Raw genomic sequence first — 57,671 nt, forward strand, 5'->3', positions numbered from 1 at the left:
AAACGATTGAGCGTGTATTCGCAGATGCAAAAGAAAAGCATGGTATGCGTTGGACTACTTTAAGGGGACTTAAAAAATTGTCGATGCAGGCGATGCTTACTTTCGCTGCCATTAATTTAAAGAAGATAGCCAATTGGACATGGCGAGGTCCAAAAATGGCCTAACATAGTGGCTCGAAGAGCCCAAATCTCTTAACCTTTGGTCAAAATTTAAAAGGGAATTTCAAAATGGGTTCGGAATTTTGTCTACAAACTGAATTAATATATTATATTAATATTTTATGATTTCGCAATTCCGCTTATTGCTTTTAAAAGCCCAAGACAATTATTCCTCATATTAAACGATTTATTCGTTCGATCAATAAGAAAAAGAGCCGTTATAGCAGCTCCTTGTCCCCCTCCTTCACCCTTTTAAACGATAGCGTAATATTTCTTCTACTTATTTTTTACTCTTTGCATGCGTTTAACCTTATATTGTTCAAAATCCCAATTCGACAAAAATTCTTTTGCAGAAGTATAGCCTGATCTATAGAGAAAGTAGATTTCATCCTCATTCAGTTCAAAATCCGTTGCGTTGATGCCGCCAGTAGGAATTTGAATCGTGCGTTCAATCGTTTCTTCATTCATATGTCGTAAATCATGGGCTTGAAGCATCGTTTTGAATATATTTTTGAAAAGGTGGATTGGCGTTGGTATAACCGCATCTATGTTAACTTCATCTTTCACAAAATGGAATCCGAATGTTGGAAAACGAGGATTTTCTGTATCAAATAGCCATATTGGGAAGTTACTAAGTAAACCACCATCTAAAATGTAGGATTTTTTCCGGTCTTTTGATTTCCAAATAACCGGTCGGAAGAAAAATGGTAAGGAGGCACTCATCATTACTGCAGTTGAAACTTTTAAATCAGCAGGAGACATCCCATAGCGGTCCAAATCATCTGGTAAAATAAGCATCTGGCCATTCGAAACATCAGAAGCAATTATCTTCAACTTACCATCTGGAAGATCCGCGAATGTCTTAATCCCTTTTGCTGAAAGAAGAGAATCCACCCATGTCTCCAAATAATCGTTTTTGTAAATCCCAAGATGAACCATAAGTTCCAAAAAGAAGCCCAAAATGGGAATTCGATTCAGAATTGTCCTGCCTCGAATCTTTGAGTAATTGATTTCAATAAACCGTTCTCTAATTTCATGGCTTTTATAGCCACTAGCCAAAAGAGCAGCTATTACTGCTCCTGCTGATGTCCCAGCAAGTCTTTCCCATTCGACGTTTTCCTCTTCCATTGCTTGAATCGCTCCAATAAACGCAATTCCCCTGACCCCCCCACCTTCAAAAACGGCATCTGCTTTCATTTTTTTCCACCTCTCGATAAGAGTTATTATTATTATTAACAACATTTTAAAATAAAGCGAATTTTCACACTCTTGTATACCAAAAATCACCCCCGTCAGTTGAAGAATAAAACCGCTTGCCATCCATGATTGGAATGAATGACGGTTCTATGTTCCTAACAAATAAATTCGCTAACAGTATCAAGAATCTCATGAGTTTAATAGGTTGTGTTTTTTTAATCTGTAACATAATTTCTGTAATGTCATGTTCTATTAACCGCACTTCTAATCTCTGTATATGCTTTCCATCCCTGATTGACAATTGGTCGCATATCTATCCATTTTTCCTTTTTTATTTTTTATCACCTTTATTATTACTTCATGTCTGTGGATTCCCTACATGAGAAACTCTTAATCATTTACTCTAGCTCTACTGCAATATTATTAAAAGGGGATAGACCCCCTTAACAGTGGTAAACGCATCTTTGATGGGACTCAAACGTAATAACAGTAAGAGGATAGAATCTATTATCATGGTATGTATAAAACGAGGCATTTGCATGGACAAATTATCAGATACTTTCCAAAAAACTTTATCGAATCAAAATAATGTTTATATTGTTGAACTAATGCCTCAAAATGGGTTAAGGCCATTTATGTAAACTAACAGAATTTAATTATTTTATCTTTTTCCGTGTCTACCCCACTTCTTCTTTTATTTAGGCTCTACTAAACTTAATGTTATTGCTTGTCTTAATAAACTAAAGACTGGATTCATTAATGAAGGCAAGCCAGTAAAAAAGAAGTATTAATAACAAAGGTTCTATTCGTTTGTTTCCGTTAATCGCCACGTGTGTAAGTCTTTGTAACAACTCTTATCCAGGACTTATTAGTACTTTTAACAATTGTGTACGTCTTTATAAATCGAAGGTTACTGGATTAGTAACTGAACATAAAATCCTAAACAAAGAAAAGTATTTGGAATAGGAATCAGCTTTGGATAAAGGTATTCTTTAAATGATGTCGAAAAGGATATGTAACAATTGAAGGAGTGAAAAAATGGAAAAGAACCGTGCCAAGAAAATGTATGATTATCACGTTTGGGCTAATCAGCAAGTTTTCCAAAACTTAAAACAATTACCGGACGGAGTCTATGGGGATACGATAAAAAGTGTCTTTCCATCCATCAAGGAAGTCCTTGTTCACCTTTACGCAACAGATATTACCTGGTTGGAGATAATGAAAGGAAGCACCATTCAAGATACCTTTAAGAAAGTTGAACAGCGGCGGAAAGAAGTGGACGGAGTCACAATAGACGAACTTGAATCCTGCTATGAGAAGCTTGCAAATGATTATGAAAATTTTCTTACCTCACAGCCTGATCTTGAACGGACCATTGTAACTGAACATCCCAAAATGGGAGTTTGTGAGTTTGTACTTGCCGACCTAATCCATCATGTAGTAAATCATGGGACCTATCATCGCGGTAATGTGTCAGCGATGCTCCATCAACAAGGCGAACGTGGCGCACCAACAGATTATGTTTTTTACTGCTTAAAATAAGCTCGGCATGGCAAGTTCGAAGAAGCATCAATTAGAGGTCGCTATAACATACTAAAGCACCGCTCATTCCAGTTGAAAGCCGATGATCCTCTTGTCAAGGAATCATCGGCTTTCATTTTTTTGGAGGGAAAATCCAAACGTTCGTGCATGGTTATATTCAGACAGTATCAAAACCTTCATTATAAGTTACATGATCTTTAGAGCTTTACCCGTTGAAGGCGAAGTGCATTTAATACGACAGATACAGAGCTGAAGGCCATGGCAGCACCCGCTAACCACGGTGCAAGCAGCCCGATTGCCGCAATTGGTATTCCGATTACATTATAGGCAAAAGCCCAGAATAAGTTTTGTTTGATATTTTTCATCGTTTTCCTGCTCATGAGGATTGCATCTGCAATACTGTTCAAATCCCCCCGGATCAAAGTGATATCGGCGGCTTCCATGGCTACGTCCGTCCCGGTTCCTATCGCCATTCCTATATCGGCTAGTGCCAGCGCGGGAGCATCATTTATTCCATCTCCGACCATTGCCACTCTTTTTCCGGCGGCCTGCAGTTTTTTCACTTCTTCCGCTTTCCCTTCAGGAAGGACTTCTGCAATCACATGGTCAATGGCGACTTGTTCGCCGATGGCATTTGCTGTTCTTTGGTTATCCCCGGTTATCATGATAACCTGGATATCCATTGCTTTTAACCTTTTAATCGCCGTAAGCGAGGTATCTTTTATCGTATCCGCAACGGCAATGAGTCCTGCATATTCCCCTTCAATGCTAGCGAGCATTGCGGTCTTCCCTTGCACTTCAAATTCTTCCATCGCTGTTAGCGCCTTAGTAATATCCACGTTATTTTGCTTCATCAATTTACGCGTTCCGACTAATAATACTTTTTGATTCACTACAGCTCTCACCCCATAACCAGGAATCGCTTCAAATTCATCAACCACAGCAAGTGATATCTGTCTTGTTTGAATTCCTTGAACGATTGATTGCGCAAGAGGGTGTTCAGATTGTGTTTCAGCTGCACCGATTAGAGATAAAAACTGTTCTTCCTCCATACCATTCTCGATGAGGACATCGGTCAACACAGGGGTACCATTCGTTACTGTTCCCGTTTTATCCAAAATGACCGTATTTATATGGTGAGTGGTTTCCAAGTGTTCCCCGCCTTTAAATAAAATACCGAATTCGGCGGCCCGACCAGATCCTGCCATGATGGATGTAGGAGTGGCTAGACCTAAAGCACACGGACAGGCTATGACAAGCACTGCAATCATCGCTTCAAAAGCCGGTGTGAACTCTCCAGGGTTTACCCATATCATCCAAACCAGAAAAGTTAAAAGAGCGATCCCGACAACAATGGGAACGAAGACACCGGAAATTTGGTCAGCAAGACGCTGAATCGGAGCTTTGGATCCTTGAGCATCTTCGACCACTTTGATGATTTGAGAAAGAGCTGTATCCCTCCCTATCTTTGTCGCTTTCATTTTGAGAAAACCATTCTTATTCAATGTTGAACCGATCACAGTATCCCCGTTTGTTTTATCCACCGGAATGCTCTCACCCGTTAACATAGATTCATCGACGGCAGAATTCCCTTCGACTACTTCTCCATCGACAGGGATCTTTTCACCCGGCTTCACCAAAATCGTATCTCCCACGATGACTTCCTCAAGTGGTATTTCCCGTTCTTCCCCATTCCTTAAAACCAATGCCGTTTTGGCCTGAAGCACCATCAATTTTTTGATGGCCTCGGAAGAACGTCCTTTTGCTTTTGCTTCAAAAAGCTTCCCTAAAAGAATGAGGGTGATAAGAATCGAACTAGTTTCGAAATAAAGTTGTGCCGTATTGTGGTGGGATCCCATCGAGATGATCGCCTGATAAACACTATAAAAATAGGCAGCGGATGTTCCCATTGCTACTAATACATCCATATTTGCACTTTTATTTTTCAAGGCTTTATAAGCCCCAACATAAAACTGCTTCCCAATCAGAAATTGCACGGGGGTGGCGAATGCCATTTGCACCCAAGGATTCATGAGGAAATCAGGCATATAGATGAACGAAGTAAAACTAAAATGGCTTACCATTGCCCATAACAATGGAAAAGATAATATGACCGAAAAGATGAATGTATTCTTTTGTTTTTGAATTTCCTTCTGACGGAAATCCACGGATTCCGTATTATCTTCCTTGATGATCGCCCCATACCCCATCTTCTCCACCCGTTGAATGATATCAACTGGCGAGGCTTCGGAAGGATCATATTCGACGGTCACATTTTCGAGCGCAAGATTCACATTGGCCCTGCTTACTCCATCCAACTTATTTAACCCTTTCTCGATTCGGTTAGCACATGCGGCACAGGTCATACCCGTAATCGAAAATTCCTTTTTCTCTTTTACTACATCATAACCAAGATCTTGAATTTTCTTTTCAAAGTCCTTGTTGCTTAATTTTTCCGAATCATATTTGATGACGGATTTCTCAAGAGCCAAATTAACGGTGGCTTCCTCAACGCCTTCCATTCTGTTTAACCCTTTTTCAATTCGGTTAGCACAGGCAGCGCAAGTCATGCCTGTAATCTGCATAGTTGATTCTTTTATTTGGCTGCTCATATCATCCTCGCCTCCATATACCGCTATGGGGTATATTTTTTTTGTGAAAAGGAAGTGCTTATCAGCACTCTCATGACTTACTCTACATCGTAGCCTTGATCATCGATTGTTTCTTTTATTTTCTCAAGTGATACTTTTTCCTTGTCAAATGCTACATCTACTTTTCCTGCATCCAAATGCACTTTTACACTTTCAACACCTGCAAGTTTTCCTACATTCCCTTCAACTGCATTCACACAATGACCACAAGACATTCCACTTACGTTCAATGATACATTTTCCATTTCAACCACTACTCCTTTATTTTTTCATTAATTTTTGTATCGTTACCAGCACTTCATCAATAACCTCTGTATCCCCTTCATTGAGGCGTTCAACCACACAATTCCTTAGATGCCCTTCCAATAAAATCTTGGCCACACTATTCATCGCGCTTTGTGTAGCTGCTATTTGGGTAATCACATCATCACAGTACGTATCTTTTTCAATAAGACCCTTTATACCGCGAATTTGACCTTCAATTCGATTTAACCGGGTCGTTAAATTCTTTTTAACTGCTTCTGAGTGATGACTCTTTCGGCCGTGGGAAGAAGTCGTACAGCATTTTTCTTCATTTATCGCATCTTGCCCATTCATCATTTCATCCATTGCCCATCCCTCCTCGAAATTAATATACCATACCCTCCTACCCTATGAAAAGAAAAAGATTTATGTTCATTATTTATTACTATTTGTTTTTTAACTTTTTCTATTCTTAAGCTAAGAAACCCATATTTTGTAGGTTGGACTATCCAAAACCAGATAGCCAAGAACCCCTTTGCCTTAGAATACGAGTAGTCAGTATGTTTTATTAAACCCCAAGAACAAAAAAACACTGAGGATACTCATGTATCCTCAGCCAGACTGTAGACAAATTCGAAGAAAAGCCAGTTTGCCTACAGTTTTTTTCTAAAAAAAAACATTCCAGTCGTTTGGAACGGAAGGTACGAGACTCCCAGACCGCCCGCGGAAAGCGAGTTCCTGTAGAGGAAATCAAAAATCCTGGTTCGGGGTGAGAGCATTACGAATCTCATTTTGTCGAAAAAATGGCTGACCATGCATCCTCAGCGTTTTTATTTTCATTTAATTTACTTTAAAGATTCCAAAATGTGATACTTACTGTTCTTTTGAAATATTATTATTCTTTTTCTTTTTCACTAAAAGAATGATGGCAATGATAAAGGCTACAACGCTATAAATCCAGGTAAACATAAAGGCAAGACCCAGTCCGATGTTAGCATCCATATAATCGCTGTTAACATGGTCAATGGCTAAATATAGAAGCGGAGCACCTCCAATGATGAATAGAATGACAAAGAGAACATTCTTTTTCGGATTCCTGGTTGATAAAATAATAATGATAAAGGATAGCAAGAGAAACGCTTCTGAAGCTATCGTCAACGTTACGAGATTACTCATAATATTTCACTCCTATTCGTGGTTGCATAAATGGAATATATTTTATGTTCCCTTATATCTATGTTACTTTTCGTTACTTTTTCATAAATCTCATAACATTTTTTATTTATTAACTTTGTTTTACTGATTATAAGTTACATATGCTTACACCGGTTAATAATAATGTTATTATCATAAAAAACCTGAATACCTCCAACAGGAATGAAGGATTCAGGTTTCATGTTAATTTTTCTTTGATAATTGCAAGGCATTCTTGATGCTTTTCAATGATTTTGAGCTTCCATACATCAAGACTCCACCCCGATAGATTTTTGCTCCGATTATTCCTAGTATAACAATGGTTAAGATTAACACAGCAATGCTGATGGCGATTTCCCAGAATGGAACTTCAAGCATCCCTACACGCAAGAACATGATCATAGGCGTGAAAAATGGAATGAATGATGTAATCGTAATATAACTCGCTGACGGATTCCCCAGTCCAAACATCGCAATCATGAAGGCAATGACAACTAACATGGTCATCGGTGAAATCATTTGCTGGACATCTTCAATTTTGCTGACAACGGACCCAAGGCATGCCGCAAGAGTCGCGTAAAGAAAATACCCAAGCAAAGCGAAGATGATTGCATAAATGATCGTTGAGATATCGGTGCTGCCGAAACCAAAAAACGAGAAGAATCCTTCATCCATTCCTGTCAAGTTTTGTTTAATCGAGAAATAGCCCACTCCAAAAAATAAAATCATTTGCGTAAGACTAAGCAAAGCAACTCCCATTATTTTGGCAAACATCTGTGTGACGGGCGGGACACTCGAAATCAGGATTTCCATGACCCGTGAAGTTTTTTCAGTAGCCACTTCCATGGCAATCATCGTTGCATACATCAACACACCGAAGTAAATGACGAATAAGAGCACATAAACGAGACCGCGTGCTTGATTGAGGTCCTCTTCCGTTTTTGCATTTTTCTCAAGCGCAATCGTATCAAATGCTGGCGGCGTATTCAATTGAGCGATTTGCTGCTCTGTCAAATTCAATTCCTTCGCAGTTATTTGACCCTTCAATTGGGTAAGCGCTAATAGCAAATCATTACTTACTGCAGAATCTGAAATTTGATTCGCTTTATACGTTCCCTTGAAGCCGAGGGTTTTATTCTTTTCGATTAACAAATACCCAACGATGTCTTCTGCGCTGACCATATCCTCCGCTTCCTTTTCATCATGGGCGGAAATTATCGATAGGTCATCGTTCACTCCTGCTACCGTTTTTTTATAAGAATCAAATAAACTACCTTCAGTCTGATCGATTACGGCAACCTTTTCCTGATCATCACTGTCGAATTTATCAATGAGATTCGAAATATTCGTAAGGACGAGAATCAGTGCCATCATTATGATTGTAGAAATGATAAAGGATTTCGTCTTTAATTTTGATAGATATGTATGGGAAAGGACAATCCAAAATTTATTCATAGACGGCACCTACTTTTTCAATGAAAATATCCGTCAGCGATGGTTCTTCCAATTCAAATTTCCTAACAAAACCTCTTGGAACAAGATCACGAATCATGTTCTCAGCCACATCTTCACCAGTGACTTGAAGAACTTTCCCTTCCATCGTGTTTTTAACTTTTGTTACACCTGAATAATTATCCAAGAAAGATAAGTCAAAATCAGCTTTAATTGACACATTCTTTTTACCAAAAGAACGCTTGATTTCTTTTAATTTTCCAGCCACAACAGGGGAACCTTTATGCATGATGCAAAGATGCTCACACATCTCCTCAACATGCTCCATGCGATGACTCGAGAAAACGATCGTCGTGCCGCTATCCCTTAAGTCGATGACCGCTTTCTTCAGTATTTCCACATTCACCGGATCCAGTCCGCTGAAGGGTTCATCAAGGATAAGTAAATCAGGTTTATGGATCATGGAGGCGATCAGCTGGATTTTTTGCTGATTTCCCTTTGAAAGCTCTTCAACTCGCTTATCGATATACTCGGGTACCATAAAGCGGTCTAGCCAATACTCCAACTCTTTCAAAGCATCCCGTTTGTTCATCCCTCTTAATCTAGCCAAATACACAATTTGATCGCGTACCTTCAATTTTGGATATAGTCCGCGTTCCTCAGGAAGATAACCAATCAATGAGCTGGTCGAATAATCGATTTTCTTACCATCCCAGATCACTTCCCCTTCAGTGGGGTCAAGCAGGCCGAGTATCATCCGGAACGTGGTTGTTTTCCCCGCTCCGTTCCCACCTAAAAAACCGAACATTTCTTTCTCGGGAATAGTTAAATCAAGTTGGTTGACAGCTGTGAATTCCCCGAATTTTTTCGTAACTTCTTTGATTTGTAAAGCCAATGCACAACCTCCTATTATATGATTCTTATTATATGTTAACGGAAAGGTTTTCCAATTTCAACTATCACCCAAGGACACCAAGGACCAGATAACTCCTTTTCCCCTTCGATTATATGCAAATTTCCAGAAAAGATTTCACTACCTAGCCCTTGAAGAGAATTTAAATGTAAAATAATGGGCACAAACTGCAATTCTGCGTTATTGACGTTGTTGTAAGGGTTATTGTTAATTTTCACAGTATATGGATATGGATTTTCCACCACCAAAAGGGGGTCTTTTACCATTGTCTTTTTTTGGTGAAATTGGAAGTTTTTATTCTATTTATAAAAAGATTCACAAAAGAGTAGTTGGGTACAATATGAACAGAACTATAAAGTATAAATGGTCCAAAATAATATTTTGCCAAACAGTGAACTAAATATTTTGAAGCATCAGGAGGAAGTAAATGATTAATGAAAAAGTGGCTTTGATATTAGAAGATAAAATTAACGTTATTAAAAGTGATGAAACATCCATTTATTTAGTCGGACCCATTAAATTACCCGTTAACTTAGAGGGCGAAACAATTATATTCCAATGGTATTGCTGGTTACGTTGTGAGAATATGGCAGGTCATTTTTGTGGTGACGGCACTTATAATATAGAAAAGATCATTGAAACTTTAGCCTCATCCAACTTAGCGGAAATGCAGCAATCAAGTGTGTTACTGTATGGAGATTTTCAAAGCTCCTCCGATGCCCTTATCCGGATGCATAGTATTTGTCATACTGGGGATATATTTGGCAGCAAACGCTGTGATTGTGGCTTTCAATTAAAGCATGCTATGAAAATGATTGCGACTCAAGGATCCGGTGCTTTATTTTATTTAGCGAATCACGAAGGAAGAGGCATCGGATTATTTAGTAAAGCCATGGCTTATGTTCTGCAAGAAAAAGGATTGGATACGGTGGAAGCGAATTTAGAGCTTGGATTTGTGGATGATGCACGTAACTATGATGACGCCATTCGAGTGTTAAAAAACCTGCGCTCTAATCCAGTGACCCTTATCACCAACAATCCGAGAAAATTAGAAGCCCTTCAAAAGTCAGGTGCCAATGTTACAGGCAGAGTTCCGTTATGGGGAGATATTTCCGAGTTTAATGAAAAGTATTTAGAAACTAAAGTCGTACGTTCCGGTCATTTAAAAGATAGTAAAAATGAAGACTGATTTGTTTTATATGAAATGGTTTATAGCCTTGGATATGTTTATGCGAATGTTTCCTAAATTGTTGGAATAATTGGGGGAACTACAAGAATCGTTGAATGTAGTATCCTATATATGTCCTTTAATAAATCAATTATCATTGAGATCAGATGTGTTATAAAAAGATTATTTGATAAAAAGTAAGAAAAGGTTTTGATTCGACCAAACTAGTTGTTGAAAAAGGAATTTATTCCATAAAGACATATCCAATACTGAGCTTCACACAATGTCATTCAATTCAATCGCAGATTTTTGGATGCATAAAAAAAAGAGGGAATATCCCCCTCTTTTTATATCATCATATTATATGTTGTTATAAACCCTATGTCCAAATAGCTACAAATTTGATGACCTTACCTTCCTTATTTGCTTATGCTGCTCGATTCGTTTTGCAAAACACTAGCATTCTTCCCGATGAATGATCAATCAGCCTAACAATTAAGGGTGTAACCGCAACGACATAGCTATTATCTATTCCTAATGGATTACCGATAAGATACCAAACAGTTGTAACTACTGCAAAGAGCATTCCCAATACTGCTCCTCGGCCACTGCTAAAACGCGGGAAATAAATCATCCAAACAACAATGACGGCTAGAGTGGTTCTAAATGCCCTAGCAAAGGAGACCTTGCTTAGTATATCGGGAGCAGAGTTCGCAAATGGAATGGGAATCAGCCATATAACAATTGTGGCAGTCCTGGCAAATCGCAGTGATTTCTATTCATTATTTCTTTAATAAAAATTGGTTATAGAAGAGTGCTGGAGTTAAATCACCAAAAATCACTTATTGTTTTCCATCACCCTTCTCAGTTAATCTTGGATTTTTCCATTAATGACAACACACTTGCCATTTGTAGGTTGCTTTATCATCCTTCCATCCTTGATGTATACAGTGTAAGTATTATTGACTTTAGCATCTAATCTTGCTAGGTCTCCCATTCCTGCTATGATATTTTTAACCGCTTCCCGCTTCAGGTTATTCATAACTTGCTTTTTCCATTGTTCCCGTTTGTTTTTTTGTATATTTTCATCAACCATCAGGATCCCATCCTTCTTGTTTGATTTATGTCTTTTCAATAATATTGTATTATTTTTTTATCATCTTGTTACCCGTATGCTTTTCTTTATTAAGTTCTTTTATTTATAACATCACAGGTTACCGTAAAATGAAAACACATACGAGTATAAGGGATATAAATAAAATGGCTCACGCTAGGATAACAAGAAAATACATAAAAACAGGATGCAACGGAACGTTGCACCCTGCCTGAAAAAGGGGTTTGCTTCATTTCGAATCAGCATAAATTCTCTGCGATAAACACCTCATCTACATTAGAGTAAGAACTGGTATCTGACTAGAGTTTACCATCCAAAGCAACCATCCCCTATATCTTAAAAGTTTCATCAACTTTCAAAGCATAAATGACAATTATTGAATGAGTTTTCTGCTTTTACGTGCAAGAGAACCATCTCCTTGCTCGAATCGATTTTTTAATGAAGCTACCTGTAGATAAGTTAAACGTCTTTAACTAACACCTCATTTACTATATGATGTGAATCATACGTAATCAGTAGCCCCTTCTTCTTTATTTATAATGACCATTAGCGGTAAAAAAATAACTGGTTGTTTATGGATATCGAGAATTGTTTAAAATCAATTTATAGCTATATAATGAAAAACTCTTTATAACGATTTTCAGTAAACAAAAAAGGCATTTAATGGTAATTTAAGTGAAAATCTTCGCAATCTCAATGACATAAAAATGTTTTGTTCCCTAACTATTCTTTTTAGCACATTAATTAGTGGTATTAAAGCTAAACTAAACAGACAAACTCTACAACTAAGCTCAACTCTCGTCAGTTGAAATAGCGGGAAATGAGCAAAAATAAAAAGGCCGCAAGTCAGTTAGTTTTCACCGACTTTCTGGGACAGGCCCTTGCAGTCTTTACTTTATCATTAATATAGAAAGGACAAAGCGAATAACCTCGCTTTGTCCTTACCTCATAGCATTATGAAGATTTGATTATTGCGCCTTCAACTCTGCACGATAATCGTCTATAATCGCTTGTATCTCCGGATTTGCCGGAACATTTGTGACGTCGTAGAGGAATCCATCGGATTCGGCCAACGTCATTTTGCCGTCAACGACTTCAAAAGCCAAATCCAGGCGGCCCAAATAATGTTCTTGTTCTCCGCCGGCTTGAGTAATTGGCACCATCACCTCTCCGTTGAATTCGTATTCGGGAGTTTTGATGACCTTGTGTGTATCTGCGCCGATTACCGCCGAAACTCCGGGAATCTGAGCCAGCTTATGGTCTTCAGGGTTTCCGGCATGCGAAAGGACAATGTTAATGTCCGACTTTTCACTCACTTCAGGAAGCAACGCATTCAACGCTTCAACCGGTTCGATGAAATCGAGATCTGCTACATCATCCCAACCGCGAATTTCCGGTTTCATCGAAGTAAGGCCGATCATGCCGACTTTAACGCCAGTGAAGGTAAAACTCTTCCAAGGCTTAACATTCTGTATGTACTTTCCTGTTTCCCTGTCAATGACATTACCAGTAAGGATGGGGAAATTCACGTTGCGGTGGTAATCCTTTAACTGTTCATAACGGCTGTCGGGTGTGCCCTCCCCGGCAGGGTAAACGCGGAAGTCGTTATTTCCGAGAGCCATTGCATCATAGTCCAAAGCTTTCAAAAGAGATGTCTCCAACTCTCCTTGACCCGCCTGAAACTCGCCGCGCAGGAAGACATCCCCGCCATCGACGAGAAGCACATTCTCCTCTTCATTGCGCACATTTTCGATGATGGTTGCATACTTGGCAATGGAATTGTGATGAACGGTTCCATCATCCAGCGTAACGATGTCATCCAAATGGCCATGAAAGTCATTCGTCTGGAGAATGGTAAGTTCAAACTTCTCTCCCTCCTTGAGCTTTTCCTCCGCATCGGCCGTAACGGGCATAGCGACAATAGCGGCAGTCATTGCCAGCGAATAGCAGCCCGTCAAAAAAATCTTTCCCATTTTATTCACACTATTTCCTCCAATCAATGACTCTATTAAATAGTAAAAAAAGTTATTCAGTTTCCAGTCTTTTCGGATTTCTCAAGAGCTACTAGTTTATTTTTTTCTTCAGAGTCAGTTTTTTCTTCTTTGTCATGGCTGATCAAATCATTTGTTGCTTTTTTAAATTCTTTTAAAGTGTTTCCAAAGGCCCTTCCAATTTCCGGTAATTTGAAAGGGCCAAGAATGATTAACGCAATGACTAGAATCAGGATTAGGCCAGGGATGCCGATACTGGATAACAAGACGTCTCACCTTCTATACCATGATGGTTTGTTAGTACTCAAAAAATGCGATCTTTACTTATAAAATCGGCATACCATGACGCTCTAAAGCTGCTGCTTCTAAAATAGACATGCCTTGTTCTTCTGCGAATGCAGTAAGTTTATCCGAAACAACAGGGGCAAGACTTGCAGGCGGCAGAGCCTGGTTCATAGCTCGTCTACGGGTAGAGTTTCTGCGTGCAAATGGTCCCCAAATCGCAAAGGTGATACCTGGTGTTTGCATATTTACAAAGAAAGTATTTCCATCTGGAGAAAATGTAGGACCGGCAAATTCAGAACCGTTCATCATATTTTCAGCGAACGTATATATTTTTCCTTCAGGAGTCAATCCGACAATACGGTCATTACCGCCACCGTCTTCCGCGATCCAAAGATCTCCCCAAGGAGTGATTGTAATGTTATCCGGGGCTTCCAAATCATTTTTATCCGTAGACTCATAGAATAGTTCTAAGCTATTTGTCGCAGGCGTGTAGCGATAAACGCGGCCAAGGCGTGCGGAACCTGCACTTGTATCATCAAACCATAAAGTACCTTCAGAAAAATAAGCACCTTCTAAGCGGCTAAACTGAATACAGCCTTTATCCTTAGCATCTTCCTGTGCGATTTCAGGATTTAATTTTTTCCAGACAATCCCGAATTTTTGTCTAGTACTAAATTGACTTGCAGCTGCAGCTGGTAATTCATCAATCGCCGCTGCTTCAAGGATACCGCCCTTTTGCAGAGAACCCAGCTTTTGACTTCGGTCATGCGGTGTAAAACGGTACAAGAAGCTTGGACTTGCGTCTTCCGTTAAATACCAAATTCCTGTTGAAGGGTCAACATGCCCAGCTTCATGGGAGAAATACCCCATATCACGGATCGGTGTTCTTGACATTTCATTTTCAGGATCAAGCGGATTCACTTCAAATACAAAGCCATGTCCCATATCACGAGTTTCTTCCATTGTTAACCAAGTGCCCCAAGTCGTAGCTCCACCCGCACAGTTTCGGATTGTACCTGAACTTGATACATACTGATCAATGACTTTGTTATTTTGTCCAACGATTATTGTGGTTGTGCCGCCGGCAGCACCAGCGCTCCAAGGTTTTTTTCCATTTACAGGGTAATCTGAATTTGTCCCATTTTCATGGTTTCTTACAAGAATGGTTGTACCCTTCTCCCCTTTATAGGCAGCCATTCCATCGTGAGCTGAAGGGACAAGGTCACCATTAGGCATGATATCACCAGTTCGTGAAAGCATTTTGTAATGAAATCCCCTTGGCAGATCAAGAACTCCATTTAGATCCTTTACTAATGGGCCATATCCACCAAATCCGCTTGTTGGGTTGCTGGATTCCGCTGCAAATCCTTTTGTAGCTCCCGCAAGAGAAAATACCCCAGTTGAACCAAGTGTTAATGCTAAAGTACTCATTCCGCCAACTTTTAAGAAATTACGTCTGTTTAAACCGCTATTGCTATTCATCAACATTACCTCCAAAAAATCTTTTTGAGGGATGCTATATTCCTTATAGCAAACTCTATCCTTAAAATTAACAGACCTTTTTAAATGCTCTGTTAATCCCATGTGATTTTATTCCTTCGCATGAAAAATAAACCAAAAGTCACGGTTTATCGAAAAAAAGTGGAGGTTATAACCATATTTACAACATGAAAAAGGTGGAAATTGATGGTTTAAGTCCTAATTGGAGGAAAAACTAAGGATTTTGTCATAAAAAGACCGATGCAGAATATTAAATCTTATTAATCGTTTGTAAATATAAGAGATACACTATGACAAACTAGTTAACCCGATTAATTCTACCCAAATCTAATAAAATTTTTGAAAGGGGTATCGGTTAAAGACATGCTATATAATTGATCTAGAAATATTCTAGTTGTAAACCTACTCCCACTTACTCACATGTTTTGAATTACTGCCATTTTTCAGAGTGTTACATACTAATAATTTAAAAAGACCTTCATTCTCAAGCATATGCTTATATTTACATGCATGATATCTTTTTAATTCGTATAATAGAACAAAGGGAAATTAAGATGAGTCTAATTTACAAGAAGAGGAGCAATTTGTTCTGTGGAACCAAAAGGCGAAGAAATAAACTGCTTAGCATTAAAAGTCAAAGAGATTATTCAATCTTCAGGATGTCAAAATGAAGATGTAATCTTTCTGTGCATTGGTTCAGATCGATCGGTTGGGGATTCATTGGGCCCTTTAGTCGGGACGATGCTAAAAGAACACACGGTGCCTTATCGTGTTTACGGTACCTTGGAAAATCCCGTTCATGCATTTAATTTAAAAGAGACGTTGAAAGAAATTAAAAAACAATTCAAAAGGCCTCTTATTTTTAGTGTGGATGCTTGTTTAGGGGATCAAAACCAGGTCGGTTATGTTTTCTTGAAGGATGGACCTCTTGTCCCAGGGAAAGCTTTAAAAAAAGTATTGCCGGAAGTGGGAGATTATCATATTACAGGAATGGTCAATTATATAGATCCGCTGCCAACCATGCAATTTTTAAATGATACTCGTCTATACACGGTTATGAACCTTGCGAAAACAATCGTAAAAATCATTACTCAAGCTACCGGCGAGACTTCTAGAATTAAATAAAAGAATGGGCTGTGTCAAAACCACTAATAATAATTGGTTTTGGCACAGCCCTAATTTTTTAAGTTCGAGAATTTAATTGATAACGTTATACTTAAATAATAGCCCCTGTCAAGATAGCAACAATGATAAGGACTAATGAACAAATTAGAGCCCATTTAAATGCATACCGCTGTAGTTCCCCGATATCTGTCTTTACCATCCCTACCAGTAAAAGAGTCGAGGCCACGAGTGGACTTAAGAAATGTACAGGCTGCCCCAGTACGGAAGCTCTGGCAATTTCTAAAGGACTCACACCATAAGCTTCTCCTGCTTCGGCAAGAATGGGTAAAACACCAAAGTAGTAAGCATCATTTGATAAAACGAACGTAAATGGCATACTTGTGAACGCAACGACCATCGGTAAAAAAGAGCCTAAAGAATCCGGAATGATGGCCACTAATGAATTTGCAATGGCGTCTACCATTTTCGTTCCGGAAAAGATCCCTGTGAAAATACCAGCCGCAAATACTAATGTGACAACGGTTATAGCGTTTCCTGCATGTGACCCGATTCGCTCTTTTTGCTGTTCTAAATTAGGGTAATTAATGACCGAAGCAAGCACAAACCCGATTAGAAACAACACCGGTACAGGTACTAAGCCCATTACAAGTACGACCATGACTGTGAGCGTCAACAAAAGATTGACCCATATTAATTTAGGGCGCTTTAAATCGTCTTGTATGGCGGAAGCTACAGCTGCTTCAGCAAGAGCCCCATTCATTTCATGTGCAGCTTTGATATAAACAACGCCAAGCCTTTTGCGCTCTTTTTTCCCAAGTACATAAGCGGTAAAAAGAATAGCTGCTATTCCTGCGAATAGTGTTGGGATAATCGGGACAAAGAATTCATTTGCATCCAAACCTAAAGATGCTATTGCTCTTGTTGCAGGTCCTCCCCAAGGAGTCATACCACTCATAATACTGACAGCCAGCATTGAAATGGTGGCAAGTATAAGTGGATTCATACCAAGACGTAAGTAAAGCGGCAGCATAGCGGAAATCGTAATCATATGAGTAGTGGTACCATCACCATCTAAGGCAACGGTCATTGCGATCACTGCTGTTCCTATCGCTATTTTAACCGGATCCCCTTTTACGATTTTTAACATAGTTTTAATAAGTGGATCAAATAATCCTGCGTCAATCAAAACTCCAAAAAACAAAATAGCGAACAATAGCAAAGCGGCTGAAGGTGCGACAACCTTTATTCCATCGAGCATCATATCTCCGAGCTCTGGACCAAATCCGCCAATTAATGCAAAGATAATTGGAATGACTACAAGAGAATTAACAGGTGATAACCGTTTAGACATGATTAAATAAGTAAAGACAACGACCATTGAAATTCCAAGTAACGTAAGAATATGAATCCCCTCCCATTAAAGAAACCGCTTACAAATTGGATAAAGAGTGTGAATAGTTAAAAAATATTATATTTTATTTTCTGTTTCCCTGTTGCTTTGTTTTCTATTTTTAGAATAGTTCATATCATTAAATAAGTGAAATACATATTTTTTGTACTTTTTAGAAAAAAAAACTTATAATCCATTTTATATTAAATTAAGAAATCAAAAAAGCACAATGAAATTGTCAATAATTTCATTGTGCTTTTTCGTTAAAGATTGGAATTTTTATTCAAGAAATCAATAAAGTTTTTCACAGTAGAGAGTTTTAATGAATCCTGGTTATACATTAACCATGTATTTCTTAACACCGGTTTCCCATTTTTGTAGGATAACCCGTATGTATGCAAGTTATCTGAAGGCTGCAGGCATATTTCCGGCAGAATAGAAACACCAAGATCATTTTTGACCATCTCTTTGCACGTCTCCTGCCTATCTGTTTCCATAGTTACAAATGGTGGCTCCGGGAATCTATCATGCCACCAGCCATTTATTAAGTTTTTTAAAGAACTGTCGGTTTTATAATTTATGAATGGAAGTTCCGGTAAATTATCCAAGTCTACCTCTTTCTTAGAAATTAAACAAAGTCTTTCTTTATGCAGTAGCGATTTGATTCCATACCATTCATAGTTTCCACGCAGAATGCCTAATTGAACACTAGAGGAATCCAGAAGATGCATGATTTCTGTACTCCAGCCTGTATTCACATTAAATTGTACATAAGGGTATTGTGTTGAAAACTTTTTCAATATTTCTGGTAGTTTATATTGGGCAAAGTTGCTGGAAACGCCGAGCCTTAACGTTCCTCTTACCTCATTTTTCATATTCAGCATATAATCTTTCGTTTTTTGCAACTTTTTCACCATTTCTTCCGCATAGCCCGCTAAATGTATCCCTTCTGAAGTGAACTCAATGCCTCCTTTTATTTTGAAAAATAAGTTCGTGCTAAATTCTTTTTCTAAATTTTTAAGCCGATACGTTAACGCCGGCTGCGATATATATAAACGCTCTGCGGCACGGCTAATGTTTTTTTCTTCATATAGTACCCTTATCGCAATCCAATCTTTTTCGTCCATTTAACCATCTCCCACTTTTTAGATTATAAGTTTTTTTATCATTTTCATTAAAAAAATATGTATTTTACTTATAAATAAACTTATCATACTATATTTTCAAAGGAACCGGTAGTGCTATAAATATTGGTTGAGAAAAGGTGGTTATACAATGAAAGTACCAGTAGTTGTAATGCGCGGCGGGACAAGTAAAGGTGTGTTCCTTAACTTTGAACATATGCCTTCGAATCCCTCACACTGGGAAGGTTTCTTACTTGACGTGATGGGCAGTCCGGATCGGAGACAGATTGATGGTCTTGGAGGAGCGAATTCATTGACAAGTAAAGCAGCGATTATCAAAAAATCAGATTCACCAGAATTCGATGTGGAATATACATTTGCCCAGATCAGCATCGATAATCAAATGGTTGATTTTAAAGGAAATTGTGGAAATATTTCATCTGCTGTAGGACCTTACGCAATTGAGCAAGGATTAGTCCCTGCAAAAGAACCTGTTACAACGGTGAAAATTTTTAACGTGAATACACAAAAATTGATTATTGCAGAAGTAGAGGTTGAAAATGGACAAGTGAAATCAGAAGGATGCTGCTCAATTCCTGGGGTCCCTGGTAAAGGATCACCTATCTATCTTTCTTTTTCTCGTGCAGAAGGAGCAGTTACAGGAAAACTTTTCCCTACAGGAAATCCGATTGACATGATTAAAACCAAGGATCGACTAATTCAAGTTTCAATCATTGATGTTGCCAATCCACTCGTTTTTGTAAGGGCACAGGATATTGGTCTAAGCGGAAGCGAATTGCCCACTGATTATTCACAGGAAAAATTAAATGAACTGGAAGAAATTAGGTCAATAGCAGCTGAAATGTGTCAATTTTCCGATAAGAAATCAGCTACTGTCAAATCTCCTGCTGTACCTAAAATGACCCTAATTGCTCCACCTATGGATTACGTCGATCTAAACGGATCGAAAAGAAAAGCGTCAGAGATGGATTTGATGATCCGAATGATGTCGATGCAAAAGCCCCATCAAGCGCTTGCTATTACAGGAGCCATTTGTGCAACAGCAGGGGCTTACTTACAGGAAACGGTTTTATCTGAGATGGTGAACATTAAACACGAAATTTTTCGATTAGCCCACCCGGCCGGGATAATGGAAACAAAGGTTGATTTCTTGGCAGGACACATACGCGCTATTAAAGTGGTACGCACAGCAAGAATCATTTTGGAGGGATACGTGTACACGAAAAAAAATTACGAGCTTTCCTATCAATTAGCTTGATTTGAATTCATTTCAATTTACAACACAAAAAATCATTTATTAATTGGAGGCATGTCAAATATGGGTCATCACTTTCTTTTTAAAAGGAATATTTGAATTTGACACAGAAAAAGAAGCGAAAGAACGATTCAAAAATATTAAAGGCAATAAAATTCTTTCCGAAATAGTTTACTTTAATGATCCTTGTTTTGTATAAGTGAGACTTCAAAAGAGCCCAAACTCTAATGTATTTCACCTAAACCCTGTCTTCAAATTTAATGATAAACTAGGATCGAGAATATAAGAATTTCCCCAGATAAGCTAAACCCCCTATACAAATTAGGGTACAGATACAGATTTTTATGGTTACTATATTATTTAAAAAAAGCTAAATACTAATATTGTTTTAGAGAAAAATACCAATACACAAATCCCTCCCCTTTTTCATGCTGAATTTTAGCATCGGAGTGATAAACAGCAATATAACTGGTAAATCTTGATAAGTTAGAACTGACTTCATAAGCGTTAATGCCTGATCCTTTCAAGCTGGTGCTAAACTCGAAAAGCTAGTAATGAAGAATCTTATTGTCCGGCCATCAGGACGCTTAAAGCTATACAATCACTCCATCTGAAAAAACTTCAATAGATAAATTGTTACTAAGTTTGACCTTGTATATAACCATATGATATGAATTTTAATCAAAGTATAAAGACTTTTGATATTTTAAAATACCAAACAGCCAAGGACTTTTTTAAGCCTTGGCTATTTTTCATTCTTCTACTTCACGTATCTCTATTATTTTTTGGACACATTCTTATCTAATAAACCATTCAAGGAAAAGACTCAGTAATTATTGATCGTTTCAACTTTTTCTTGAGTATATTGGGCTGCGGATGAACCAGCTAATTTTCCAAAGACTGCTCCAGACATTAACCCGGATCCACCAGGATAGTTTTCATAAAAAATCCCCCCAATCATTTCACCAGCCGCAAAGAGACCTTTTATCGGTTGTTCTTCTTTGTCTAACACATGACCCATTGCATCAACATGCAAACCACCGAACGAGAAGGTGATTCCGCACGTTACAGGGAAAGCATAGAATGGACCTTGCTCAATTCGAAGTGCCCAGTTGGATTTAGGAGGGGTAATTCCTTTCGTTCCTTTGCCATCTTTCTCTGCGGGTCTATACTCACCATCTTGTACGGCACTGTTATACTCTTCGATCGTTTTAACAAATTGTGCTTGATTGACCGGCAATAAACTAGCCAACTCTCCAAGCGTATCTGCTTTATAAATAGTCGCTTCTTCAAGGTCATATTCTTTACGCAGCATCGGGCGTACCTGTGCATCATAAATTTGATATGCCACATGCCCAGGCTGTTTTAATACCTCACGGCCGTATTTGGCATAGGTGTAATTTCGCAAATCTGCTCCTTCATCAACAAACCGTTTCCCTTCATTATTAAGCATGACGCTGTACGGATAAGAATGCTTTTTAAAAATATCTCCTGGCTTCGTGAAGTCCCCTACTTTTGGCGCATTATAATCTGTCCCAATCGAATGACATCCAGACCACTGCCCAAATTTTTGAGCCCCGACTGCCATAGCCATGGAAATGCCGTCTCCTGTGTTGAACTCGGTTCCACGAACAATAGCTGCTTCCCATTCTTCTCCAATATTTTCACTTCTCATTTTCTTATTGGCTTCAAAGCCGCCGCAAGCCAAAATCACACCGGATGTCTGAACAGTTACCATTGTATGTTCCTTCTCAACAACGACACCGGTTATTGTGTTATGCTCTGATACAAGCTCCACAGCACGTGAATCGTACCAAACGTCGATGCCATTTTCTTCTGTCCGCGCAAAGAGCTGCCTCATTAAGCCAACGCCTTTCTCCTCCGTTTTGATAGGCAGTCCTCCCCAGAAATTGCGCTTGCCATCTTGTACGAAAGATTGATTTTCATAATTCAACTCAAATTTTATTCCCTGATCACGCATCCACGCAATTGTTTCATACGATCTAGAAACCAGCTGTTTTGCTAACTCAGGATTACTTTGGCCACCTGTTACTCGCATTAGATCATTGTAATAATCGGATTCCGTGTATTCAGGCATTACAATTAACTCGGATTCTTCATCTGTTAATTCAGGTATTATATCTCTGATTGCATTTAGATGATTGTATGCAACACGAATGGCTCCATCCGTGAAGAAAGAGTTCCCTCCACGCTTTTCCACTGGTCCTCTTTCTAATACAAGAACTCTAGCACCTCCCTCTTTTGCTGAGATTGCGGCACATAAAGCTGCGTTTCCTGCTCCTACTACAACTACATCATAATTTTGTGTATTTGACATTTTTACCCCTCCTGTTAAGTAGTAGTGATAACTCTTCATGTAAATAATAAGTGAAAATAATGAATAAAAATAATATTGTTTTTTTATTCATTGCCATAGAAAAATTTTATGAAAAAATGCTAGAAACGCACACGAAGTGACTCTATTGATTTACATAAAAAGATAGATTTCTTTTATTCACTAGTTGTATTATACTTTTAGAAATCAAATAAATTTTTATTATTTATAATTACCCATAAATTTTTTTTATGGTTAAAGGAGAAAAATTTTATGGATGAAAAAGACTGGCTTATATTAATTACTCTTTACGAAGAAAGAAATATAACAAAGGCTGCACAACGACTATTCATTTCTCAACCAGCTTTATCCTATCGTATAAAACAGCTGGAAAAAGAATTCAAAACAAATTTAATCTCTAGAGGCAAAAGAGGTGTCGAGTTTACAGTTGAAGGGGAATACCTCGTTCAATATTCGAAAAATATGCTTAAGCAATTAGGAGCTGCAAAGGAACATATTTCAAATTTGGATAAAAAAGTAAAAGGGACTTTGCGATTGGGTGTATCTGGCCTGTTTGCCCGATATAAACTACCAGTATTATTAAAAGAATTTCTAACCCTTTATCCAGAGGTTGAAATTAGTTTGAAAACTGGATGGAGCTCTCAAATTCATCAAATGCTTCAAAAAGAAGAAGCACACCTCGGGATAGTTAGAGGTCCTTACAAATGGCAGGAAAACAAAATGTTATTTCAAGAAGAAAAAATTTGTATTGCCTCCAGTAAAAAAATTGAATTAAAAGAACTTCCTTTTCTTCCTAGAGTTAATTATCAGACAGACCAATCGTTAAGAAATACTATTGAAAACTGGTGGCAGGAAACATTTGCGGTACCACCTAAGATTTCAATGGAGGTAGATCGGATTGAAACATGTAAAGAACTGGTTCTTAATGGTTTAGGATATGCCATTTTACCAGAAATCTGTATTAAAAATGATGAACCACTGTATACTTTCCCCATTGTATTAAGCGATAATAGCTATTTGCTTAGAGAAACTTGGGTTTTTTATCGGGATGTGACTATGGATTTGGCACAAGTAAAAGCATTTATTGATTTTCTTAATGATTCTAAACAATAGAAACAAGACCAATCGAAATAAAACTAAACAAAGGAAGAGAATTAATATGAAAAAGCGGGATTTAAATTATGCAAGCAAGAAAATCCAATTTTCAGTTGCACTTCTAACTGCTTTTATTGGAGGCGGCCTTTTCTCTCTTATCAGGTTGCCAATCCCCTGGCTTTTAGGTCCAATGACAGCCCTATTAATTGCATCACGTATCAAAAACGTTAAATTAATTTGGCCCGTTTCGATGAGAAATACTGGATTAATTATTGCTGGTTATTCAATTGGCATCTCCTTTACCAAGAGCTCACTGTCTGACATGATTAGTCACCTTCCCTCAATGTTGATCCTTACAAGCTTAATTGTCCTTGTGTGTGTATGTTCGGCTTTTGTTATGTCAAAATATTCCGGCATTGACTTCCCTACCTCCTTAACGAGTAGTATTCCTGGAGGTTTGTCACAAATTGTTGTGTTTGCAGAAGAAATGAAAGGTATTGATATTACGACAGTAACCTTTTTCCATGTTACAAGAGTGATAATGGTTGTTTTCTTAGTTCCCCTTTTAATTTTCAGTCCCATTTTTGCAGCGAAAAGTAACAATGACTCATCTAAAATAATGGATTACGTTATTCCAGAGTGGAGTGATTTATTTCCTCTTATATTTCTGTTCGCACTTATTTGTTTTCTCGCAGCAAGAATAGGTAAAATATTTAAATTACCAGCTCCTTATTTTTTAGGACCAGTAATCGTTGCTGCTGCAATAGGCCTTTTTGGTTTGCGTGGACCACCACTTCCTCCTACACTTCTTGATATATCTCAATTTATGGTTGGCGGTTATATCGGTTTACTATTAAAACCGGAACAACTTGAAAACAAAAGAAAAACCTTATTATTGGCTTTGTTGAACGGACTAATTTTGATCTGCGCAACAATGTTTTTTAGTTTACTACTGACCCAGTATTATGATTTATCGACTATTACGGGTTATTTAAGTTTAGCCCCTGGTGGAATGGATCAAATGGGAATCATTGCACAAGCAGTAAATGCTGATGTATCTACTGTTACCAGCTATCAACTATTTCGGATGGCTTTTATTTATGCCGCAGTGCCTCCATTACTAAGATTGGTATTGAAATTAAGTTTAAGAAAAAAAGACAAGAACAGTAACGTAAAACTAAATGTTAAATAAAAAGGAGTGAGCTTTGCTCAAGGACACTGCAAAAGTCTGATTTATAAAGAAAAAGAAGGTTATCATCCACAATATTTAGATGATGATCTTCTTTTTTAATACTAAAAAACTGCATTAAACTTTTAAAAAAATCTCGTTATTCAATCAATTATCCTTTGGCATTCTTTGCTCTACTCTCCATTCTTTTTTAAAGAATAAATTATTTTGATACCAATACAAAAAAAATATGTATTTAACTTATTGTTCTCTCTGTATTACCTTTAATAATGAAAAGCGCATAAGCATAGTATAAAACTTATTAATCTACCAGTTAATTTTTCTGAAGAGTCAAAAAAATATTTCTTAGTCATCCAGAGACCATTTGAAAGCGCATTCAAAATTTGGGAGGGGATTAAATAATGTTTCTTACAATTTTAGGCATCTCCATGGTTACCGTTTTTACCTATTTAATTATGTCCAAACGTTTATCACCCATTGTTGCTTTAACTTTAGTTCCAATCGTTTTTGCAGTAGTTGGTGGTTTTGGAAGTAAAATTGGCACTATGATGATGGAAGGCATTAAGCTAGTCGCTCCTTCTGCAGCTCTATTATTATTCGCCATATTGTTTTTTGGTATTATGATAGACACGGGCTTATTTGACCCACTTATCAAAAAGTTATTAGAAGTTGTCAAGGGAGATCCTGTCAAAATTTCGATGGGTACCACTATTCTTGCATTACTAGTGGCCCTAGATGGAGACGGTACAACAACGTATATCATTACTGTTTCAGCTATGTATCCCCTTTATAAACGAATCGGTATGAATCCATTGGTTTTAGCCACAGTAGCCATGCTAGCTTTAAGTGTTATGAGTGGTATGACCCCCTGGGGTGGACCTGCTACCCGAGCAATAGCAGTATTGGGACTTGATGCATCCGAATTTTTTGTTCCACTTATTCCTACCATCATCGGTGGTGCTCTTTGGGTTATGTTCGTCGCATTTATTTTAGGGAAAAAAGAACGTAAACGACTGGGTGTAATACACATGGAAGAGTTGAAAAATGAAATAGCTGCTACTGTAGAAATTGAAGCCACTGAAACATTTCCTCATATTGACATTAAACGCCCTCGTTTTTTGTGGGTTAACTTATTAATTGTGGTAGGCATTATGGTTATTCTTATTATGGGATTGGTACCTTCCCCTATTTTATTTTTGGTTGGTTTCGCTATTGCTTTAATGATTAACTACCCCAATCTGGAAATGCAAAAAAGACGTATCTTAGCACATTCTGGAAACGCTTTAATTGTTGTTCTATTAGTTTTTGCGGCAGGAGTATTTGCAGGAATCTTTTCCGGTACAAAAATGGTTGATGCTATTGCTAATGGACTGGTTGCGATAATACCTGCTTCATTAGGTCAGTTTTTTCCTGTCATTGTTGGCATTACAAGTATGCCATTCACTTTCGTTTTATCGAATGATGCCTATTATTTTGGAGTTCTCCCTATTCTTGCAGAAGCTGCTTCAGCCTATGGTATTAGTCCGTTAGAAATTGCCCGGGCTTCTATATTGGGACAACCCGCTCATTTAATGAGTCCACTTGTTGCATCAACCATTCTATTAGTTGGTATGGTTGATAAAGACCTTGGAGAATATCAGAAATTCGCATACAAATGGGCCATCTTGACATCGTTAACCTTAACAGTATTAGCTATAATTAGTGGTGCTATTTCTTTTTTGTAAATTATAAAAGTCCTTGTATACTTGTTTGCAAGGAAATAACCGCAGGATCCTTTCCGAAAGCGACTACTAAGGACTTTTGATCAATTTCCTAATGATGTCTTCCTCTTATTATTTTCATGTAAGATTACTTTCCGCAATAAGTCCATACGCACTTCCAATTTAAAAATAAAAAAAAACCTACCCTTTATCTCAATTAATATTTATTGATAAGGATTGCACAGAAATTGTACAGAATTTCTAGAAACAATGGAATTGAGAGAATTTATTTGTATAAATAAACATTGCGATCTTGAATTATATGATTTTGCAAATTAAAAGTAAGCAAATGGGGAAGACCATTATTTTAGATAAATTATCAGCCTACAAGTAAAAAACACAGCTAAAATGGCGTCTTAAATGAAATATTGCTAACGGAATCAGCTGATATTGGTTCCGTTAGTTTTTTGTAAAATCACCAACACCCCTTGTGTTGTCAATTACAGTCCAACCTAATATAGATTATAGATTTTATAATAACAAACATATAAAGCAAAAATTGGCGGGAATGCGTCCGGTTCAATACCGCCTTCACACCAGCCAATTAACTGCTTAATATAAACTCTAATTTTTTTGGGGCACACCAGTTTAACATCCTACTTCGCTTTTACCTTGAATTGGGACACTTCTACTGTTCCGCCATTCCATCAAGATTCTTTGACCCAAAGTTTTCGAGCAAAGCACGTGCTTCATCTGTTGACTCTGTGTTCATTAATTGATTTCTTAATTCACTTGCCCCTCGAAACCCACGGACATATATCTTAAAGAAGCGATGAAGAGCCTTGAACGGACGTAGCTCTAATTTTGAATATTTATCATGGAGATCCAGATGAAACCCTAAGAGATCAAGCAATTCCTTACTGCTATGATCTTTCGGCTCCTTTTCAAAGGCAAATGGATTATTGAAAATACCACGCCCAATCATAACCCCATCAATTCCGTATTGATGAGCGAGCTTTAAGCCAGTTTGCCGGTCAGGGATATCCCCATTGATCGTCAAGAGCGTATCTGGTGCCACCTGGTCACGAAGTTTCTTAATCTCCGGGATTAGTTCCCAATGAGCATCTACTTTGCTCATTTCCTTTCTTGTACGCAGATGAATGGAAAGATTAACAATGTCTTGTTTCAATATGTGTGTTAGCCAGTCGTGCCATTCGTCTACATCCGTGTAACCAAGCCTTGTCTTTACACTTACGGGCAATCCTCCTGCTTTTGCTGCTTGTATTAAATCTGCTGCAACTTCTGGACGACGGATAAGGCCACTTCCCTTCCCATTCTGTGTCACATTAGGTACAGGACAGCCCATATTGATATCCACACCCCGAAAGCCTAGTTTCGCCATACCAATGCTCATTTGCCGAAAATATTCAGGCTTATCCCCCCATATATGGGCTACAATTGGTTGTTCATCCTCTGTAAAAGTCAAACGGCCACGGACACTACGGATGCCCTCTGGGTGACAATAACTCTCCGTGTTTGTAAACTCTGTAAAAAACACATCAGGTTTGGCTGCTTCACTCACTACATGGCGAAAAACTACATCCGTCACATCTTCCATTGGTGCCAGTATAAAAAAAGGTCGTGGTAGATCACGCCAAAAATTATCTATCATATTCAAATTCCAATCCTTTCATTATGGGTTACCAGGCAACCCCTTATCCCAAATTAAAAAGCAGAATGTCCCTGCTTCCTTTACACTTATACCATGCTTAAGCACTTTTTATCAAACTGATCGGAAATGTTTATTATAACTTCACATTCTCTGTACAACAACCAAAATATCTCCTGATGAAAACCACCCCATCAACCAGCATTCCACTGTTCGAGTCCCTTTAGTTGAATAAGGTTATTGCAAAGCTCATCATCACACAGTTTTTACGAATTATAACATTTTTTATATTATGATTTTAAATCATTAGGCAACATAGAAGTGAGAGTTTATGACTTGACCTTGTTAATGAAAGCTGTTTTCGTAAAGACTGTTGCAATAAAAAATAAGGAATCATTTTTTTGTAGTATGATATAGAAAGTTCGTACAAGAAAGAAGCAACCGCTTGAAATTCTAATATTAATCAAACATCTATGAGGTGAATTTTTTGGTAATAAGTATATGGGAAGCAAGTAATGACGAGTATATGTTACAACCATTAACAGATGAAAACGTAATAAAAGCAGAAGAATTATTTAATGTAACATTACCAAACTCGTACCTTGCTATTCTTAAGCAACAAAATGGGGGACAACCCATCTGTAATGCTCATCCGTCTCCTGTTCCTACCGTCTGGGGTGAATCTTTTGTTATAGTGGAACACATTAAAGGGATTGGTGCCGGAAATGGAATACTTGAAAATGATTATTACATAAAAGAGTGGGAACTGCCGGAAGGACTTATTTTATTCAATGGAGACGGTCATACTTGGCTCGCATTTGATTACCGTAATGCCACCTCTGACCCCCCCATTGTTTATGTAGACGTTGATTTGGAACAAATTATACAAATCGCAGATAGCTTTGAAGAATTTCTAAAAAACCTATACCTTGAAAATGTGGAATTTGATTTTGAGGGAATGGAGGTAAAGGTATACAGTAAACAAGACCTTGAAAAGTTTATCCAAGAAGATAATGTTGATGAACTAATACGTGCTATACCGGACCTAGCACAAGGCGATGTGGATTTGAAGTGGTTTGGAAATCTACTATTAACTTTAAGTAATTATCACGACCGATATGTGAGATGTTGTGTTGCTAATCGTGTTTCGAATTCTCTTACATATAGATTAGATGATGAAATTCTACATTCATTGATAGAAAATTTTAAGAATGATGTCGATAGTGAAGTTCGAATATATGCCGAACTTGCTCTCGAACAAATGAACTATTCATATGAACAGCTAAAAGAAGATGTCTATAAGAGAGAAAGGGTCGGTTTTGCTTTTCAAGATATAATTTATCACGTCAATGAACATTCCAATCAATGGCATCTATCTGACTACCAATCTGATTTGCAATCGTTTGATTCGATAGAGGAGTTATTAGAACAATCCAGGTTTGACGGGAAGTCATTACAAGAAGTATGGAGCCATATTAAAAAGGTTTATTAGGCTATTCGATACCTGTTGGCTAAGTCTCTCTATCGAATTAGCCTTAAGTCGCTATGGTATATGTTGATACTTTGTAAAACAAAAAAAGCTGTCCGGTTCCGGAGAGCTTTTTCCTATGGTTTATAATAAGGGCTTAATCATTAAAAGAATTCAAGAAATTGACCGAAATAAACGGTCATTGTTTGTGGGCTTGCTGAACTAACGCCCCCATTAGTTCAACAACGTATGATATTTATGATGTCAATTTCAAACCCACTACTGCTATTAAAATTGCCCCTATAAATAAAATGCGTTTCCAGTCTTTTGATTCTCCATAAAACAACATTCCAATAATTACTCCTCCTACAGTTCCAATCCCAGTCCATACCGCGTAGGAGATTCCCATAGGGAGAGTTTTCATAGCTAGACTTAGAAAACCAAAACTCATTATAAATCCCATAAATAATACTATATACGACTGTAAGTTTTTATCTTTAACAACTTTATTCATACCCGTAACACCAACCACTTCAAAAGCTCCAGCCAAGATAAGATATAACCAAGCCATTTATACGGCACCTTCTTTCTTGCTTGTTTCATTTGTCACAAGTTTTAATCCTACTACACCAGACAGAAGCAGGAGAATAAACAATATTTTTGTCCAACTGAAAGGTTCTCCAAAAACCACCATTTCAACCATGACTGTTCCCGCAGTTCCTATTCCTGTAAAGACAGCATAAACAGTAGCAACGGGTAGTTTTTTTGTAGCTTTCATCAAAACAACAAAGGATACATAGATAAGGAAAAATGTGCCTGCCCAAGAAATCAAATTATTTGAATACTTCAATCCCATTGCCCACATTATCTCAATAATACCGGCAATAATAACATATGCCCAATTTCGATTCATAATATTCCCTCCAAGATCACTAATCATTAGAAAGTCCACGCCAATGCAAATACCAAGCAATAATACCGGCAATAATAACATATGCCCAATTTCGATTCATAAAATTCCCTCCAAGACCATTAATCATTAGAAAGTCCACGCCAATACAAATACCAAGTAGCATCTAGTCTTTTCATCAAGCGTTCGTGGCCTCCATATAACATTTGAACTAATATTCCCAAAAATGCAGCAGTAGCCCAATGTTTATCAACTGTTGAACTAATTTCTCCATCAGTCTTCGCTTTTTCTATAACCGGAAGCAAAAGTTCTTCTAACTTATCCTGGTATTCGTTCCATTTTTCATCACTTGATTATTAAGATGGATTGGTGGAAAAAAAGCAGCGCGAATCCAAAATTAGCTGAGTCATACTTCTCATACCGGTCTTTACATTGCCCATTTTGTGCGAAATACTTTAAGGCAAGTTCCTAAAATCGCTCTGAAGTCATTTTACCAACCTTCCGAACGTTCGTAAGTTAAATTTAACATTAACTTTTTCTCTAGTCAATTTTTTATTTATTTTTCTTAATAAAATTCAACTAACTGCCCCTTTAGTTCCATAAGAAAAAGCCGCCTTAAAGACAGCTCTGATCTTCAGCTAACACACCCGTTAGCCATCCATGAATCGCAAAAATCGGCGATTCACCACAAAGAATGAAAATGGTTAGGAAGTGTCAATACTAATACTGACCTTAATCCAGTCAACCCTAATCCATAGTCTAATTAATTAACGCTCTCCTCTTTTTTTAAACGATTGAGTAGGGTTGTCTTAAGTATTGTCATTTTTCATTTTTAAAGAAACTTATTTTCATGGTAGTTTAATATTTCTCTACTCCTTATTTCTGATCATTAAGTTTGAAAATAGAGGATAATGTTTCACCGTCGTTCCCTTCCAAAACGCCCCATACTTGCTTTCCATCTGGCACGTCTGCGGAGCCAGTTCGTTGAACCAGACCTTGTATTTCTGCCCTTCCTTGTTATCTTGGACTATAAACCAAAATACAGCATCTTCTTTGCTACCTTTATCAACTGATACTGTTTTACCCCATTTGAAACATCAGCTATAACGTCCTCAATCTTTTTGACATTATCTTTATCCAATACAGCTCGGTTATCACTTAATCCACCGTACTCTACTATTTGATAGCCATCGTCTTTTACTTCAGGATAACCCGAAGTTTTGGAGGAACTTGAACATCCCCCTAATGCCACAATGATAACTACCAAACTGAAACTCCATAATAATTTCCTCATAATCACACCTTTTTTTCCAATTGAAACATTTATAAACAGTGTTGATTGGGGAATTACAGTTTTTTATCAACGCTATTTTACTACTTCATGTTAAACTAACCTGCCCCGAAAGTTGCATAAAGAAAGAGCTGCCTTAAAGACAGCTCTGATCTTCAGCTAACGCACCTGTTAGTTATATAAGATATATCTCAGAGTTAACACAAACTGTAAGATAGAAATTCTGTGTAATAGCATCAATTATAAGAATAATCAACGAAATATCTTACATTTTATTCTGCTTTTTATATAAATGAAACTTTGTCATAAACGTCTCCTCCATCTTTTTATGCTTATGAAAACCAAAAGAAGAGGCAAGTATAAAACCAGGAAGCACACGCTGTATGGATTGATTATTTTATTTAATACATATAAGGAATCAATATCGAAAAAAAATATACTGACAAGCAGTATCATTATGGACATTACCCATAAGGGATACTTTTGCTGGACATTGAATAAACGTTTGATGCCCCTGCTGGCAGCCCATAAAGGAATGACCATATTGGGTATGATAACAATGGCCCACCAAGAAACAGTTATGTATTCGAAACGTTGAATAAAGGGTAATTCAATGACACTAGTCATTGTGAGTGTTGGCCATAGGGTAAGGGCCAACTGTTTCTGTGAATAAAAGACTGATGAAACAAAATAAATTAATAGGTTCAATAACGTAGTGGCCAAGGCTCCTCCGTGAGCATACTTTTTTGATGTTTCAGCATTCTTGATGAATGGATAAAACATCAGGATCATTTCAAAACCAAGCATTGATAATGAAATGCTTCTAGTTCCTTTCATTATTTCGATTAAAGTATGATCGAAAACCGGAAGAAAACTGGTGAAATCAGCGTATTTAAAACCATATAATGGTACAAATAAAAGCCAATATGAACCTATTACAGTTAAAAAGGCGATACCCGTAACGGTTCGGAACCCTCCCGTATTTATATAATAAATCAGGATCAGGAAAACCAAAGCAAACGCCCAAGAAGATACCTCATCAAACATCCATATATGAATAACATTTATATAGCCGATGATGATCGTCATTCCAAGGACAAAAAAATAAATAATGAATAAGAGACTGAAGAAATTCCCTATCCATTTACCCAATGCATAATTATTGGCAGAAATGATATCACCAGGAACAATGCTAAAAATCTTATATATAAGCCAAATTAATATATGAACAATCAGTCCGGCTAGGAGTATGGAGATCCAGCCATCCGTTCCCGTCGCCTTAGCTAAATCTCTTTGAAAATTTAACACACCTAATCCTGTTTGCATAGAATGCACTAAAAAAAACACATAGAATGGCGATACCTTATACTTTTCATTAACGCCAGCTTGGTTCATACAGGGCCCTCATTTGTATCACTCATATTTCTCATTTTTATAATCTGGCTTTTATAATTGAATTTTATTCAAAAAGATACAAACTTTAAGTACACAGTATGAACGCTCGCTTATGGAACGAACCTGCCCCTTCGTATTATAAGGTCAGTCAGAAAATATTTCTGGTTGACCATTTTTTATATGGTTTTATTATAACGGTAGCCGGGGCAGACGGGATACCCAACGGAAAGCTTTTACGTCATATTACAACCGCATATTTGCCTTTCAAACATACCGAGGAGCGCTTCGCCACATCTATAATTGGGATTAAAGTAATACAAGATGGTTTGTTTAATCCATGTTAATCATTTTAAAGTAATTTCATTAAATCCTTTTTATCTATAGAATTTACTTATATATCTACTGAAAGAAAATATAATCGTTTCGGCGGTTCGTACATATCCCAATTAAATTTATATGAGTTATTAAAAATAAGTTCAATATCTTTTCCAATCTTGGTATATGCTGTCCTATACATTCTAGCAAGTTCCACTGCACAGTCTTTGTATGTTGGAAAGTCTTCTCCAGTAGTAGAGTCTAAAACTCCACTAAACAATACCAGGACTGTATTACTTTTTCTCACCATTTTCCGCATTGCTAACCTCATTTTTTTCAGCCTTTTTTACCTCCGTCCTTATTATCCGGTTGGAAAAACATACTTTTTTCTTCTAATATACATTCTATAGCACTTCTTTTGCAGGGACTAATTTTCCATAGTCTTCTGAATCATCAACAGCTTCTTTATCAAAAATTATGTTCATTACCTCCATCTAGTATTTCTGTGATAGATGCACTCTATCTTAATTATAAAAATATGTAATACTTGAAAGTTAATATCCTAGAAAAATATTCCTAAAAAGGAGATAAAAGTATTGTATAATACGATATAATATGGATATTAGCAGGATGATAAATCAAGAAGGGGCTCAGATAGACATAGTGTCACTGGGGTCATCTGTTTTCCCATTTACTCTAGGAGGTACATTTTGAAAGAATCTAAATTGAATAAAGGATGGTTAAGTTTGGGGGCAATCGGGTTATTTTTCCTAGGGAAAATGAAATGGTTGTTTGCGCTATTGAAAATAGCAAAGGTAGGTTCCCTGATTTCTATTTTCGTTTCATTAGGAGCGTATGCCTTGGTTTACGGGTGGAAATTTGCCGTAGCCCTTGTCTATTTAATTTACATCCATGAAATGGGGCATTTACTTGCTGCTAAGAGAAAAGGCATCAAAACATCCAATGCCATTTTCATCCCGTTTGTCGGAGCGTTAATTGCCCTTAAAGAAGAACCCAAGAATGCTAACCAAGAAGCTTATCTTGCCTTCGGAGGTCCTTTATTAGGTACATTAGCATTTCTACCAGCCATCCCTCTATTTATGATGACGGAAAATCCATTTTGGCTTTTAGTTATTACACTTGGAGCCATGATTAACCTATTTAATCTAATGCCTGTGCATCCTCTTGATGGAGGACGTATAGTGGGAGTCATCTCTACAAAGCTTTGGGTATTAGGGATTATCGGAATGGTTGTATATTTGTTTCTCCATCCAAATCCATTTTTAATTCTTTTCTTATTATTGGGTATTTCTAAGTGGTGGAAAGAATTCCGCAGCGAGACAACCAGAAATCAAAGAGACAACATGATTGAATTGAATCAATTTGGTTTAAGGCAACTAGAACAATATGCAAGTGCAACAGATGAAGAAAAAATTCGCCTGGTTAATATTTGGAATATGGAATTAAGTCAACTACATGAAAAGTTTAACAACATGAAGAGTTGGCATATCCCCCTATTTGATGATAATAAGCTAAAAGAAAAACAGCTGACCGAGGTAAAATTAAATATTTATAGGTCCTTAATGGATGCTGCTAATTCGAATGAATACCAGTACGGACCGACCGATTTTGAAAATATAGGCACGTATGAACGAATAGTAGCAACGTTCTTTAAAGAAGTGCAAGAACAAACTGAAATTAGGGATAAAGAGAAATCCTATTACTCATCGAGTCTCAAAACAAAAGTCATCTGGTTCTCATTATACATTGGGCTTGCCATTTTCTTAATGATAACAAGCTTATATGCAGGTGATTTAATGGAACAATATAAAACTTTATTACCGTAATACATTATGAAAGGGGACCTTATTTATGAGTGTCCCCTTTGACTGTCCATTTATTTAGGCTTGTGAAACATTAATGTTGATTATGTATAAATAAAAGAGACTACTTCTTGTACTCTCTTTTATTACACCCTATAGATCTAACGCAGCCATTAGTTCTATAACTATTTATTTTCCAAAGAAAAAGAAATACAGTGCTAATAAATATATACAAATGTATACCCAAGAACCCATTATCAAGAAAAAATTTAAACATCCTTTAGTTTTTCTATTTAGTATTACATTTAAAATAGCCACTATTACCACTAAAATATATAAAGGTGCTACCGCTAATTTTGAGATAAGTTCTGGAAAGGGCATTTCCATTAATTTGTCTTCCACATTATCGCCCCCTAACTTAAGTCTAATATTAGCATAATAATCTAATTCCTTGTTCAACTGAACTGCCCCGATAGTCTCATAAGAAAAAGAGCTGCCAAAGCAACTCTCTTATTAAAGTAAAGCACCCGTTAATTGAAGAAAGGTCATCAGTATTATCAAAAACTTAAACACCAAATATCACTGTTCCTATAATCATATATACAAAAGGAAATAATAATAAAACCGAATTTAAAATGATAGCACTAAGCGTTCAAATCTATGCGCATAACATTTACGGTTTCTGTTAATACCATCATATAGCAAGAAATTGTTCTCAATTAAATTGCTTCAAGTTTGGTTGGATAAAAACATCGTAATTATGGTCTGCTGTATCGAAATTACTGCTATGAACAAATTGTTGGATGAGCAGGTCATAATACTTATCTACGCAATCGTTCTCTGTAGCCCACTTCAACAATAATTCTCTTTCCTCTTTATCTAGTATATGATGTTCATAAAACCTTTCTTCAGAAGTATGTTCAGTGTATTTCTTTAGTCAAGTAATCGATATGCTTTTCCATGTTTTCTCTTAAAAATTGAGCACGAACTTTGAACTTCATTTTCTATTTGTTTATTTATCAAGCTTTCTAAGACAACTCCTCTTTCTCTGGGTCTTGTCTTATTGGATATCAGTTTAATTTCTCACTCAAAAGTCAGCTTCAGAGAGATTCTCCAAGGAGGCTTCTTTTTCTTGTTTAGTTTAAAATCGGGTCTCCATTTTCTTAGAGTACATTAATTTATTAGCATTTTATCTAATTCACGAACTTTATCATATGACTCCAATAGTTGTTCAGGTATTAATGTTCTCCCATAATCCCAAGCATTAGTTTCTATTTCAGATTTTAGCTTTTCTTTTTCTTCTTCGTGACCATACATTAAAATCCTTAAATCATGTTTGTTTTTCTTAAAATCTAAATAATAACCAATCATACGATAAAGAATAATTTTAACAAAGTCTTCCTCTGTCTCTTTAATTCTAATTTTCCCTTTATAACCGTTAACTTGAAGGTAATTGAATTTTATAGTATTGGTCGATACGTTATAACTCATAGGTGCACTTAGATTATTGTCAAATTCATGAATAATATCCAAATTGTGCTCATTTAATGTGTTATTAATTATCTTTTCGATATCGCTTATATAAAGCATGTAACTATCACTTCCCTTTTAAATACTTACTTCATTATAGTATTAGATTAAGTTATTCTTCCTTTATAATAAACTGTTGAGATATTAAAATCACACAGTTAAAAACAAAGGAAATATTTACTATATAATACTGAGTCCTACGAGAAGTGTGATTAATCCCCTAATAGAACCCCTAAAAGGAAAGGAATTTGCTTTTAATTACTCTTCCATACTTTCCTCCTTCTATTTATTTCACTTTAAAACTTTCTATCATTGGTTGTAATTCTTCTTGATATTGTTCTACCATCATTTCAAGTGAAGGCATTGTATTATACTTTTCAAGCCTAGAAACGTAATGAAGTGCTACATTATGTGCAATATCAAAGTAGGGGACAGGTTCGTTGTAACCACACTCTCTGTGAGCTGAATAAGCAAAAGGCTCTACCTACAGTTCCTTGAAATATTAATTATTAGAAATAATTGTCCTGTAATACGTTTTAATCCTTCTCTAACCGCCACCAATTGAGTAAATAATACAAAATGAACTAATTCTTTATAAACAAAAAAAGGCCTAAATCCTTGTTATATCAAGGATTTGAGCCTTTGGTAGTTGATGACCTGTGAGGGATTCGAACCCACGACCCCTTCCCTGTCAAGGTCAAGCCAGATCGTGCCTCAAGACATGATCCCCACCCAAGTTTTCACAGCGGTAGCTAAAATCAATAGAGCCAGTATGACTTGCAGGACTTTTACCTTCATTTTTTTACCGGCCATCGCTCCAAGCGGAGAGGCTATTAAACTAGCCACAATCATGATCAGTGCCGGATAGTAATCAACTTGTCCCGTTGAGATTTTCCCTGCTGTTGCACCAACGGATGAAATGAAAGTGATGGCTAATGAAGATGCTATCGTTACCCTGGTTGGAATTCTTAAAACGATAAGCATGATCGGAACTAATAGAAAGCCCCCTCCGGCACCGACTATACCGGAACCTAAACCAACGATTAATGCTAGGATGGCCGCAAGCCATTTGTTAAAAGTAACTTGTTCCAAAGGGATGTCATCTATCCCTTTCTTCGGAATGAACATCATGACAGCCGCTATCAACGCCAAAACGCCATAAACGATATTCACTCCGTTTTCCGACATCGCTTGTGATCCAAAACTTCCAACCACGCTTCCGATTAACACACTGATCCCCATATAGAGAATAAGCGTTTTATTTAAATGTCCGCTCTTCCGATAGCTCCATATACCTCCGATGGAAGCGAATAAGACTTGTACAGCACTTATACCTGTCACATCATGTGCACTAAATGCCGCTAAACCGAAGATTGGGGGAATGAACAGCAGCATCGGATAATTTATTATCGAGCCGCCGATGCCGAGCATTCCAGAAACGTATGAACCTATAAAACCAATCAAAAAGATGGTAATGATAAAGGCGATATCCATTGTAAGTGCCTCCCTTAAAAGAAGGGAACCCTATTGGTCCCCTTCTCTTTATCAGCCTTTTCTGATCCAAAATTTCAGTATATCATTTTCTTCTGCCGTTTCCACCAGTTCATGGCCACCGGATCTTGACCAAGCCGCTAAGTCGGCTTTAGCTCCTTTATCGGTTACATGTATTTCCAGCACTTGCCCGGTTTGCAAATCATTCATGGCTTTTCTCGTTTTAACAATCGGCATTGGACATGCAAGCCCCTTAGCATCTAACACTTTATCTGAATTCATATTATATCTCTCCTATTTTCTTGGCTTCTATTTTTATCATTATTAGCGAACCGCACAACGGTTTGGTCCGATTTCCATTTCGCGTTGTTTTTCATCATCAGGCTCGATTTTCCCCATATTGGTTTCGCGAATTTCTTGATATGCGTTTGGTTGAGGCGGTAAATTATCTGTTACCAGCTCTCTGAATTCCGTTTCATCCGCAATGTTCAATCCATGATTGTCAGCAAACAGCGCACCCAACTTTTTAGCGACACTTCCGTCTTGATTCAATTCATCGATGATCATGAAATGAGATGGCAATACGATTAACTCATCTGATAAATCTCTAAAACGTGTATACAGTGTTTCTCTTAAGTCCCCTACCCAATCCTCAGCCAATCCAGCTAAATCCGGTCTGCCAATGGAATCGATGAATAGTATATCCCCAGAAAGCAAGTATTTATGATCGACCACAAATGAAGTGGATCCAATGGTATGGCCTGGGGAGTATAATGCTTGGATATCAATCGCAGTATGACCGATCGTTAGCACTTTACCGCTTGCTAATGGCTGATATTCAAAAGTTATTTCAGCCGCATCTTTTGGCGGCAGCCAGTAAGCTGCATTTGTTCTTTCGGCTATTCGTCTTCCACCTGAAATATGATCGGCATGTAGGTGCGTATCCAGAACATGTGTAATTTTCACTCCGATACCATCGGCGAAGTCAAGATAGGCATCAATCATTCTTGTTGAATCAATAATGGCCGCTTCACCATTGGAAATGACCATGTAAGATAGACAGCCTTTACCTAGTCGAACAAATTGGTAAATTTCCCCGCCATTGGTCAATTCGCCGATTTTAACTGGTTCTAAGTGTTCACTCCATGCTTTCATGCCGCCCTTTAAATAAGAAACATCCAATCCAGTTTCAGATAGCATTTCAGCTACCATAACAGATGAGCCTTCCTTTGCACATACTACAAGGATTTCTTCATTGGCCGGGATTTGATCGAGGATTTCTTCCACGCCATCCAGTAGATCAAAGTAAGGGATATTAAGAAATTCAAAGTTCTGCCCTTCAATTTTCCAATCATTAAAGTCACTTTCATTTCGAACATCCAGAATAAATAAGTCAGTTTTATTGATTACTTTCTTTGAAACCTCAGCGGCTGTCATTTGCTTAATCGTCATTTCTCATACCCCCTGTAGTATTAAAAATTTCAAAAAATTTCACTTTCATTAAAAGGTTAATGTAACATCAGCATCTTTAGCGAACTCTAAAAATGTGACCGCTCCACCTACTTCGATACTGTCAACGAAAGCTTCTTTTTCCAAGCCCATTACGTCCATGGTCATTTGACACCCAATAAACTTGACGCCCATTTCTTGTGCCATAGTAACTAATTCCGGAATGGAAGGAACATTAGCCTTTTTAAAGCCTTCGGCAAAATGCTCCTTACCGTCAGGCATTGGAAGTTGTCCATTCGCTTCTTTATGAATGAAGTTCAAGCCTTCGAAAGTGAAGAAAATGGACACTTCTTGATCTGTTGCTGCCGCTGCCGTTGCGATGTTAAACACTTTATATGCGTCAAATAATCCACCGTTACTTGCGATTATAGCTACTTTGTTAGTCATGATATATTCCTCCATTTTTATAGTCTCTTTTATTCATTAACGGATTTTTGTGAAGGACCGTTCCATTGGCTCATGCCGGGTACAACATTAAATACCTGTTCAAATCCAGCCGCCGTCAGTTTTTGTGCAGCAAGATCACTTCGGCTGCCAGTACGGCAAATCACGAAAATCTCTGACTCTTTATCAAGCTCACCCATACGTTGTTCCAATTCACCTAATGGAAGGGATTTTGCTGCTGGAATATGATTAAAAGCGTACTCTGCAGATTCTCGTACATCAAGGATGATCATATTTCGATTTTCTTCCATTACTTGTAGAAGTTCTTCATTTGAAATGATTTTTTCATGCTTCTTAACTTCTGTTTCTTCTCCGCTTGCTTTCCGAAGATAATGTTTTAATGTGGTTCCTTCTTCAACCGTACCCAAATATTGATGACCTGTACTTTCCGCCCAGGCTTTCATATCGGCAGTCGACCCTTTATCAGTCGCTTGAACTTCCAATACTTCCCCCGCTTCAAGGCCATTCATGGCTTTTTTCGTTTTTACGATTGGCATTGGACAAGCTAAACCTTTAGCATCCAAAACGGAATTTGTGTTAATCATTTTATTTCCTCCTTGTCTTAAATAGGGGTAGGGGTATTTTATTGCAAAAAAATTATTCTGTGGGACCTTCCCATTCATTCATACCACCCATCATGTTCATCACTTTATATCCGTGATCCTCAAGTAACTGTGCGGCCCTTGAACTTCTGCCCCCTGACCGGCAGACCATGATATACTCTTTTGATTTATCCAGATCCTGCATTCTAAATTCCACTAGCCCCAACGGGATACTCAAAGCATTTGGTATTTTCCCTGCCTTTACTTCATCCACCTCCCGCACATCAATAATATGGACTGGTGAGTTTCCCTTCAATAATGCATTCACTTCATTCGGTAAAATTTCTTTCATCGTTTTGATATCCTCCTTTTATTATCGCCAAGAACTCATGCCGCCTTTTACGTTGGTTACTTCTTTAAATCCAAGTTTTTTCAATGCTTTACTCGCATTACTGCTCCTCATTCCGCTTTGGCAGATTACAATTACTTCTTTATCTTTTGAAAGTTCTTGTGCCCTTTTGCCAAGTTCGCTTAAAGGTATATTCTTAAAGTCCTTAATGTGGTTGCCCTTATATTCGTTAGGAGTACGAACATCCATGAATTGCTTATTTCCTTTGTTATTAAACTCAGCTTTTAACTCAGCCGCATTTATATTTTTTATCCCCTTAACCGGGACAAATCGCTGATATAAAAACCAAACGATGACACCTAGTATGATGATATTAAATATAGTTCCCATTTAGCCTCATCCCTCCAGAACCCAAATTTATATAAATAAGTTTACATTTCCATCCTCTGCTTCAGCTAAATAAGCCGCAACACCTGCATACTCAATTCCATCCATTAATTCCTCTTGCTGCAAGCCCAATAAATCCATTGTCATCGTACAGGCTATTAGTTTGATTTCCTGTTCTTGGGCCAGCTCAATTAAATTTGGCAGTGACATGGCGTTATGTTTTTTTATCACGTGTTTGATCATTTTAGGCCCCATCCCAGCAAAGTTCATGTTTGATAGACCCATTTTATCAGAACCACGCGGCATCATTTTCGCAAACATTTTTTCAAGAAATCCTTTTTTTAATGAAATCGGCTCATGCTTCCTTAAAGCATTCAATCCCCAGAATGTATGGAAGATGGTCACTTCATGATCGTAAGCTGCCGCCCCATTTGCAATGATATAAGCAGCCATTGCCTTATCATAATCACCACTAAATAAAATGATCGTCGTTCTTTTCTTTTCAGTCATTATGTTTTCCTCCTGATCAATATTCCATTTCACTATACCCCATTGGGTATAAAATATACTAAAAAATATATTCTTCAACCCACTTCACTAAATAATGAAATAGGGTTTTCTTTATTTAATTGGTCCATGATTGATTTGAGTCAAACCTTTATTCACTTCGAACATTTTTCCATTGACCTTCTCTATACCAAAACCTTTTAACCGAGTTATGTGCATAGTCAAATACTTACATGCGGATTCCTTCGTATCAAACAGATAAATGCCACCTGCTTCCTTCGCCTCACTGTCTTCGGTCCAAATCTTCCAGATCAAGCCTTCTTCTTCATTAATGCTTTTTGCTAAATCAGTAAATTCTTTTACCATTTCGTGGCCGAATGGTCCCTCCATTTTAAAATCCACTTGTAAAATATAAGACATGAATAACACTCCTTTTTCTAATGGTAGGTCAAGTTCTTTTACCTGCTTTTAATCAGTAACTCAACTGCTTCCTTGACTAGATGTTCAGTGTCTTCGCCTTTCTCGACGTTTTCCCGAACGCATTTCTCAAGATTGTCACTTACAATAACACCCATGGTCCTATCGACGGCATTACGTGCTGCAGACAACTGAGTGACGACTTCCCTGCAATCTTTACCCTGCTCCATCATTCCAAGAACACCCTTGATTTGTCCTTCAATCCGCTTCAAGCGATTAATGACACTTTTATCATACTCCATACTCCGCCCACCCATCTATTTACAAATACAATCACTAATCTCATAACTGGTTACTTCAATTCCTTTTACGATTAAGAAGCTCAGCCCCAAGTTCACTCCAATTTATCAGAAGCAATGACATGAATGTATTCATGTAGGATTTCTTATTAAAACGTCTCAAATAAGCATAAGGAATATTCAAACCCCTTTATCAACACTCTCGCGCTTACGATTATAAGCCCTAATATCCAATAACATTCTTTTGACAAGGAAAATCCTTTGCAGGTACATATCGTTTATACGTAAACAGAACCAAAATAACGAAGATTATTATAAGTAATGACTAGAATTGTGTGCTTTACTCGTGAGTTTGCATGTTTTACTCGTGAGTTTGCACGTTTTACTCGTGAGTTTGGGCATTTTACTCGTGAATTTATGCGTTCTAAACTTGTGAGTTCACAATATACCTAAGGGGGTATATTGTCAAGCCGTTAATTCACACTTTTATTAAAAAAAATAAAAGCCACCTAGTACGGGCAGCTTTCACTAATTACTTCAATTCTTCAATTATTTCAGCATCATAAGATTTGTCGATTATGCAGCGCCATGTACGCGTGGAATCCTTTATAAAAACAAACCAACGTAAAGGTTTGTTTTGAAGCTGCCCAAAAGCAACTAAACTGGACAGACAAATTCTTTTGTTTTTTGTACATAAAAAGCACCTAATTTAATGGATGCTTAGATTTATTTTCTTTCGTAATCTTATTTCAAATTTATCACTGAAAAATTCATTTGCATTAAATAAAGTACTAATGTCTGAAATATCACCTACGTTCACAATTAAAGCTTCATCAACTTCTTGATCTGTGAGAACTATGCGATATTCATATTGATTTTCAAAGTATTTATCTTTCCAAAAGTAAATATCTGTCCCTTGATTTTTATAAGAGCTCATCCTTGCAGAGGAATTGATGTTATAATCATCATATTTTACCAACCCCCCTCTATAAGCATAACCTTTTTCATTAAGTGTTTTAGTGATTCTGTCAATAAATTGCGATGGGGTAACAAAAATTAATTTATCTCCGAACTCCCTAATCATTTTATCGATTTGTTCTTTAGGTAAGTCAAATTTGGTATAGTAATACTTTTCATCCTCTTTAACCACTTTTAACATATCGCTGACAATCGCAAACATACAATATAAAGGTCTTTTTTCATTTATATTTTTTCTGAAATTCATCTTTTTAGTTCGCCCCGCCTTTATTAATTCATGGGTATCATGAGTAAAGAAATTCATTGTTAATTCCGTAAAAACATTTGATGCTTCAAATTTGTCTCCTATACCTTTTTCTCCCGAAGCACTTTCCATATCAATATACTTTTTGAAATTGTTCATATATAAATCTCCTGACATGAAACTTTCCACAAAAGATGTGAACTTTATAAATCCAAAAACTTGACCTTTAAATCCAATGTCTGATATTTTCATACTCTTCATTCCCTCCTATTTGACTACTGAATTCGACAAAAGGGACTATTCACCGGTATTTATTCAATCTAAACTAGTCACGAGACTTTTACAGGAACGGGGTTACTTGTTAGTGAACATGTAAGACTGTATGCCTAGTTTACAAAGAATATACTCAATAAACGGTTATCAAAGGATAGCATTTCTTCCTTACAGTCTTCTTTTTAACCTCTCCTGATTTCATAATCTCTCGCCAATAAAAAAAGCACCCCATTTAATGGATGCACCAAATTTATCTCGTTTCATTTATAGCAATTAAAATCCTTGGTAAATGTCTCAAAATGTAATGTTCTTTTTTTTCAATTGTTTTCAAATCTAGGTCCTTACCCTTTCCCATTTTCTATATACCTTCTAGTTGTGCTTCTTTATTATCAGTTGTCTTTTTGATACTTTCATCTTGTCCCCCCCTTAGTTAACGTAACATAATGGATTGACTGTTATGAGCAGTTACAAAAATGGCTCCTCAATTAAGAAAGTATTTGTCAGTTAAATTCAACAAGAAATTACTGTGTAATTACTAAACACAATCGAAAACTCTTACCCCAGTAGGTTCCAATTTATCATAGACTGAGGACACACAAGATAATGGCAGGTATTGCTTTTTTAAAGGGATGTCTCGCCAACACAATAAGAGTAAAAGCTGCCACAAGCATGGTGCATCCCAATAATTACCCCGCAAGAAGAGCTGGAATTGGAAACCAAATTCCAACTAATATTCCAATTGCTCCTATAACTTAAAGCACCCGTTAGCCATCCATGAATCGCAAAAATCGGCGATTCACCACAAAGAATGAAAATGGTTAGGAAGTGTCAATACTGATACTGACCTTAATCCAGTCAATCCTAATCCATAAACTAATTAATTAACGCTCTCCTCTTTTTTTAAAACGATTGAGCAGGCTCTTCTTAAGTATTGTCATTTTTCATTTTTAAAGTATCTAATTTTCATGGTAGTTCTATAACTAAGCTTTCCACTATGGTTGATTGGGTGTTTTTTTTATTTTGGTTTTATTCTCCCCATACATATTCTGGATTAAATTCGAATGGCATAATATCTGCTTTTTTGTAAGTCACGGGTTTTTCATTTGGCATCGTTATAGTTATTTCAGTTCTTTCTTTGTTCATCACTAATGTTAGAAAAGAAGTCTTATTAGAATCCTCACTATAAATTATAGCAGTTAGCTTATTTCCCGTTGATTCGGTTAACTGTAAATGCTTTACAACTTTCTCTTTTCCCTTTTTAGGTATTTTTTGCAGTGTATACTTGCCAGCACCTTTAATGTCACTGCTGCCGTGGATCATTATATAAAATTCATCATTTATCCAACCTCCAGACATATGATACTTTGGTGCATTAAAAGAAGACTCTTTGTTCTGTTGTGTAGAATCTTGAACAACGTTTTGTTTGGGTACCTCTTCTTTTTCATAATTTACGACTTGTTCTTCTTGGTTGTCACAAGCAGCAAGAATTCCTAAAACCAGGAGTCCTACGGTAAATTTTTTAATATTAAACAAAGGTATATCCTCCTAAAGAAAATATGATTCCATTGCTACTTCCTTGAAATTCCCAGTGAATATTTTGATTTTATTTTCGGCATAGCTACCAATTAAATCAGCAAGACCTCCACCGTGAACACTGCTAGAAGGATTTCTTTTTAATTCTTCTTGTCTTAATTTTTCTCTTCTTCTTTCAGGAGTTTCTTTATCTTCACTCATTTGAACACCCCCTGTAAATTAAACAACCATTCCTTTTAGATTTTACCACAATTAACCATTATCCTTGTTGAACTATCCTGTCCCCTTAGTTAATTAAGGGTACTTTTTCACTTGAATATGGATGTGCTAACTCACCCGATATTTTTTGAATAGAAATAATACAAACTTAAACTTAGATTATTTTAATCTTTAAGCACAACACATAATAGATTTATCAAAAGCATCTTCAGGAATATATATAATTCCGTCTTTAATTTTATAAGGTATTCCATTTTCTTTTAATAATTCAGTCGCATTACTGTTGGTTTTTTCTCCCCATTTTATATATTCACCTTTATATTCCCTTTGGCAAGCAGTTATCAAAAGAGAACAAAAGCATAGAAACAAAATTTTCTTTTTCAAAAAATCAAACTCCTTATTATATAATTACAGTTCAAATAATACTTTACCTTAAAATGCCAATTTATCGAGAGCTATTATTGAACAAAACTCCCTATAATTTGAATGTATGATTATGATAAGAATCATACGTTCAAAAGGCCGCCAATAGGCGGCCTTCTTATGGCGCTAACGCACCCGTTTGTTTCAGTACAATCTTTCACAAATTGATATCTATCCTTGGAATTTAATACAACAAAAAGGTTCTAGAACCAAAGCCTTTTTTGTTTAATTTACCTTTTAAATCCACCTTCTGAATGAATAATCTGACCTGTAATCCAATCTGCTTCATCGCTCATTAGAAATTTAATAGTTTTTGCAACCTCTCTCTGTTTTCCTATTCTACCGAAAGGAAACATCGGTGTTAATTCATTTTTTATTTCCTCTGTCATCCACCCTGTATCAGTTGGACCTGGATTTAATGCATTAACCGTTATTTGAGAAGGAGTTAACTTTTTCTTGCTTAATAGCTAACTGTTGTTAAGTTGAGTCTTTTGAACCAGAAAGGTATATTTTTAACTATAAAAACTATGACAAAATTTTTCCGTTTTTCCTTTTTGCCTACTTGCTAAATTCCGCAAGTAAAATATTTTTAAAAGGATTAGGACTGTTATCTCTACCCAAACTGTTCAAACTGACGACCAACGTATGCTTGCCTCCAAGTGTACCTCCAGCAATAGTAGAAAACCCTAGAATGCCACCTGTGTGTCCCCATATCGAGGCACCATTTGGAAGCTTAGTTTCAAAGATTCCAAGACCATATCCATCAATTCCTGCTCTTCCTGTAGGAACTGTAGTAAGCATTTGTTTTAGTTGCTGTTCCTTCAGTAATTTGCCACCGAGCAAGGAAGAGAAGAATTTATTTAAGTCGTCAGCAGTAGAAATCATATCTCCAGCCGAGCTACCTGCACTTGGGTTATAATAGGTAACGTCTTTTATCTCACTTGCTTCGTCTGGTTGGGAATATCCCCGAGCATGCTTGGTGCCTGGAATAACGCTTGAATTGCCAGGTAGGAATGTATCCGACAATTCAAGCGGTTCAATAATCCGATTTTCAATCTCTTCCGCGTAGCTGTTTCCGGTTACTTTTTCAATAAGAATACCCAGTAATACGTATCCTGTGTTTGAATAAGACCAGCCCTTTCCTGGGACAAAGTCTGGGGGCAGGGAAATTCCCATCTTCACTAGTTCTTCAGCCTTATACGTTTTTTTTGTATCCATAAAATCAGCGTCTTTTGACCTTGAGTATTCAGCGATACCACTTGTATGGTTCAATATCTGCCGGATGGTAATCTGTTTACCATTATATCCGTTTCCTTGAATGACACCAGGCAACCATTTTTCGATGGAGTCGTCTAGTTTCAAGCGGTTCTCTCCAGCTAATTGAAGTACAACCGTTGCGGTGAACGTCTTCGTCACGCTGCCAATGCGAAAGCGAAAATCTGTTTTCATTGGTTTCTTGGTGCTCAGATTCGCTACCCCTGCGGCATAACCCCACGTTTTTCCATCCTCAGAGGTTTTAGCAAGTATTCCCGGGAATCCAAGTTGCAATGCATCCCGCATTGCTTGCTTGACGGAATTATGATCTCGTTGAGTGCTTGTTTGTAACGAACTAGATACATTTTGAGTGGGCTCTACTTTTGCAATTGAGGTTGGCGATGTGTATAGCAGGGAACTTCCAGTTATTACTAGGGCCAGACTTGCAAAGGTAATTTGACTACGTATTTTCATAAGGCATTCCTCTCCTCTATTAATTTAGTATAGGTGGTTGCTTGTTGTTCCATATGAATCACACAGCTATACTTTGCATAAAATGACTATCCTCGTCTTCGTCTGCTTCGTCTTGATACTCATCATTCTCATATTGATTTTCAATGTGCTTTTTTATAAGGAATTCTTCCATTTCTTCTACATATGATTTAAAGTCATCTTATTTTACCATAAAAACCCAATAATTAGTTTTAAATATCATTTTTCTATTCTCATGGTTTAGTATTTATTGCACAGTTCGAATACAATATGCTTGTTGAACTCCCTCAGTTTAATACGGTTTTCTCACAAATACTCGCTTATTCGTAGGATTTCATCACCATTGAATTTAAGTTCACGGTTAAATGGAGTGATTTCAGGACATGAAGTTTATGTGAAGGCATAGTGAAATAAAGGAGTTGTACCACACTCCACATTTTACCATCAGGTGGAAAATTCCCTGAAAGTTGAATATATAGGAACTGATAAATGATCAGTAAGTCGATTTATCAAATATAGAACTAATTAAGATCTATGTGTATTTTTGGAATCAAGATTGATCAAAATTTTCTCCTGAACCCACATATTAGCGTAAATAAAAAGAATCTATTTTGAAAAAAGATTGATCGAGATGGATTCTTTTCTTTCATTTCCCTTATGATATACTATTTTTGGTCATGCCAAAAAACCCTCCAAAACTTTTGGAAGGATTTTTCTCTGTTTCACAAAACCGTTAATTAGGCTAAATCTAGGAACCTTTCTTTTCTCTTTAATAGAGCGTAAATCCAATGAAGCAACTTATTCATACAGGCAACGATTGACACTTTGGCCGGTTTTCCTTCTGATTTCTTCTTATCATAGAATGCTTTAAGCTTTTTGTTCCTTGAACTTCTTATGCCTCATAGTACGGCAAGATACAGAGAATGACGTAGTCTGCTCGAACCTCTTTTTGTCATTCGATTAATGGTTGCCGTAAACTTACCCGATGAGTGAATACTTGGATCTACTCCAGCGAAGGCAACCAGTTTTTCCGGATGATTAAACCGATCGATTTCACCAATTTCAGAGATAATCGTGGCTGCGATTTTTTCTCCGATACCGGGAATCGATTGGATGATCTTATATTCTTCCAGTTCATTTGCCAGGGCCACTATACGATCTTCCAAATCAGAAAGGTGTCCCTGGTAATGAAAAAGCAACTCAATATACATACGAAGATTGAATACGTGACTTTGATACACGCTTTTTTGAAATTAATTTCGAGATGCGCGGAATCCATTATTTTTTTTGCTTTTTCCCTTGCCCATTCACCCGATAGGCTAGAACAGAATTCTATAACACTCTCGGCTAGTTCACTTTCTCCGGCTGTTAATACCGCCTCTGAAGTAGGATATTCCTTTAACATCAATAAAGAAACCTTCGAATATAGATCTCCAAAAACCTTCCGGTATTCAGGAAACACTTGATCTAAAATGGTGTGAAATTGAAGTTTAGCTTCCACATACATATTCGTTACGATTTACTGTTGTCTGGACAAATTCCGAAGGTCTAATAGCTGAATTCCTCTAATTTTATGAGGTTCTAAATCCTCTTTGTAATACAGCACACACAACTGGTACGCATCGATAGCGTCTGTTTTTACCTTCCGTAAGCTGGACTTCTTTGCCTGATAAGAAATAATCGGATTTAGTAAGATATATAGAATCCCTTGTTCCTCCAGGTATTGAATAACAGGAGAATGGTAATGCCCTGTAGATTCTAAAATGACCATAGGCATCTGCCCTGTCACCTCTTCAATTTCTTTTAGAAATTCTAAAAAATGCTCTAACTCCTATTTGATATGCTTCATTGAAAAGCTCTTCCCATACGGTTTAGATTGATCTAAAAATGCCTGAACTTGGCTCTCTCGTTTTGCCACATCCAGACCAACAACTGGATTCATTGTTTTTTCCTCCTCTACTTACTAACCAGTACCCATAGTCCTCCATGTAGTGTCATAGCTTCGCTTGTTATACGACATCTGCGTCCCAACCAGCCTCAAACATGTTTCTACAAGTAGGGGGCGAACAGTTTAGTTCACGGGATCAAGTCCCACGCACCCGTACGTCCTACCCTGGCTACTGATATAATAGATTCTATTAAAAAAAGGTCAACCAGTAAAAACTGGCTAACCTTATAATACGAACGCACCCGTTAGTAAGGAATGATTCAATACTCCACTATATTTAGCCATTGACCATCAGGTTTATCATTTATCTCAAATAAATTGACACCAAGCTCTTTTAATGCTGCCGTTTCTCTAGCAGCAGCACATGCGAATGCAAGTACAAAGAAACTCTTCTTTCTTTTTATTGCGATGTCCCCAGTAACATTTTAAAAGTCGGCTCATTTATTGATGAATATTTTCATTTGTGGTTATTAAGAATTCTGGCAAATCCTACTGAACCTCATTACACAACCGACCGATATTCTCGACTTCAACAACGACCTCATCTCCCGACTTGATCGGGCAGCTGCCAGATGGTGAACCCGTAGCCAAAATGTCACCTGGCTCCAGTGTCATTACCTGCGAAAGCCAGCTGATTAGATACGGAATGCTCAGAGACATTTGATTGGTATTCCCGTCTTGGACAACGCGGCCGTTTAAAGTGGTCACAATCCCTAAATTTGTAGGATCTACACCGGTAACGATGCACGGCCCCAAAGGTCCGAATGTATCAAATCCTTTGCCCCGCGTAAACTGTGGATCTTTTTTTGTAAGATCCCTTGCTGTGACGTCATTAAATATCGTGCAACCAAACACATAATCAAGCGCATCTTCTTCTTTGATGTTTTTTCCGCGCTTACCAATGACCAGGGCTACTTCCCCTTCAAGCTCGACTTGGTTGGATAGCTCGTTTGGTGGAAGGATAATTTTCTCCTTATCTGCAATAAGCGCAGATAATGGCTTTAAAAATAGAAATGGTTCTACAAGGTTTGCCTCTCCCCCTGTTTCCTTCGCATGACCTGCATATGTCCAGCCGAAATTAACCACTTTCGAAGGTTTTACAGGTTCCAAAATTTTCACGTCACTATATTTCAGCTCTACCCCATCATACTTTATTTCCTTGTTGACAAGTTCCGCAAAACTGCTAGACAGTTGTAATATCATATCATCCTCAACAATACCGTAATGTATTTTGCCCTGTTGATTCTGATAGCGAACTATTTTTTGTGTTTTTTGTAGCACATGCATTATGAATAAACTCCTTTGATGAGTAAGATATACTTACCTCAGATAATATAAATTCGGCTCTCCTCATAATCGCAAACAAGCCCCCTGTAGGGGATAATACCAAACCCTTATGTCTGAAAATTTTTTTTATTACATGATGTTTTCCTTTTTTAAAGGGGTAGCATCTTGAGAGTGCTCCCAACATTCAAGATTTTCAAGACCTTTAATGCTGTCTTTATAAAAAACTGGATCTTGACCAGCTTTTTTCTGTTTCATATAATCACTTAATGCTGCAAAAGCTACTTTTGATAATAAGAGAACGGCAATTAAGTTTACGATAACCATCAAGCCCATAAATAAATCTGCTAAACCCCATACAAGCTCGACCTTTGCAACCGAACCGAATACAATCATGGCGAACGCGCCTATTCGATATAGAATCAACCACACTTTACTTTTGTGTAAAAATCGAATATTTGTTTCCCCATAATAATAGTTACCAATTAACGAACCGAATGCAAATAGGAAAACAAAGATAGCAAGACAACCTGATGCCCAGGAACCGATGTGTTCACTTAATGATGTTTGTGTAAGTGCAATGCCAGTTAGTCCTGGTTGTTTATAAGCATCAGAAAGTAAAATAATAAATGCTGTGCTTGTACAAATGATCAGTGTATCCGTTAATACGCCAAATGCTTGAATAAGTCCTTGTTTCACCGGATGACTTGTTTTTGCCGTTGCGGCAACGTTGGGCGCACTCCCCATACCAGCTTCATTCGAGAATAAACCACGTTTAACTCCATTCATGAACGCAGCGCCTATTGAACCGCCTGCTATTTGTTCAAAGCCAAACGCGTTATTAATAATAAGAGAAAGAATTTCCGGCATTTTGGTTATGTTCATTGCTACGACAAATAATGCCATTCCAAGGTATAACACCCCTAAAATCATAACCTTGTATTCAGCAATTTTTGCAATACGATTCACACCGCCAAAGATAACCGCAGCGAAAGCAAGTGTCATGAGAATCCCTACAGTTAAACGATCTAAACCAAATGAGTTCTCAAAAGCAATTGTAACGGTATTTGATTGTACAGAATTGAATATAAGACCGAAAGAAAGTGTAATTAAAATGGAGAATAATACTCCCATCCAACGTTTGTTTAATCCTTTTTCCATATAATAGGATGGACCGCCTCGGAATCCAGTTTTATCTTTTACTTTATATACTTGCGCTAACGTACTTTCAATAAAGCTGGTTGCTGAGCTAATAATAGCAATAATCCACATCCAGAATATCGCTCCAGGACCGCCTAATGCAATCGCAATCGCAATTCCTGTGATATTACCTGTTCCAACGCGAGCGGCCATACCAATACAGAAAGCTTGAAATGGTGAAACGCTGTCTTTAGAACTAGTTCTCCCTTCCATTAAAACACGGACCATTTCCTTTAACATTCGAACCTGTACAAATTTCAATTTAAATGTGAAATAAATCCCACAAGAAACAAGCATAAAAACTAATAATTTTGACCAAAGGAATTCATTTGTTACGCCAACTACATCATGTAATAATTGTTGCATTCTATCACCTCTTATAAAAAATTTACTAGCTTAGAAGATACCTAGTTTTTTCACTGTAAAAAGATCAACTTCATCAACTGATGAAATCTGTCCAAAGTCAGGAGTTATATAGCCTCCAAAGTCAATAGCCTTGATAGAGTATCTCAAAAATATAATGTAATATCTTCTGCAATCGATGTTTCCATCATTTCTTTTACCTTTTTAGGATCTGTTGTTTTTCCTAGCACCCACATCAATTTCGGCACGATTGCTTCTGTGTTCATATTTTTAGAACGTACTACACGATTATGGTCAATTTTCCGACCGACTTCATATATACTCATGTCTTCTCCTTCTTCTAGACATTGAGTCGTAATGACAACCGATACACCGTGCTCTATTAATTCAATTAATTTCGCCAAAATGTTGCGCACTTGAAAAGGAACACCACCACTTCCATAGCTCTCCACAACCACTCCTTTATACAAATCTTTTAGGCAGTCAAAAAATTCTGGTTTTATCCCAGGATGTAATTTCACAACCGCTACATCTGTACAAAGTGATGTATCTAATTGAATGTGTTTCTTTTTTTGAATATGAATCGGTTTATTATATTCAATATGGTCATCATGTATCGATGCGACATACGGATAATTAATACTTTCAAAGGCATCATAGCTTTTTGTTCTAAGTTTAATCGCTCTTGTCCCTTGAATGACTTTGCCGTCAAATACAATATATACCCCACCTATATCTTCACAAGCAAAACGAATGGCATCTGAAATGTTTCGTTTTGCATCCGTTTTACTAAACGAAATAGGAATTTGCGAACCTGTAATAACAATCGGTTTTGATGCATCTTGTAACATATAAGAAAGTGCAGCTGATGTGTAAGCCATTGTATCGGTACCATGCGTAATAATAAAGCCATCGTATTGATCGTAATGTTCGTAAATAGCATTCGCCATATCTATCCAAAACTCTGGTTGCATGTTGGTGCTATCAATGTTCATTAACTCTTTCGTATCAATACGGCAACGTACATTTAATTCAGGTATGTAACTTAATAGATCATCGGCATGCAGCCCAGGTACAAGTCCGTTTTCTCCTTCAAGTGAGGCTACTGTTCCACCAGTCGTAAACAACATTAATTTTTTCAATGATAATGGCTCCTCTATCTCTTTTTTACAATAAGTTTTTTAAAAGAAAGTATTCAATTCGCGTATGTTTATTCAATTCGCGTACTTTCCATGTAATTATAGTAACATAAATATAATAATTCAAGATAAAAATATTTAATTTTCGTACACTTCATCCACTTTTGAATCCACAGAATGGTGTTTGCTTCCTGAATCTGAGCTGAGTTTATTAAAAATAATAAATATCAAAAAGATGATTATTTCATTAAGATACTTAATTACAACTTAGATGTTTAAGCCTAAAAACCCATATACATTGTTTATATGTTTTTAAAGAGAATATTATAGTTTTTTCTAAATGTTTTTATATACGTGAATCATTTAGTGAAATAATTTAGAATAATATTCTTTGCAATTTTAAAATCTTTAATTGGGGGACAATTGATTTATCCCATGTCGGATAATATACCGCCTGTCCAGATTTAAACATACAGTATCCTTAAAATTATCACGCAAAAAAAACGATCCATCAATTTAAGAATCGTATTTGGTCTATTAACTATTTCTTATTCAACTATCCTGCCCCTATAGTCCATTAAGGAAAACCAAAATCAAATTTTGATTACGTTTATCATTTTTATAAACGATTAAACTTTATTCAAAACGGTGCAACTTTTTTATTAACGGTACGACTTTATTTAAAACTACACAGTTTGGGAGATAATGATAATAACAATGTAAATAACGTATAATTTAACATTGGTTTTAGGAAGAAACTAACAGCATAAATAGCAAATAAAAACGCTCAGAAATTAACTGAGCGTTTTTAGCATTATAAATTTTTGTCTCTTTTTAACAAAGGATTATTGTGAAAGGTTTGTCAGTTCGAAGAATTCAGATTCTGGTTTCATTATTTTTATCCCCTTTTCTGATTGAAAATATATTTCTTTATCACTTCCATAATGAACTTTAATTTCCAGATTTCCAAAATCAATGACACTTGTTTTTTCCCTTTGAGGTAGCTCCTCTTTATCCCAATCAATCGCTTTATTTATAAGTGATTTTATCTCTTTAATCTTAGTCTTATCATTTAATTCAAAACATTTTTCATCTTTTAGAGTTTCATAGATACAAATGCTGTTTGGTAAATCTTCAATCCAAGAGGTTGATTTATATATTGGAGTTTTATCAAATAGGACTTCAGTTTCCTCCTCATATTGATTATAACTTGCTGAAATCCACAATTCACCGTCAAAACCTTCTTTTCTCCATCGTGAATAAAAACCAGACCAATCGTTTTCGTTATTGGTATCATCTAGAGCTGATTGTTCATACTCAACTTTCCAACCAAGTTTAGGAAGGTTGTTCATATAAAAGTTATAAATATCCTCCCAACGATTTCCCTTTATTACATAGTGGCTTCTAGTTGGTTTCAATCCCTCAAATAACGGAATATCTTTGTGTTGTTCTGGAATAATAGACATCCCCTCATAGGTATCATCAGTTGCTTTTTGATATGCAAACCAACCTAAAAAAATTAAAAACACAACGCTTCCAATTAATAGAAAATTCTTTTTGTTCATTTTATCCCCCTTAATAAGTACACCAAATTATTTCTTTAAGTACGATTGTTAGATTTTTTATATTTTTATATTATATGTGATAGTGTAGCTTTGAAACAAAGTTTGATCAAAAATTAATACAAGAAACCTTAATAAATGAATAAATAGAAAGGGCATATTTTGAAAAAAGATTAATCAAAACATGCCCTTTTATATTTAATAATTATTCTTTTATAAAAAGGATTGATTATTTTTGTGTTCCTTAATCAACTAACGCACCCGTTCGTATTATAGGTCAGCCAGAAAATATTTCTGGTTGACCATTTTTTATATCGATATATGCTAAACGGTAGCTGGGGTAGAACGTAAGCACCCGTGGGGCTTGATCCCGTCAGCTAAACAGTTCGCCCCCTACTTGTAGAAACATGATTGAGACTGGTTGGGACTAGAATCTCGTATAACAAGCGAAGCTATGATACTACAAGAAGGATTCAGGGGTACCGGTAATCTTCTTAACTTTATTAGAGAAGTAGAAGAGGTATCAGGAAAACGGCCTCCCACTGTATTAGAATCCACTGGACATTATCATACACCAGTTTTACGGTATTTCGAGGATAGAGGGTATTTATTGATTATCGTGAATCCACTCATATCGCATCGAGCTAAGAGTTCCAGTTTACGTAAGGTAAAGACTGATATCATGGACGCTTATCACCTCTGCGAGCTGTATTATAATGAAGATTTAGAGCCTTATAAACAGCTAGGAATACAGCTCTTAAATCTTCGCAACCTTACCAGACAACATGAAAATATGACATGCATGTTTGTACAAACTAAACTACAATTTCAGGCAGTTCTAGATCAAGTGTTTCCTGAATATTGTGGGGTTTTTTGGGCCTTATATTCGGATGTTTCATTACTGACTTTACAAGCGTTTCCTACTTCAGAAGAAATCTTGGAAGCTAGTCAAGAAACAATCGCTAACAAAATAAAAGAGTTATGTAAAAATCGTTCACAGTACTGGGCCAATAGCTAGGCAGAAAAACTGCTAGCTGCCGCAGCTCAAAACCCATTTCAGAAAACCTTATATCATAGCCTTTCTTTAAGCTTGGTTATGTATATTAATATGCTTCTTGAATACAAAAAACATCTATCCCAGCTTGAAAATGAGATAGATGCTTTAGCGAAAAGTATTGAAGAATATAGAATTATCCAATCGATCCCCGGAATCGGTGAAAAAATCGCTGCCACGATTATTTCTGAAATTGGGGAAATTGATCGGTTTAATCACCCTAAGAAACTAGTTGCTTTTGCCGGAATTGATCCCAGTGTCTTTGAATCTGGAACATTCAAAGGTATTCTCAATCGAATTACCAAAAGAGGTTCTAGCAGATTACGACACGCCTTGTATATGGCTGTTAAAAGTGCTATTCGTGATTGTCGCAAGAAACAGGAAACTGCAACTAAATTCTATATCGTTCGTCAGACACTTTACCAACGTCTTCAAAGATTAAATGAGCTATTAGGTGAGGATTTTATGGATAGCTATAAACGACAAGCGATAGAATTTGCTATCACTGCTTATGATTATGTTTCTGCTTCTAAATCACGATAAAGTATACTGTACCCTATTCTGTGGTTTCTTCTAAAGACTATTTGTCAATATTCACACTGGATATTACCGAAATGTAGTGAAATTCATGCAAATATATTTACATATCGTCTACTGAATGCGCTTTCTTTTACAGATATACTAAACTCATAGGAT

53 protein-coding genes and 4 pseudogenes are annotated in these 57,671 nt (G+C 36.9%); 13 read left to right on the plus strand and 44 right to left on the minus strand.

Annotated features, from left to right (window positions below; all coding sequences use genetic code 11):
- The coding region (locus Q8G36_RS21165; protein ID WP_305161774.1) for a transposase at positions 1 to 164 on the plus strand (164 nt) is incomplete at its 5' end.
- A gap of 270 nt (positions 165 to 434) precedes the next feature.
- Here the strand turns inward: Q8G36_RS21165 and Q8G36_RS21170 are convergent.
- Positions 435 to 1,355: a patatin-like phospholipase family protein gene (locus Q8G36_RS21170; protein ID WP_305161719.1), complete on the minus strand. Its 921-nt coding sequence runs from the start codon at positions 1,353 to 1,355 to the stop codon at positions 435 to 437.
- Positions 1,356 to 2,393: 1,038 nt separating this feature from the next.
- Between Q8G36_RS21170 and Q8G36_RS21175 the strand changes: the two genes are divergently transcribed.
- Positions 2,394 to 2,897, plus strand: a complete 504-nt coding sequence (locus Q8G36_RS21175; protein WP_305161720.1) for a DinB family protein — start codon at positions 2,394 to 2,396, stop codon at positions 2,895 to 2,897.
- A 197-nt stretch (positions 2,898 to 3,094) separates the two neighbouring features.
- Here the strand turns inward: Q8G36_RS21175 and Q8G36_RS21180 are convergent, their stop codons facing one another.
- The 6 genes from Q8G36_RS21180 to Q8G36_RS21205 form a co-directional block, all read right to left on the minus strand.
- Complete coding sequence (locus Q8G36_RS21180; RefSeq protein WP_305161721.1) at positions 3,095 to 5,509, minus strand: heavy metal translocating P-type ATPase; 2,415 nt, start codon at positions 5,507 to 5,509, stop codon at positions 3,095 to 3,097.
- Between the two features lie 77 nt (positions 5,510 to 5,586).
- Positions 5,587 to 5,793 (minus strand): copper chaperone CopZ, encoded by a 207-nt coding sequence (gene copZ, locus Q8G36_RS21185; RefSeq protein ID WP_305161722.1) that lies wholly within the window; start codon positions 5,791 to 5,793, stop codon positions 5,587 to 5,589.
- Positions 5,794 to 5,809: 16 nt separating this feature from the next.
- Positions 5,810 to 6,148, minus strand: coding sequence for a metal-sensitive transcriptional regulator (locus Q8G36_RS21190; protein WP_305161775.1), 339 nt, complete (start codon positions 6,146 to 6,148; stop codon positions 5,810 to 5,812).
- 516 nt (positions 6,149 to 6,664) lie between these two features.
- Positions 6,665 to 6,967, minus strand: a complete 303-nt coding sequence (locus tag Q8G36_RS21195; RefSeq protein ID WP_305161723.1) for a hypothetical protein — start codon at positions 6,965 to 6,967, stop codon at positions 6,665 to 6,667.
- Between the two features lie 222 nt (positions 6,968 to 7,189).
- Positions 7,190 to 8,440 (minus strand): ABC transporter permease, encoded by a 1,251-nt coding sequence (locus Q8G36_RS21200; protein ID WP_305161724.1) that lies wholly within the window; start codon positions 8,438 to 8,440, stop codon positions 7,190 to 7,192.
- Positions 8,433 to 9,332, minus strand: a complete 900-nt coding sequence (locus Q8G36_RS21205) for an ABC transporter ATP-binding protein (protein WP_305161725.1) — start codon at positions 9,330 to 9,332, stop codon at positions 8,433 to 8,435. The genes Q8G36_RS21200 and Q8G36_RS21205 overlap by 8 nt, the downstream gene beginning before the upstream one ends.
- A gap of 445 nt (positions 9,333 to 9,777) precedes the next feature.
- Between Q8G36_RS21205 and Q8G36_RS21210 the strand changes: the two genes are divergently transcribed.
- On the plus strand, positions 9,778 to 10,539 hold the full coding sequence (locus Q8G36_RS21210) for a GTP cyclohydrolase II (RefSeq protein ID WP_305161726.1): 762 nt from the start codon (positions 9,778 to 9,780) through the stop codon (positions 10,537 to 10,539).
- A gap of 406 nt (positions 10,540 to 10,945) precedes the next feature.
- Here the strand turns inward: Q8G36_RS21210 and Q8G36_RS21215 are convergent, their stop codons facing one another.
- From Q8G36_RS21215 to Q8G36_RS21235, 5 genes are all read right to left on the minus strand, one after another.
- On the minus strand, positions 10,946 to 11,104 hold the full coding sequence (locus Q8G36_RS21215; protein WP_305275206.1) for a hypothetical protein: 159 nt from the start codon (positions 11,102 to 11,104) through the stop codon (positions 10,946 to 10,948).
- Between the two features lie 282 nt (positions 11,105 to 11,386).
- Positions 11,387 to 11,614, minus strand: coding sequence for a hypothetical protein (locus Q8G36_RS21220; RefSeq protein WP_101221766.1), 228 nt, complete (start codon positions 11,612 to 11,614; stop codon positions 11,387 to 11,389).
- Between the two features lie 986 nt (positions 11,615 to 12,600).
- A complete protein-coding gene (locus Q8G36_RS21225; protein ID WP_305161776.1) occupies positions 12,601 to 13,605 on the minus strand; it encodes a bifunctional metallophosphatase/5'-nucleotidase in 1,005 nt (334 codons plus the stop codon).
- A gap of 56 nt (positions 13,606 to 13,661) precedes the next feature.
- The gene (tatA, locus tag Q8G36_RS21230; RefSeq protein WP_305161727.1) at positions 13,662 to 13,889 is read right to left on the minus strand and encodes a twin-arginine translocase TatA/TatE family subunit; all 228 of its coding nucleotides are present in this window, start codon (positions 13,887 to 13,889) and stop codon (positions 13,662 to 13,664) included.
- Between the two features lie 58 nt (positions 13,890 to 13,947).
- The gene (locus tag Q8G36_RS21235) at positions 13,948 to 15,390 is read right to left on the minus strand and encodes an alkaline phosphatase PhoX (protein ID WP_305161728.1); all 1,443 of its coding nucleotides are present in this window, start codon (positions 15,388 to 15,390) and stop codon (positions 13,948 to 13,950) included.
- 609 nt (positions 15,391 to 15,999) lie between these two features.
- On the opposite strand from Q8G36_RS21235, the gene yyaC reads away from it, so the two are divergent.
- Positions 16,000 to 16,533, plus strand: coding sequence for a spore protease YyaC (yyaC, locus tag Q8G36_RS21240; RefSeq protein ID WP_305161729.1), 534 nt, complete (start codon positions 16,000 to 16,002; stop codon positions 16,531 to 16,533).
- Between the two features lie 91 nt (positions 16,534 to 16,624).
- Here the strand turns inward: yyaC and Q8G36_RS21245 are convergent, their stop codons facing one another.
- Both Q8G36_RS21245 and Q8G36_RS21250 read right to left on the minus strand, forming a co-directional pair.
- A complete protein-coding gene (locus tag Q8G36_RS21245) occupies positions 16,625 to 17,935 on the minus strand; it encodes a CitMHS family transporter (RefSeq protein WP_305161777.1) in 1,311 nt (436 codons plus the stop codon).
- A gap of 251 nt (positions 17,936 to 18,186) precedes the next feature.
- Positions 18,187 to 19,050, minus strand: coding sequence for a LysR family transcriptional regulator (locus tag Q8G36_RS21250; RefSeq protein WP_214773876.1), 864 nt, complete (start codon positions 19,048 to 19,050; stop codon positions 18,187 to 18,189).
- A gap of 148 nt (positions 19,051 to 19,198) precedes the next feature.
- Here Q8G36_RS21250 and Q8G36_RS21255 point away from each other — a divergent pair, with 148 nt between their 5' ends.
- Positions 19,199 to 20,326 (plus strand): 2-methylaconitate cis-trans isomerase PrpF family protein, encoded by a 1,128-nt coding sequence (locus Q8G36_RS21255; RefSeq protein WP_305161730.1) that lies wholly within the window; start codon positions 19,199 to 19,201, stop codon positions 20,324 to 20,326.
- Positions 20,327 to 21,149: 823 nt separating this feature from the next.
- Here the strand turns inward: Q8G36_RS21255 and tcuA are convergent.
- A complete protein-coding gene (gene tcuA / locus Q8G36_RS21260) occupies positions 21,150 to 22,661 on the minus strand; it encodes an FAD-dependent tricarballylate dehydrogenase TcuA (protein ID WP_305161731.1) in 1,512 nt (503 codons plus the stop codon).
- Positions 22,662 to 22,931: 270 nt separating this feature from the next.
- Here tcuA and Q8G36_RS21265 point away from each other — a divergent pair, with 270 nt between their 5' ends.
- The 4 genes from Q8G36_RS21265 to Q8G36_RS29390 all read left to right on the plus strand — a co-directional run bounded on the left by Q8G36_RS21265 (position 22,932) and on the right by Q8G36_RS29390 (position 27,279).
- A complete protein-coding gene (locus Q8G36_RS21265) occupies positions 22,932 to 23,792 on the plus strand; it encodes a LysR family transcriptional regulator (RefSeq protein WP_305161732.1) in 861 nt (286 codons plus the stop codon).
- A 46-nt stretch (positions 23,793 to 23,838) separates the two neighbouring features.
- Positions 23,839 to 24,966 carry an AbrB family transcriptional regulator gene (locus Q8G36_RS21270; RefSeq protein WP_305161733.1) on the plus strand — a complete coding sequence of 376 codons (1,128 nt, stop codon included), beginning with the start codon at positions 23,839 to 23,841 and terminating at the stop codon, positions 24,964 to 24,966.
- A 398-nt stretch (positions 24,967 to 25,364) separates the two neighbouring features.
- A complete protein-coding gene (locus Q8G36_RS21275; RefSeq protein WP_305161734.1) occupies positions 25,365 to 26,687 on the plus strand; it encodes a CitMHS family transporter in 1,323 nt (440 codons plus the stop codon).
- A 466-nt stretch (positions 26,688 to 27,153) separates the two neighbouring features.
- Positions 27,154 to 27,279 carry an IS3 family transposase gene (locus Q8G36_RS29390; RefSeq protein WP_370694095.1) on the plus strand — a complete coding sequence of 42 codons (126 nt, stop codon included), beginning with the start codon at positions 27,154 to 27,156 and terminating at the stop codon, positions 27,277 to 27,279.
- Positions 27,280 to 27,351: 72 nt separating this feature from the next.
- On the opposite strand, the gene Q8G36_RS21280 is transcribed toward Q8G36_RS29390, so the two are convergent.
- Positions 27,352 to 28,335 (minus strand): tRNA dihydrouridine synthase, encoded by a 984-nt coding sequence (locus tag Q8G36_RS21280; RefSeq protein WP_305161735.1) that lies wholly within the window; start codon positions 28,333 to 28,335, stop codon positions 27,352 to 27,354.
- Positions 28,336 to 28,819: 484 nt separating this feature from the next.
- Here Q8G36_RS21280 and Q8G36_RS21285 point away from each other — a divergent pair, with 484 nt between their 5' ends.
- Positions 28,820 to 29,824, plus strand: coding sequence for an SMI1/KNR4 family protein (locus tag Q8G36_RS21285; protein WP_305161736.1), 1,005 nt, complete (start codon positions 28,820 to 28,822; stop codon positions 29,822 to 29,824).
- 232 nt (positions 29,825 to 30,056) lie between these two features.
- Here Q8G36_RS21285 and Q8G36_RS21290 read toward each other — a convergent pair whose 3' ends face one another.
- The 4 genes from Q8G36_RS21290 to Q8G36_RS21305 all read right to left on the minus strand — a co-directional run bounded on the left by Q8G36_RS21290 (position 30,057) and on the right by Q8G36_RS21305 (position 33,396).
- A complete protein-coding gene (locus Q8G36_RS21290) occupies positions 30,057 to 30,371 on the minus strand; it encodes a DMT family transporter (RefSeq protein WP_305161737.1) in 315 nt (104 codons plus the stop codon).
- Positions 30,372 to 30,713 carry a DMT family transporter gene (locus Q8G36_RS21295; RefSeq protein WP_305161738.1) on the minus strand — a complete coding sequence of 114 codons (342 nt, stop codon included), beginning with the start codon at positions 30,711 to 30,713 and terminating at the stop codon, positions 30,372 to 30,374.
- 1,024 nt (positions 30,714 to 31,737) lie between these two features.
- Positions 31,738 to 32,004 carry a hypothetical protein gene (locus tag Q8G36_RS21300; RefSeq protein ID WP_305161739.1) on the minus strand — a complete coding sequence of 89 codons (267 nt, stop codon included), beginning with the start codon at positions 32,002 to 32,004 and terminating at the stop codon, positions 31,738 to 31,740.
- A 300-nt stretch (positions 32,005 to 32,304) separates the two neighbouring features.
- A complete protein-coding gene (locus Q8G36_RS21305) occupies positions 32,305 to 33,396 on the minus strand; it encodes a GerAB/ArcD/ProY family transporter (RefSeq protein ID WP_305161740.1) in 1,092 nt (363 codons plus the stop codon).
- A gap of 1,025 nt (positions 33,397 to 34,421) precedes the next feature.
- Between Q8G36_RS21305 and Q8G36_RS21310 the strand changes: the two genes are divergently transcribed.
- Positions 34,422 to 35,558 (plus strand): site-2 protease family protein, encoded by a 1,137-nt coding sequence (locus Q8G36_RS21310; protein WP_305161741.1) that lies wholly within the window; start codon positions 34,422 to 34,424, stop codon positions 35,556 to 35,558.
- Positions 35,559 to 35,723: 165 nt separating this feature from the next.
- On the opposite strand, the gene Q8G36_RS21315 is transcribed toward Q8G36_RS21310, so the two are convergent.
- The 12 genes from Q8G36_RS21315 to Q8G36_RS21370 all read right to left on the minus strand — a co-directional run bounded on the left by Q8G36_RS21315 (position 35,724) and on the right by Q8G36_RS21370 (position 43,012).
- A complete protein-coding gene (locus tag Q8G36_RS21315) occupies positions 35,724 to 35,936 on the minus strand; it encodes a hypothetical protein (protein ID WP_305161742.1) in 213 nt (70 codons plus the stop codon).
- Between the two features lie 771 nt (positions 35,937 to 36,707).
- Complete coding sequence (locus Q8G36_RS21320; protein WP_144526961.1) at positions 36,708 to 37,124, minus strand: hypothetical protein; 417 nt, start codon at positions 37,122 to 37,124, stop codon at positions 36,708 to 36,710.
- Between the two features lie 654 nt (positions 37,125 to 37,778).
- Positions 37,779 to 38,558 carry a sulfite exporter TauE/SafE family protein gene (locus Q8G36_RS21325; protein WP_305161743.1) on the minus strand — a complete coding sequence of 260 codons (780 nt, stop codon included), beginning with the start codon at positions 38,556 to 38,558 and terminating at the stop codon, positions 37,779 to 37,781.
- Positions 38,559 to 38,609: 51 nt separating this feature from the next.
- The gene (locus Q8G36_RS21330) at positions 38,610 to 38,837 is read right to left on the minus strand and encodes a sulfurtransferase TusA family protein (RefSeq protein ID WP_098373104.1); all 228 of its coding nucleotides are present in this window, start codon (positions 38,835 to 38,837) and stop codon (positions 38,610 to 38,612) included.
- A 42-nt stretch (positions 38,838 to 38,879) separates the two neighbouring features.
- On the minus strand, positions 38,880 to 40,007 hold the full coding sequence (locus tag Q8G36_RS21335; RefSeq protein ID WP_305161744.1) for an MBL fold metallo-hydrolase: 1,128 nt from the start codon (positions 40,005 to 40,007) through the stop codon (positions 38,880 to 38,882).
- A gap of 48 nt (positions 40,008 to 40,055) precedes the next feature.
- Positions 40,056 to 40,451: a DsrE/DsrF/DrsH-like family protein gene (locus Q8G36_RS21340; protein ID WP_305161745.1), complete on the minus strand. Its 396-nt coding sequence runs from the start codon at positions 40,449 to 40,451 to the stop codon at positions 40,056 to 40,058.
- Positions 40,452 to 40,480: 29 nt separating this feature from the next.
- Complete coding sequence (locus tag Q8G36_RS21345) at positions 40,481 to 41,053, minus strand: sulfurtransferase TusA family protein (protein ID WP_305161746.1); 573 nt, start codon at positions 41,051 to 41,053, stop codon at positions 40,481 to 40,483.
- A 52-nt stretch (positions 41,054 to 41,105) separates the two neighbouring features.
- Positions 41,106 to 41,402 carry a rhodanese-like domain-containing protein gene (locus tag Q8G36_RS21350; RefSeq protein WP_305161747.1) on the minus strand — a complete coding sequence of 99 codons (297 nt, stop codon included), beginning with the start codon at positions 41,400 to 41,402 and terminating at the stop codon, positions 41,106 to 41,108.
- A gap of 21 nt (positions 41,403 to 41,423) precedes the next feature.
- A complete protein-coding gene (locus Q8G36_RS21355; RefSeq protein WP_305161748.1) occupies positions 41,424 to 41,789 on the minus strand; it encodes a rhodanese-like domain-containing protein in 366 nt (121 codons plus the stop codon).
- 27 nt (positions 41,790 to 41,816) lie between these two features.
- Complete coding sequence (locus Q8G36_RS21360; RefSeq protein WP_305161749.1) at positions 41,817 to 42,296, minus strand: DsrE/DsrF/DrsH-like family protein; 480 nt, start codon at positions 42,294 to 42,296, stop codon at positions 41,817 to 41,819.
- A gap of 111 nt (positions 42,297 to 42,407) precedes the next feature.
- The gene (locus tag Q8G36_RS21365) at positions 42,408 to 42,713 is read right to left on the minus strand and encodes a monooxygenase (protein ID WP_305161750.1); all 306 of its coding nucleotides are present in this window, start codon (positions 42,711 to 42,713) and stop codon (positions 42,408 to 42,410) included.
- Between the two features lie 38 nt (positions 42,714 to 42,751).
- Positions 42,752 to 43,012: a metal-sensitive transcriptional regulator gene (locus tag Q8G36_RS21370; protein ID WP_305161751.1), complete on the minus strand. Its 261-nt coding sequence runs from the start codon at positions 43,010 to 43,012 to the stop codon at positions 42,752 to 42,754.
- A gap of 318 nt (positions 43,013 to 43,330) precedes the next feature.
- On the opposite strand from Q8G36_RS21370, the gene Q8G36_RS21375 reads away from it, so the two are divergent.
- Positions 43,331 to 43,462 carry a hypothetical protein gene (locus Q8G36_RS21375; RefSeq protein ID WP_305161752.1) on the plus strand — a complete coding sequence of 44 codons (132 nt, stop codon included), beginning with the start codon at positions 43,331 to 43,333 and terminating at the stop codon, positions 43,460 to 43,462.
- 256 nt (positions 43,463 to 43,718) lie between these two features.
- Here the strand turns inward: Q8G36_RS21375 and Q8G36_RS21380 are convergent, their stop codons facing one another.
- The 12 genes and pseudogenes from Q8G36_RS21380 to Q8G36_RS21430 form a co-directional block, all read right to left on the minus strand.
- The gene (locus Q8G36_RS21380) at positions 43,719 to 44,483 is read right to left on the minus strand and encodes a hypothetical protein (RefSeq protein WP_305161753.1); all 765 of its coding nucleotides are present in this window, start codon (positions 44,481 to 44,483) and stop codon (positions 43,719 to 43,721) included.
- A 599-nt stretch (positions 44,484 to 45,082) separates the two neighbouring features.
- Positions 45,083 to 45,256: pseudogene (locus Q8G36_RS29395) on the minus strand (DoxX family protein); the annotation flags it as partial.
- Positions 45,257 to 45,530: 274 nt separating this feature from the next.
- Complete coding sequence (locus Q8G36_RS21385; RefSeq protein ID WP_305161754.1) at positions 45,531 to 46,037, minus strand: hypothetical protein; 507 nt, start codon at positions 46,035 to 46,037, stop codon at positions 45,531 to 45,533.
- Between the two features lie 12 nt (positions 46,038 to 46,049).
- Positions 46,050 to 46,238, minus strand: coding sequence for a DUF6366 family protein (locus tag Q8G36_RS21390; protein WP_305161755.1), 189 nt, complete (start codon positions 46,236 to 46,238; stop codon positions 46,050 to 46,052).
- A gap of 189 nt (positions 46,239 to 46,427) precedes the next feature.
- Positions 46,428 to 46,640, minus strand: a complete 213-nt coding sequence (locus tag Q8G36_RS21395; protein WP_252296854.1) for a hypothetical protein — start codon at positions 46,638 to 46,640, stop codon at positions 46,428 to 46,430.
- Between the two features lie 269 nt (positions 46,641 to 46,909).
- A pseudogene (locus tag Q8G36_RS21400) lies at positions 46,910 to 47,122 on the minus strand (SDR family oxidoreductase); the annotation flags it as partial.
- Between the two features lie 115 nt (positions 47,123 to 47,237).
- Positions 47,238 to 48,407 carry a serine hydrolase domain-containing protein gene (locus Q8G36_RS21405; RefSeq protein WP_305161756.1) on the minus strand — a complete coding sequence of 390 codons (1,170 nt, stop codon included), beginning with the start codon at positions 48,405 to 48,407 and terminating at the stop codon, positions 47,238 to 47,240.
- A 755-nt stretch (positions 48,408 to 49,162) separates the two neighbouring features.
- Positions 49,163 to 50,367: pseudogene (locus Q8G36_RS21410) on the minus strand (IS110 family transposase).
- A gap of 495 nt (positions 50,368 to 50,862) precedes the next feature.
- On the minus strand, positions 50,863 to 51,660 hold the full coding sequence (locus Q8G36_RS21415; RefSeq protein WP_305161757.1) for a fumarylacetoacetate hydrolase family protein: 798 nt from the start codon (positions 51,658 to 51,660) through the stop codon (positions 50,863 to 50,865).
- A gap of 129 nt (positions 51,661 to 51,789) precedes the next feature.
- Positions 51,790 to 53,223 (minus strand): alanine/glycine:cation symporter family protein, encoded by a 1,434-nt coding sequence (locus Q8G36_RS21420; RefSeq protein WP_305161758.1) that lies wholly within the window; start codon positions 53,221 to 53,223, stop codon positions 51,790 to 51,792.
- 143 nt (positions 53,224 to 53,366) lie between these two features.
- A complete protein-coding gene (locus Q8G36_RS21425) occupies positions 53,367 to 54,362 on the minus strand; it encodes an asparaginase (RefSeq protein ID WP_305161759.1) in 996 nt (331 codons plus the stop codon).
- Positions 54,363 to 55,204: 842 nt separating this feature from the next.
- On the minus strand, positions 55,205 to 55,924 hold the full coding sequence (locus Q8G36_RS21430) for a hypothetical protein (protein ID WP_305161760.1): 720 nt from the start codon (positions 55,922 to 55,924) through the stop codon (positions 55,205 to 55,207).
- Positions 55,925 to 56,399: 475 nt separating this feature from the next.
- Here Q8G36_RS21430 and Q8G36_RS21435 point away from each other — a divergent pair.
- Positions 56,400 to 57,518, plus strand: a pseudogene (locus Q8G36_RS21435) (IS110 family transposase); the annotation flags it as partial.
- Positions 57,519 to 57,671: the final 153 nt, after the last annotated feature.

The organism is Peribacillus frigoritolerans, from assembly GCF_030676415.1.
GTDB classification, from domain to species: domain Bacteria; phylum Bacillota; class Bacilli; order Bacillales; family DSM-1321; genus Peribacillus; species Peribacillus frigoritolerans_A.

Excerpts from the sequence above, each read along its gene's own strand:
- Q8G36_RS21170 (WP_305161719.1), bottom strand. The coding sequence starts at position 1,355 with ATGAAAGCAGATGCCGTTTTTGAAGGTGGGGGGGTCAGGGGAATTGCG.
- Q8G36_RS21175 (WP_305161720.1), top strand. The coding sequence starts at position 2,394 with ATGGAAAAGAACCGTGCCAAGAAAATGTATGATTATCACGTTTGGGCT.
- Q8G36_RS21180 (WP_305161721.1), bottom strand. The coding sequence starts at position 5,509 with ATGAGCAGCCAAATAAAAGAATCAACTATGCAGATTACAGGCATGACT.
- copZ (WP_305161722.1), bottom strand. The coding sequence starts at position 5,793 with ATGGAAAATGTATCATTGAACGTAAGTGGAATGTCTTGTGGTCATTGT.
- Q8G36_RS21190 (WP_305161775.1), bottom strand. The coding sequence starts at position 6,148 with ATGATGAATGGGCAAGATGCGATAAATGAAGAAAAATGCTGTACGACT.
- Q8G36_RS21195 (WP_305161723.1), bottom strand. The coding sequence starts at position 6,967 with ATGAGTAATCTCGTAACGTTGACGATAGCTTCAGAAGCGTTTCTCTTG.
- Q8G36_RS21200 (WP_305161724.1), bottom strand. The coding sequence starts at position 8,440 with ATGAATAAATTTTGGATTGTCCTTTCCCATACATATCTATCAAAATTA.
- Q8G36_RS21210 (WP_305161726.1), top strand. The coding sequence starts at position 9,778 with ATGATTAATGAAAAAGTGGCTTTGATATTAGAAGATAAAATTAACGTT.
- Q8G36_RS21215 (WP_305275206.1), bottom strand. The coding sequence starts at position 11,104 with ATGCTCTTTGCAGTAGTTACAACTGTTTGGTATCTTATCGGTAATCCA.
- Q8G36_RS21220 (WP_101221766.1), bottom strand. The coding sequence starts at position 11,614 with ATGGTTGATGAAAATATACAAAAAAACAAACGGGAACAATGGAAAAAG.
- Q8G36_RS21225 (WP_305161776.1), bottom strand. The coding sequence starts at position 13,605 with ATGGGAAAGATTTTTTTGACGGGCTGCTATTCGCTGGCAATGACTGCC.
- Q8G36_RS21235 (WP_305161728.1), bottom strand. The coding sequence starts at position 15,390 with ATGAATAGCAATAGCGGTTTAAACAGACGTAATTTCTTAAAAGTTGGC.
- Q8G36_RS21250 (WP_214773876.1), bottom strand. The coding sequence starts at position 19,050 with ATGGACGAAAAAGATTGGATTGCGATAAGGGTACTATATGAAGAAAAA.
- Q8G36_RS21255 (WP_305161730.1), top strand. The coding sequence starts at position 19,199 with ATGAAAGTACCAGTAGTTGTAATGCGCGGCGGGACAAGTAAAGGTGTG.
- tcuA (WP_305161731.1), bottom strand. The coding sequence starts at position 22,661 with ATGTCAAATACACAAAATTATGATGTAGTTGTAGTAGGAGCAGGAAAC.
- Q8G36_RS21265 (WP_305161732.1), top strand. The coding sequence starts at position 22,932 with ATGGATGAAAAAGACTGGCTTATATTAATTACTCTTTACGAAGAAAGA.
- Q8G36_RS21270 (WP_305161733.1), top strand. The coding sequence starts at position 23,839 with ATGAAAAAGCGGGATTTAAATTATGCAAGCAAGAAAATCCAATTTTCA.
- Q8G36_RS21275 (WP_305161734.1), top strand. The coding sequence starts at position 25,365 with ATGTTTCTTACAATTTTAGGCATCTCCATGGTTACCGTTTTTACCTAT.
- Q8G36_RS21280 (WP_305161735.1), bottom strand. The coding sequence starts at position 28,335 with ATGATAGATAATTTTTGGCGTGATCTACCACGACCTTTTTTTATACTG.
- Q8G36_RS21290 (WP_305161737.1), bottom strand. The coding sequence starts at position 30,371 with ATGGCTTGGTTATATCTTATCTTGGCTGGAGCTTTTGAAGTGGTTGGT.
- Q8G36_RS21295 (WP_305161738.1), bottom strand. The coding sequence starts at position 30,713 with ATGAATCGAAATTGGGCATATGTTATTATTGCCGGTATTATTGAGATA.
- Q8G36_RS21300 (WP_305161739.1), bottom strand. The coding sequence starts at position 32,004 with ATGAGGAAATTATTATGGAGTTTCAGTTTGGTAGTTATCATTGTGGCA.
- Q8G36_RS21305 (WP_305161740.1), bottom strand. The coding sequence starts at position 33,396 with ATGAACCAAGCTGGCGTTAATGAAAAGTATAAGGTATCGCCATTCTAT.
- Q8G36_RS21320 (WP_144526961.1), bottom strand. The coding sequence starts at position 37,124 with ATGCTTTATATAAGCGATATCGAAAAGATAATTAATAACACATTAAAT.
- Q8G36_RS21325 (WP_305161743.1), bottom strand. The coding sequence starts at position 38,558 with ATGGATATCGCCTTTATCATTACCATCTTTTTGATTGGTTTTATAGGT.
- Q8G36_RS21330 (WP_098373104.1), bottom strand. The coding sequence starts at position 38,837 with ATGAATTCAGATAAAGTGTTAGATGCTAAGGGGCTTGCATGTCCAATG.
- Q8G36_RS21335 (WP_305161744.1), bottom strand. The coding sequence starts at position 40,007 with ATGACGATTAAGCAAATGACAGCCGCTGAGGTTTCAAAGAAAGTAATC.
- Q8G36_RS21340 (WP_305161745.1), bottom strand. The coding sequence starts at position 40,451 with ATGACTAACAAAGTAGCTATAATCGCAAGTAACGGTGGATTATTTGAC.
- Q8G36_RS21345 (WP_305161746.1), bottom strand. The coding sequence starts at position 41,053 with ATGATTAACACAAATTCCGTTTTGGATGCTAAAGGTTTAGCTTGTCCA.
- Q8G36_RS21350 (WP_305161747.1), bottom strand. The coding sequence starts at position 41,402 with ATGAAAGAAATTTTACCGAATGAAGTGAATGCATTATTGAAGGGAAAC.
- Q8G36_RS21355 (WP_305161748.1), bottom strand. The coding sequence starts at position 41,789 with ATGGGAACTATATTTAATATCATCATACTAGGTGTCATCGTTTGGTTT.
- Q8G36_RS21360 (WP_305161749.1), bottom strand. The coding sequence starts at position 42,296 with ATGACTGAAAAGAAAAGAACGACGATCATTTTATTTAGTGGTGATTAT.
- Q8G36_RS21365 (WP_305161750.1), bottom strand. The coding sequence starts at position 42,713 with ATGTCTTATATTTTACAAGTGGATTTTAAAATGGAGGGACCATTCGGC.
- Q8G36_RS21370 (WP_305161751.1), bottom strand. The coding sequence starts at position 43,012 with ATGGAGTATGATAAAAGTGTCATTAATCGCTTGAAGCGGATTGAAGGA.
- Q8G36_RS21375 (WP_305161752.1), top strand. The coding sequence starts at position 43,331 with ATGACTAGAATTGTGTGCTTTACTCGTGAGTTTGCATGTTTTACTCGT.
- Q8G36_RS21380 (WP_305161753.1), bottom strand. The coding sequence starts at position 44,483 with ATGAAAATATCAGACATTGGATTTAAAGGTCAAGTTTTTGGATTTATA.
- Q8G36_RS21390 (WP_305161755.1), bottom strand. The coding sequence starts at position 46,238 with ATGAGTGAAGATAAAGAAACTCCTGAAAGAAGAAGAGAAAAATTAAGA.
- Q8G36_RS21405 (WP_305161756.1), bottom strand. The coding sequence starts at position 48,407 with ATGAAAATACGTAGTCAAATTACCTTTGCAAGTCTGGCCCTAGTAATA.
- Q8G36_RS21415 (WP_305161757.1), bottom strand. The coding sequence starts at position 51,660 with ATGCATGTGCTACAAAAAACACAAAAAATAGTTCGCTATCAGAATCAA.
- Q8G36_RS21420 (WP_305161758.1), bottom strand. The coding sequence starts at position 53,223 with ATGCAACAATTATTACATGATGTAGTTGGCGTAACAAATGAATTCCTT.
- Q8G36_RS21430 (WP_305161760.1), bottom strand. The coding sequence starts at position 55,924 with ATGAACAAAAAGAATTTTCTATTAATTGGAAGCGTTGTGTTTTTAATT.